Below are 57,538 nucleotides of genomic sequence, written 5' to 3' on the forward strand. Positions count from 1 at the left end.
CGATCGGCGACCGCCACGTCCGGGGAGTCATCACCACCCCGCCCGCGCCCGGCGCGCTGCTGGACAACGTCGGCCAGATCCTCGGCTACTGGATCATGGCGACCCGCACGGAGCGGACGGTCGTGTTCCCGGTCGGGATGCGGGAGATGCGGTTCCACGGGCCGCATCCGACGCCGGGGACCGAGGTGGGCTGCCTGGTGCGGATCACGAACCTCACCGACACGTTCCTGGAGGCCGACGTCCAGCTGACGGTCGGCGGCACGGTGTGGGCGGAGCTGCACGGCTGGCAGGACCGCCGCTTCGACAACGACCCCACGACCAGGCCGGTCGAGCGGTTCCCGGAGCTCCACACCCTGTCCGAGACCCGGCCGGGCGGCTGGCAACTGCTGCACGAGCGGTGGCCGGACCTGGCCTCCCGCGAGCTGATCATGCGCAACTCCCTCGGCGGCGTGGAGCGCGCGCAGTACGCGGAGCACGCGCCGCGCGGGCGCCGGCAGTGGCTGCTGGGCCGGATCGCGGTCAAGGACGCGGTCCGGCGGTGGCTGTGGGACCAGGGCGAGGGCCCGGTCTTCCCGGCAGAGCTGCGGGTGCACAACGACGAGGCGGGCCGCCCGTACGTCACCGGCGTGCACGGCCGTGTCCTGCCCGCGCTGGACGTGTCGCTGGCCCACTGCGCGGAGGCGGGCGTCGCGATCGTCCGGCCGCACACGCCGGGCCCCGGATGCGGGATCGACATCGAAGAGGTCACCGACCGCACCCCGCAGACCGTCGCCGCCGCCCTCGGACCGGACGAACTGCGCCTCCTGCGCACCCTGTTGGAGCAGGGCGGCGAATCCGAGGCGCTGTGGTTCGCCCGTTTCTGGGCGGCGAAGGAGGCCGTCGCCAAGGCGGAGGGAACCGGATTCGGCGGCAGGCCACGGGACTTCACGGTCCTCGACACGACCCCGGCCGGCGACCGGCTGACCGTCGCGGGCCGCCTGGCACCCGCCTACACCGTGCACTGCGCCCCGGCCGCCAACCCGCCCCGGCTGCCCGACCGTTCGTACGCGGTCGCTTGGACGACGGGACACCCGACCCCGAAGGAGTACGACGCCCGATGACTTCCCCCACCCCCCACACCTCCGTCACCGCCGACGAGGAGGCCGTCCTCGCCGACCTCACCGGCATGCTCGCGCGGCTCCTGGAAAACGAGTACGGCCTCGACGACGTCGAGATCGGCATGCGGACGACCTTCAACCGCGACCTGGAGCTGGAGAGCATCGACCTGGTCACCCTGGCCGGTCTGCTCCAGGAGCGGTACGGCGACCGGGTCAACTTCGCCGAGTTCCTGGCCGGCATGGAGTTCGACGAGATCATCGAGCTGACCGTCGGCCGGCTCGTCGAGTACGTCGTGACGAGCCTGAAGGGCGCGGGGGCGAGCTGAGCCATGGCGATGGTCGACACCGGCACCGTCCGGTTGCACGTACAGCGGATCGGCCCCCGGGAGGGCCGGCCGGCCACCGCCACGGTGGTGCTGGTGCACGGTCTGCTCACCGACAGCCTGGCCAGCTACTACTTCACCGTCGCGCCCGCGTTCGCAGCCGCCGGCCTCGACGTCGTCATGTACGACCTGCGCGGCCACGGACGCAGCGAACGCCCCGCCGCCGGTTACACGTTGGACGACAGCGTCGACGACCTGGAGGCGCTGCTCGACCGGCTGGCGGTGACCGGGCCGGTGCATCTCGTCGGCAACTCCTACGGCGGCACGATCGCGTTCGGCTACGCGGCCCGGCATCCGGAGCGGGCGGCGAGCGTCAGCCTCATCGAGTCCGAACCGGCCACCGCCGCCTGGGCGGTGAAACTCGGCGGGATCCTGGACCGGGTCGTGACGCAGCTCGCGCACAACGAGCCGGACGCGATCGCCTGGATCACCGCGAACCGTAGCCACAACACCGCCCGCCTGGCGAAGGGCGCGGCCCGGCTCGCCCGCGAGACCAGCCTCGGCCGGGACATCCCGGCCAGCCGGGTACTGACGGAAGATCAGATCGCGGCGGTGCGCTGCCCGGTGCTGGGCCTGTACGGCGGAGACTCCGACCTCGCCGCACTCGCGCCCTGGTTCCAGGCGGTGCTGCCGGACTGCCGGACCGTGGTGATCCCGGGGCACGAGCACTCGGTTCTCGTGGAGGCCTCGGGGACGGTCGGCGGGCACATCCTGCACCTGGTCGAGGAGGCCGGGCGGGTGGCGGCGGAGGCGGCCGGGTGAGCCGATTCCTGTTCGTCGTCCCGCCGTTGACCGGGCACATCAATCCGACCGTCGGCGTCGCCGCCGAACTCACCGCGCGCGGGCACGTGGTGGCGTGGGCCTGCCCCGATCCGGAGCTGGTGGGCCGGCTCGCGGGTCCCGGGGCCGGGGCGGTCTTCGCCTGTGCCGGGACCCCGCAGGGTGAGCGGCCGGCCGGCCTGCGCGGTCCGGAGGCTCTGAAGTTCCTGTGGGAGTGGTACCTGCTCCCGCTGGCCCGGACCATGGCGCCGGGGGTGCGGGCGGCCGTCGAGGCGTTCCGGCCGGACGTGGTCGTCGCCGACCAGCAGGCCTTCGCCGGCGCGCTGGTCGCGGAGCGGCTGGGTCTGCCCTGGGCGACCTCGGCGACCACGTCGGCCGAGTTCACCGACCCCCTCGCCGGGCTGCCCAAGGTCAGTCAGTGGCTGGCGGAGCAGCTGGCCGAACTCCGGGTTGCCGTCGGGGACCCGGCGGGCACCGTCGACCCCCGCTTCTCCCCACAGCTCGTCCTCGCCTTCAGCACACCGGAGTTGGCGGGCACCTCGCACTCCGGGGTCCGCTGGGTCGGTCCGTCGATCACGGCCCGCCCGTCCGCCGCCGGCTTCCCCTGGGCGTGGCTCGACCCCGGCCGGGTCACCGTGCTGGTCACACTCGGCACCGCGAACACCGACGTGGGCGGCCGGTTCCTCGACACGTGCCGCAGCGCGCTGCGGGAGCGGGCCGACCGGATGCAGGGGGTGATCGTCGATCCCGGCGGCATGCTGGAGCCGCACGGCGACGGCGGCGAGGGCGACGGCGATGACAAGGACGTGCTGATCGTGCCGTCCGTGCCCCAACTCGCCCTGCTGGAGCGGGGAGTCGGTGCCGTGGTCTGCCACGCGGGGCACAACAGCGTGTGCGAGGCGCTGTGGCACGGGGTCCCGCTCGTCGTGGCTCCCATCCGCGACGACCAGCCGGTGGTTGCCGGGCAGGTCGTGGACGCGGGGGCCGGGGTGCGGGTGCGGTTCGGCCGGGTCACCGCGCAGAAGCTGGGCGCGGCGCTGGACGCCGTCCTGGACGACCCCGCCCACTCCGCGGCGGCCGAGCGGATCCGTACGGCGTTCCGCGCCGCGGGCGGCGCCTCCGCCGCCGCGGCCCATCTCGACGGACTGGCCAGGGAGTTCAGATGAGCGAGAAGAGCCAAGACACCGAACCCACCACGGCCGCCGAGCCCACCGCGGCCGCCGAGCGCATCGCGGCGCTGCGCCCCGGCTACCAGGCGGACATCGCGGCCGGCCTGGACCGCTTCTTCGAACCCCGCAGCGCCGTCTGTCCCTGGTGCGGTTCGGACGAGCTGACCACCCGGCTGCGCACCACCGACCTGCTCCAGCACAAGCCGGGCCGCTTCCTCCTGGACCGCTGCGCGGCCTGCGGGCACACCTTCCAGAACCCCCGACTCAGCGCGGAGGGCCTGGAGTTCTACTACCGGGACTTCTACGACGGGCTCGGCGAGAAGAAGCTCGGCGACACCTTCGGCAGCCGGACGAAGATGTACCGCGGGCGGGCCGAGTCGATGCTGCCGCACGACCCCGACCCGAAGACCTGGCTGGACGTCGGCACCGGACACGGTCACTTCTGCGCGGTCGCCCGGGAGGTGTTGCCCGGGACCACGTTCGACGGGCTCGACTTCACCGACGGCGTCGAACTCGCCCAGCGGGAGGGCCGGGTGGAGCACGGCTACCGGGGCAGTTTCCCCGACCTCGCGCCCGGGCTGGCCGCCGGCTACGACGTGGTGAGCATGTTCCACTACCTGGAGCACAGCACCGACCCCGACCGTGAGCTGCGCGCCGCACGCGAGACGGTCCGCCCCGGCGGCCATCTGCTGATCGAGGTGCCGGACCCCGAGAGCCGCTACGCCCGCCTCCTCGGCCGCTGGTGGCTGCCCTGGCTCCAGCCGCAGCACCTGCACTTCGTGCCGGTGGCCAACCTGCGGGAACGGCTCGCGAGGCTGGGTTTCACGGTGGTGGCGGAGCAGCACGCCGAGCCGCACGACCCGGTCGATCTGCTGGCGGCCGTCTGGCTGGCGCTGGACCACGCGGCGCCCCGCGACGACGCGCCCTGGCTGCCCGAGCGGCCGGGCGCTCTGCGCCGCACGCTGCGCGCGGCCCTGCTCCTCGCCGGGATCCCGGCACTGATCGCGGGCACCCTGCTCGACCGGTTCGCGGTGCGGCCGGTGTCGCACCGGCTGGGTGTGTCCAACGCGTACCGGATCGTCGCCAGACGGGACTGAGAGGGTGGGTGTGCACGCGGGTGCCGCCGTGCTAGCTTCACCCTGTTTCCATCGACAGGAATCCTGGCGATCGACGGTACGGCACGACGAACGGAACCCGCATGTCCATCATGGCCAGACCCGCGGTGGCCGCCCGCGCCGCCACGACGATGCAGGGCCTCAACCGGCTGGCGAGCCGACGCTCCGGCGGCCCCGGCTCCACGGCCGCCTGGCAGGCGCGCTTGCCCGAATATCCGCGTGACGTACGGGAGTTGACGATCCCGACGTCCGTCGCCCCGGCCCCGGTCACGGTGTACGCACCGCCGACCGGGACGGCGACGTGCCCTCCCGTGCACATCAACTTCCATGGCGGCGGCTTCGTCATCTCGATGCCGGAGATGGACGACGCGCTGTGCCGGCTGCTCGCCGTGGAGGCGGGGGTGGTCGTGGTCAACGTCAAGTACGTCGTCGCCCCGCAGCACCCGTTCCCTGCGCCGACCACGCAGGCGTACGACGTCGTGCGGTGGGTCGCCGAGCACGGCGCCGAGCAGGGCTGGGACGGCGGGCGGCTCACCGTGGGCGGGCAGAGCGCGGGCGGCGCGCTCGCCGCGGCCGTGGCCCGGCAGGCCCTGGAGCAGGGCGGTCCGTCGCTCGCGCTCCAGGTGCTGCACTATCCCCCGCTGGATCTCACGACCCCCGCCAGAGACAAGAAGGCCGCCGTCGCCAAGCCGATGCTGCGCCCCTGGATGGGCGAGATCTTCGACTCCTCCTATGTGCCGGATCCCCGCGAGCGCGCCCACCGGCTCGTCTCGCCCGCGGGCGCCGCGGACACCGCCGACCTGAACGGCATCGCCCCGGCCCTGGTGATCACGGCCCACGACGACCTGCTCAGGAACGAGGCGACACGGTACGCCGAGCGGCTCGACGCCGCGGGAGCCCTCGTCGCACTCCACGACGTCGCCGGAGCCGACCACGGCTACGACGCCAAGGACGACGTAAAGGCCCGCGCCACCTATCACCTGATCGCCCGTCACCTCAGACAGGCCACGGCACCCGAGGCCCCCGACGCCTGATGCCGGACGCCTGACGCGCTCGTTCAGCGCACCGACGCCGTGGCCGCCTCCGCGACGATCTCGGCGACCGCGGCCGGCTGCTCGACGAGGAGAAGGTGCCCCGCGTCGGCGACGGATACCGGGCCAGGTACGCGTGCTGGCCGATGGCCTGCGCGAGGACCCGGGCCTCCAGCGCCATCCGGTTGGCGGTCTCCGAGGTCGGCTGCGCAGATGACTGGAGTGGGGTGCACTGAGCACCGCCTCCGCTCGCGGGCCGCCGGCCCCTGGCGGCTGCTCAGTCTGGTGGGACGGCTGGGTCGATGATCCGATACCCCACGCCGGGTGTGGTGGCGATGACCGGGGGGTCGCCGAGTTTGCGGCGCAGGCGGCTGATGGTCACCGTGACGGTGTTGGTGAACGGGTCGGCGTGTTCGTCCCAGACCTGTTCGAGGAGGTTCTCCGTGCTGAGGAAGGCGGGGCTCGCGTTCAGGAGGGCTTCGAGTACCGCGAATTCCTTGACGGAGAGGTCGAGTTGGTGGCCGTCGCGGCTGGCGGTGCGGCGCATCGGGTCGAGTTCGATGCCCGCCGTGCTCAGGGTGCGGGACCGGGCGGCGGGCCGGCGGCGGGCCAGGGCCCGGATGCGCAGGATGAGTTCGGGAAAGTGGAAGGGCTTGGCGAGGTAGTCGTCGGCGCCCAGGGTCAGGCCGCTGACGCGGTCGCCGGGTGAGTCGGCGGCGGTCAGCATCAGGACCATCACGCGGCCGTCCCGCTCGGTGATCATCTGGCAGAGGGTGTCGCCGTGGATGCCCGGCAGGTCGCGGTCGAGCACGACGACGTCGTACGCGTTGACGTCCAGCTTGGCCGCGGCGTCGAGCCCGTCGTGGGCCACGTCCACGGCCATGCCCTGGTCGCGCAGTCCCTCGGCGACGACTTCGGCGAGGGGGCGGGCGTCGTCGACCACCAGGACTCTCAACGCGCCACGCCCGTCTCTGTGTTGGGAGCATCCGCCGTCGCCCTGCCGTCCGTACGGGGGAGGGTGATGGTGACGCGCAGGCCGCCGTCGGGGCGGGCGCGCAGGTCCAGGGTGCCATGGTGGGCCTCAGTGATGGCCGCGACGATGGAGAGGCCGAGGCCGCTTCCCTGGCCGGTGCCGGTCCGGTCGGCGCCAAGGCGGCGGAAGGGCTGCGCGAGGTCCGCCACCCGCCGCTGGTCGAGGACCGGGCCGCTGGACTCGACGACGAGGGACACCGCGCCTGCGCCGTCTCCTTCGGCCCGTACCGCGACACTGATCCAGCCCTCGGGATCGTTGTGCGCGATCGCGTTGTCGACCACGTTGTCGACCGCGCGGCGCAGCAACGTCTGGCTGCCCCACACCCACGCGGAGTCGTCGATCCGGTTTTCACGCACGGTCAGGCCCTTGGCCGCAATGTCCTTTGCCCGTCCGGTCAGGGCGGTCCGCGCGAGTTGGCCGAGGGTGAGGCGCGCCGAGTCGGTGAACTCGCCGTGCTGGGTGCGAGCCAGGACGAGGAAACTCTCCAGCAGCCGGTCCACCTGATCGAGTTCGGCGCGCATCCGGGCGGCCAGCGTGGCCGTGGTCTCGGGCACTGGGCCCGGCTTGGCGAGGGCCACGTCCAGGGAGGCCCGCATCGTGGTGAGCGGGGTGCGCAGCTCGTGGGAGGCGTTGGCGACGAAGAGGCGCTGGGCGTCGAAGGAGCCCTCCAGGCGGCCGAGGAGGTCGTCGATGGTGTCGGCGAGGTCCTTCACCTCGTCGCCGGGGCCGCCGATGGCCAGGCGTTCGTGCAGGCTGTCGGCGGTGATCCGGCGGGTGGCCGCTGTCATCACGCGCAGCGGGCGCAGCACCCGGCCGGCGACGAACCAGCCGAGGCCGACCGAGATCACCGCCATGACGCCGAGGGCGATGGCGGAGCCGAGCAGGATCTGCCGGGACTGGGTGTCGTGCGCCTGGGCCAGCTGCTGCTCCAGATCGTCGATGCGGCCCTGGGCCTGTGCCGCCGTGGCTCGCTGATCGGTGCCACCATCGAGGGCGGTCTGGCTGGAGCGCGATCCGCCGGATGCCACCAGGGCCGCGATGGCGAGCAGCGCCGTTCCCGACAGCAGGAACAGAGTCACGTACAAGGCGGTGAAGCGGGTGCGGGCAGTGCCACGGCGCAGGCCGAGCCGGGCAGTCAGGCCCGCGAGCCGTCGGGGCGGACCCCATTTCATCCGCATGCTCCCTCTCGCCACCGCACCAGGACACGTACCGGGCCAGGCTAAGCCGAGGCGCCTAACAGCGAGATGACAGTGGCCGTTCGGCCCCTGTAACGCGCTCCGTCGCAGGGTGGCGCCCATGAGCGATGAGAGTACGAAGGCGACGATCGAGGTCATCGGTCTGCGTAAACGCTTCGGGCCACGGCTGGCTCTGGACGGGATGACGTTCACCGTGCGGCCCGGACGTGTGACCGGCTTCGTCGGCCCGAACGGCGCGGGCAAGTCCACCACCATGCGCGTGATCCTGGGCCTTGACGCAGCTGAGGGAAAGGCCCTGGTCGGCGGGGTACCGTACGGCACCCTGCGTCGCCCGCTTCGACATCTGGGGGCACTGCTCGACGCCTCCGCGCTGCAGCCGAGCCGCACCGCCCGTAACCACCTGCTGTGGCTGGCCCACTCACAGGGCCTGCCGCCCCGGCGCGTGGACGAGGTCATCGAACAGGCCGGCCTGGGCACCGCGGCCCGGCGCAAGGCCGGCGGCTTCTCGCTGGGCATGCGCCAGCGCCTGGGGATCGCGGCGGCGCTGCTCGGTGACCCGCCGGTGGTCATGCTGGACGAGCCGTTCAACGGCCTCGACCCCGACGGCATCGTGTGGATGCGCGGGTTCCTGGCGGAGCTGGCCCGGCAGGGCCGCGCCGTCCTGGTCTCCAGTCACCTGATGAGCGAACTCGAAGACACCGCGGACCATCTCGTGGTGATCGGTCGCGGCCGGGTCGTCGCGGACACCAGCGTGTCCGAGCTGCTCGCCGAGGCGTCGGGCGGCCGGGTCACCCTGCGTACCTCCGTGCCTCCGCGCGCCGCCGAGGTCCTGCAGGGCGCGGGCGCCACCGTTCTCGCCACCGGCCCCGACACCCTCGGCGTCACGGGCCTGCCCGACGAGGAGATCGTGGCCCTGCTCGCCCGGAACGGGGTGCCGTTCTCCCAGGTGTCCGCGCACCGGGCGACGCTCGAAGAGGCGTACATGGAGCTCACCCGGCACGCGGTGGAGTACCGGGGCATCCCGGCGGGGGAGCCCACGCGATGACCGCCACCCTCACCCCTCGCCTCCCGGCCACGAGACGCGCTGGGCGGAGCGGGTTCCTCAGAACGCTGCACGCCGAGTGGACGAAGTTCCGTACGGTACGCGGCTGGGTCCTCGCCATGGCAGGGGCGCTCCTGGCGACGATCGTGGTCGGCCTACTCGGCACGGCCGCCCCCGGCGGTCGCGGCGCCGACTCCGCCACGTACCCGAAAGGCCCCGGCGGCGAGGCCGTCAATGACAACTTCTACTTCGTCCACAGGACGCTCACCGGCGACGGCGTCCTCACCGTTGCCCTGCGGTCCCTGACCGGTGCGGTCGACACCGGGATCGGCAGGACGGCCCAGGGCGCCCAGCCCTGGGCGAAGGCAGGGATCATCGTGAAGGAAAGCCTCACCCAGGGATCCCCGTACGCGGCGGTCATGGCCACCGGCGGTCACGGCGTGCGCATGCAGTACGACTACACGCACGACACGGCGGGCCCTTCCGGCAAGGTCACCCAGGGGTCCCCGCGCTGGCTGCGGCTGGTCCGCTCCGGTGACAGCCTCACCGGTTACGCCTCTACCGACGGCTCCCACTGGACCAAGGTCGGCCATACGAAGCTGCCTGGGCTTGCGCGCACCGTGCAGGCCGGGCTCTTCGCCACGTCACCGGAGGCGAAGCAGGACACCGCGGCGGGCACGGGCTTCAGCCCCGCCGTGGCCACCGGCGCCTTCGGCCGTCCCGGCCTCACCGGTGGCTGGTCCCAGAGTGCGTGGAGCGGCACACAGATGGGCGGCGACGCGGGCACTTCCGGCAGCTACACGAACACCACCAAGGGCGGCTTCACGCAGACCGACGGCGGCGGGTTCACCGTGACCGGGGCCGGTGACATCGCACCGGTCGTCGGCGGGCCCGTCATGGGCGTCGGCTTCTCCGTCGAGAACTTCCTCGTCGGCACCTTCGCCGGGCTGATCGTGGTGATCGCCGTGGGCACGGTGTTCATCACCGGCGAGTATCGGCGTGGTCTGCTGCGTACGACCGTGGCGGCAACTCCCCTGCGGGGCCGGGTGCTTGACGCCAAGGCATTGGTTGCCGGGGGCGTCGCGTTCGCCATCGGCCTGGTGGCCGCCGCGATCACCGTTCCCATCGGGGAACGCAGCGCGCGCGGCAGGGGCTTCCATGTCTTCCCCGTCACGTCGGCGACCGAAGTGCGCGTCATGGTCGGAACCGGCCTGCTCTGCGCAGCCGCCGCCGTGCTCGCTCTCGGCGTCGGTGCCCTGCTGCGGCGCAGCGGCACGGCGGTCGCCCTGGTCATCGCGTCGATCGTGCTGCCCTTCCTGCTTGCCACCTCCGGCGTACTGCCCCCGGGCGTCTCGGAGTGGCTGCTGCGGGTGACCCCGGCTGCGGGCTTCGCCATCCAGCAGACCCTGCCGCAGTACGCGCAGGTGCTCAGCGTGTACGAGCCGTCGACCGGCTACTACCCGCTGGCGCCCTGGGCCGGCCTCGCCGTGCTGTGCGGATACGCCGCGCTCGCCTTCGGTCTGGCCGTGGTGCGGCTGCGTGGGAGGGACGTATGAGTCTCCTGAGCGGTGCGCGACTCGCGAGCACGGCGCACGGCGCCTGGCGAGGGGACTTCGGCCGCGCCTTGTGCGCGGAGTGGACAAAGCTGCGCACCGCAGGGGAAATGGGCAGGTTGCTTCTGCTCGCCGTCGCGCTGACCGTGGCCGTCGGCTGCGGCACCGCCAAGGCCGTGAAGTGCCCGGACGCGGGGTGCGGCCAGGACGCCGTCAAGCTCGCCCTGACCGGCGTCACCGTGGGGCAGGCGGTCATCGCCGTCCTCGCGGTGCTGGCCGTCAGCGGCGAGTACGGCACCGGGATGATCCGCACCACGCTCATGGCAGTGCCGAACCGGATCACCGTACTCACCGCCAAGGCGACGATCCTCACCACGGTCGTCCTCGTCTCCGGGACGGCTGCGGTCCTGGTCTCCCTCCTCGCCGGCCGCTACATCCTGCCCGGCAACGGATTCACCGGGGCGCACGGCTATGCCCCGCTCTCCCTGGCCGACGGCCCGACCCTGCGGGCGGCCGTGGGCTCGGTCCTCTACCTCGTCCTGATCGCCCTGATCGGCCTCGGCGTGGCGACGGCGGTACGGGAGGCGGCGAGCGCCATCGGGATCGTGCTCGGGTTGCTCTACGTCTTCCCGGTCGTCACCCGGGTGGTCAACGACCCGGAGTGGCAGCGCCACCTCCAGCAGATCTCGCCCATGAGCGCCGGGCTCGCGGTCCAAGCCACCGTCCATCTGCACGAGCAGCCCATCGGCCCATGGGCCGGCCTGGGCGTGCTCGCGGCGTGGGCCGTGGCCGCGCTGCTGGTCGGCAGCCTGCTGCTGCACAGGCGCGACGCGTAGCCGAATCGAGCCGTCCGCGAGCACGGTGGCTTCGAGCCCCTCCCCCACCATGGACGCCGTGGCGGCGAGGGCGAGGTGTGAGTTCCAGCTCCGTCAGCTCGGCGAGTTGCTCGTCGCCGGCGGCGACGGCGGCCTTCGCCGCGCAGAGCCCTTCGAGGACCATGCGGCACTGGCCCGCTTCCTGCTCGGCGACATCACGTCCCTGGCGGCCGACACCGCGGTCTTCGTGCCCGAGCGGGGCCGCCCGACCAGGGCGACGGCGGGCCACAGCCGCGCCGCCGGCGGCGAGCGCGACCGTGCTGGAGGCGATGACCCACTCCGCCCGGAGCGGCTCCTGGGTGGACGTCCACCCGTAGGGGTGGCCCTGGGAACACCCCCGGTCCGGTCCTCAGGCCCAGGGACCGCGCGCCGCGGAGACGGCAGGCTTCAAGGGTCGGCGAGCGAGCGCACGAACACCCGGACGCCGACACCGATTCCGCCACACCGAGAACTCGGGGGACCCCATGTCCGAAGTCATCGCCCGCCGACTGACCGGCCTCGCCGCCGTCGTCGCCGCGGTCGCCCTCATCGTCCAGGTTCCGCTGTACTTCGTCTACGACGGCCCGCCGCCGGACGGCAACGTGCTGTCCCGGCTGCTCATCGGGATCGTCGCGCTGGCCTGCCTGGTGGTGTTCGTGACGGCGTTCCGCGAACTGGTGAGGCGGGTCGACCCCGCCCATGAGTGGATCGGCTCGATCGCCTTCTCCACCGGCCTCGTCTACGCCGTCGTCATCCTGGTCTCGATGGGCCTGGAGGCCGGCGCGGTCATCGCCGTCGACCATCCGATCGACCCGACCATCGACGTCAGCGGCACCTACATCCTGTACGGGTCGATCTCCCGCCTCATGCTGGCGCTGTTCCTGACCGCCCTCGGGTACGCCGTCTCCCGGACCCGCCTGCTGCCGCGCTGGACCGGCCGCTCGGCGTACGTCCTGGCCGGGATCAACCTGGCGTTCGTGCCGTCGCTGTTCTTCGGCAACGACCCCGCGTTCTTCTACGCGGCGAACGGCTGGGGCACGACCGCGCTGATGGGGGCCGTCCTCAGCTACTGGCTGCTGGCCGTGGGCGTCTCGACGTACCGCAGCGCGGCCCGCGTCAGCCCGGCCGCCGAGGCGCCGGCCCTGCGGCACTGAGCAGAGCGGCACCGCACAGTCACAGCCCGCGCCCCAGGTGTCGGCCCGCGTCAGCCGGCCGCCGCCTGGGGCGGCATGTTGTACGGGGTGACCACCTGGATCGCCGACGGCAGCAGGGGCCCGGCCGGCGGCAGCGCGCCGTGGGCCCGCATCACCGTGTGACAGGCCTCGCGCACATCGTGGCGCAGGTCGTGGTGGAGGACGGCGGACAGCCGGTGCTCGCGCAGCAGCCGGGTGTTGTCGTGGTCGAGGTCGTGCGCGACGAACACCGCGCACTCCCGGCCGAGGTCGGCGAAGGCGCGCAGGGCAGCGATGTTGCCGCCGCCGATGGAGTAGACGGCGCGGATGTCCGGATCGCGTTCCAGCGCGGCCCGGACGAGGTCGTACTGGGTGGCGTCCAGCCCCTGTCCCTCGGTGATCTCGACGAGTGCGCGCTCGGGATGGCGGGCCCGCATCACGCTGCGGAAGCCCATCTCGCGCTCCTCCTCGTTGCGGAAGAACCCGCTGCTCAGGCTGGTGAGCACATTGCCGGGCCGGTCGCCGAGCCACTGGCCCATGAGGTAGGCGGCGGTGGCGCCTGCGGCCCGGTCGTCGATGCCGACGTAGGCGAGGCGGGCGCTGGCGGGCAGATCCGTGACGAGGGTGACGACCGGGATGCCTGCGGCGACCAGCCGGCCGACGGCGGCGGTGATGTCGGGGACGTCCGGGGCCTTGAGGATCACTCCCTGGGAACCGCGCCGGGCTATCCGGTCCAGGGTCGCGACCTGCTCCTGGACCGGGCCGGTCTCCCGGAAGTGGAAGCGGGAGCGCAGCACGGCCGGGTGCAGGGACGGCAGTTCGGCCTCCAGGGCGGCCCGGACGGCGGTGGTGAAGCGTTCCGGCGCCTGCATCACGATGTCGATCATGAAGGTGCGGCCGACGAGTCGGACCTGGGTGCGCTGACGGTCGAGGTCGGCGATGGCCCGCTGGACCTCCTGCGCGGTGGACTCGCGCACCCCTCCCCTGCCGTTGAGAACCCGGTCGACGGTGGCCTCGCTGAGACCCGCCTGACGTGCGATCTCACGGATGGGAAAGGGGTGGCCCACGGGAGGCTCCTGGGAGGTCTGCCGGACGGTTCGCCGGGAGGTCTGCTTGAGGGGTTTTTGATGGCTGTCTGCTGGTTGCTCGATGGTTTTGTCATGACAAGAATGGCAGCGCTGAGCCGCCATTGTCATCGAAGGGACAAGGATGTCCTTCACCTCCGCGCAGGGCCATGCCGGGGACCGCGTCTGGCTGACCGAGCAGGACTGCGACCTCGACGTCTTCCGCCCGCTCGTCGAGCGCGAAACCGACCCCGCCGACTTCCCGCGCGCCACTGCCGTCGAGAAGAACGTCCTCGTCTACGACAGTGAGCGGCTGCGCGCCGACGGAGCGGACCGTGCGATGCGCGCCGAGCTGGTGCGGGCCCTGACCGACGGCCCCGGTGTCGTCGTCTTCCGGGGCGCTTTCCCCGATCCGGCGGTCGTCGACCGGACCAGCGCCGTCTTCGACGCGCTCATCGCCGAGCAGCATGCCTCGGGTGCGACGGCCGGCGACCACTTCGCGACGCCCGGCGCCAACGACCGCGTCTGGAACGCCCTGGAGAAGGCCGCCCTGTACGACCCGGAGGCATTCGCCGAGTATTACGCCAACGATGTCCTCGCGCTGGTCTCCCGGGCCTGGCTCGGCCCCGGCTACCAGGTGACCTCCCAGGTCAACGTGGTGAACCCGGGCGGCGCGGCGCAGCGCCCGCACCGCGACTACCACCTCGGGTTCCTCTCCGACGGGGCGGCCGCCGCCTATCCGGCGCACGTCCACCGGCTCTCCCCGGTGCTCACGCTCCAGGGCGCGGTCGCGCACTGCGACATGCCGGTGGAGTCCGGTCCCACGCTGTACCTGCCGTACTCGCAGACCTTCGAGCCCGGCTATCTGGCGTGGCGGCTGCCGCAGTTCCAGGAGTACTTCGACGGGCACCACGTCCAACTGCCCCTGGCGAAGGGCGACGCGGCCTTCTTCAACCCGGCCGTCCTGCACGCCGCCGGCACCAACCGCACCGCCGACGTACGCCGGATGGCCAACCTGCTCCAGGTGTCCTCGGCCTTCGGGCGGGCGATGGAGACCGTGGACCGGGAGGCGGTGGCGAACGCGGTCTTCCCCGTGCTGCTGAAGCGCCGGGCACAGGGCGTCGGCGAGGAGTGGCTGGAGCACGTGATCGCGGCGAGCGCCGAGGGCTACCCCTTCCCCACCAACCTCGACAGCGACCCGCCCGTCGACGGCCTGGCCCCGCCCTCGCAGGCGGACGTGGTCCGGCGTGCGGTGCGCGAGGAGTGGACCCCGCGGGCGCTCCGCGACGAGCTGCGGGCCGGCGCCATGCGGCGCACCAGCTGAAAGGAACCTCTGCACATGGGACTTCTCGACGACAAGGTCGTCCTCGTCAACGGCGGCAGCCAGGGCGTCGGCGCGGCCATCGCGCGGGCCGCGGTCCGTGAGGGCGCGCTCGTCGCCGTCACCGGACGGCGACCGGAACCGGGCGAGGCGCTGGTGGCGGAGCTGACCGCCGCGGGTGGCAAGGCGCTCTTCGTGCGGGCCGACCTGGCGGACGCCGAGCAGGCGAAGACGTCGGTGGCCGAGACGGTCGCCGCGTACGGCCGGGTCGACTGCCTGGTGAACTCGGCCGGGCTCACGTCGCGCGGGACGCTCCTCGACACCACGCCCGAGCTGTTCGACCAGCACATCGCGATCAACCTCAAGGCGCCGTTCTTCGCCATGCAGGCGGCGGTGGCGGACATGCTGGCCCGCGAGTCGCCCGGCACGATCGTCAACATCATCACCTCCTCGGCGCACGGCGGTCAGCCGTTCCTCGCGCCGTACGTCGCCGCCAAGGCCGGCCTGGTCGGTCTGACCCGCAACGCCGCGCACGCCCACCGCTTCGACCGGGTCCGGATCAACGGCCTGAACATCGGCTGGACGGCCACCGAGGGCGAGGACGCGACCCAGAGGTCCTTCCACGGCGCCGGGGACGACTGGCGCGAGCAGGCCGCCGCCCGACTGCCCATGGGCAAGCTGGGCCAGCCGGACGAGATCGCCGACTTCGTGGTCTTCCTGCTGTCCGACCGGTCGGGCGTGGTCACCGGTTCGGTGATCGACTGGGACCAGAACGTGCTCGGCGGACTCGACTAGACCCACTTCTCCCCCGTCCCCTGTATGCCTCTGTACGACTCGCTAGGAGCTGTGACCCCCATGCGCATCGGAATCCTCGGCCTCGGCCGCATCGGCGCCTTCCACGCCGAGACCCTCTCCGGACTCGACGCCGTCGAGTCGCTCGTCGTCGCCGACCCGTTCGCGGAGGCCGCCAAGAACGCGGCCGAGCGGTTCGGCGCCGAGGTCGCGGACTCCCCCGAGGCCGTGCTGGCCGCCGGCGTGGACGGTGTGGTGATCGCCGCGGCGACCGACGCCCACCCGGGTCTGATCCTGGCCGCCGTCGAGGCGGGCGTCCCCGTTTTCTGCGAGAAGCCCGTCGCCAGGACGATGAGCGAGGGCGTGGCCGTCCTCAAGGCCGTCCAGGGCTCCGCCGTCCCCATCCAGATCGGTTACAACCGCCGCTTCGACGCGGGCTTCGTCGCCGCGCGGGCGGCGGTGCAGGCCGGCGAACTGGGCAAGCTGCACACGGTCCGCTCGACCACGCTGGACCCGGCCCCGCCGCCCGCCGCGTACATCGCCGCGTCCGGGGGCATCTTCCGGGACTGTTCCGTGCACGACTTCGACATCATCCGCTGGGTCACGGGCCGCGAGGTGACCGAGGTGTACGCGGTCGGCGGCAACCGGGGCGCCGACTACATCAAGGAGGCGGGCGACGCCGACACCACCGGCGCGATCCTCACCCTCGACGACGGCACGATCGCGGTGGTCTCCAACTCCCGCCACAACGCCCGCGGTTACGACGTGCGGATGGAGATCCACGGGTTCGCGGACTCGATCGCCGTGGGCCTGGAGGACAAGCTGCCGCTGCGCTCGGTGGAGCCCGGGGTGACCTTCCCGGCCGGCACCCCGCACGACTTCTTCATGGACCGCTTCACCGCCGCCTACCGCGCCGAACTGAGCGCGTTCACCGAGGTCGTGGCCGGCTCCCGCCCCTCTCCCTGCACGATCGAGGACGCTCTGGAGGCGGGCTGGATCGCGGACGCCTGCACGCTGTCCCTGCACGAGCACCGGCCGGTGACGATCGCGGAGGTGCGGGCCTCCTGAGCCTGCGGCGAAGGGCGACCGGGGCACGCTGTTCCCGGTCGCCCTTCGCCACGCTCACCGGCCGTGGCCAACGGCTCTCACAGGCCGTAGCGAACGGCCACTTCGTCGGGGTCGTAGTGGTCGCGCGACGGGTCCTTCGGCAGGGCGGGCTGTTCCTCCACCATGTCCTGCGGGCTGATCCGCTCCGGCAGCGCGCCGAACCGGGCCCGGCGCTGGGCCTCCGTCGTGTCGGGCTTGTCGTCCTCGTGCATCTCACCCTCCCCTTTCCTGCTCCACACCTTGCACCTGTCCGAACGTTCTCAGTGCGCCGCCGGTTCCGCCGGCAGGTTGAAGACGTGGTTCGGGGAGACGATCGTCGTGATCGCGTCGCCGAACACGGTGCTCGGCTCCTGGTTCTTGTAGTTGATGTCGGTATTCAGCACGACGACGATGGTCGCTCGCGCCGACGGCAGATAGACGGTCAGGGTCTCGTAGCCGGGCAGCGAGCCGTTGTGGCCGATCCAGCCCTGCACGTTGAAGATGCCGAGACCGTATCCGGCGCCCGGGATGGGCGTGGCCGGTGTGATCAGGCGCTGCTTCTGGGTGGCGGCGCTGACCATCCGGTGGCCGTCGGGCAGCACGCCGGTGGCCACGGTGCGCGCCCAGATCCGCAGGTCGTCCAGTGTGGAGATCATCGCGCCGGCCGCCCAGCCCCAGGAGGGGTTCCAGTCGGCCGAGTCCTCGACCTTCCCGGTCGCGGTCTGGTTCGTGTAGCCCTGGGAGTGCGGGGTGGGGAACTCGTTGCCGGTCGGGAACAGGGTGTCGTGCATACCGGCGGGATCCAGGATGTGGTCGTGGATGTAGTCGTTGAGGTGCGCGCCGCTCATCTTCTCGACGACCAGGCCGAGCAGGATCAGGTTGGTGTTGCAGTAGTAGAACTTCTCGCCCGGCTGGAACAGCACGGGGTGTTTGAAGGAGTAGTCGAGCAACTGCTGCGGGGTGAACGGCCGCTGGGGATCGGTTGTCAGGGCCTTGTAGAAGCCCGGGTCGGCGGAGTAGTTGAACAGTCCGCTGCGCATGCCGGCCAGCTGCCGCAGGGTGATCCTGTCACCGTTCGGCACGCCGTCGATGTACTTGCCGATGGGGTCGTCGAGGCCGATCTTCCCCTCGTCGACCAGTTGCAGGACCGCCGTGACGGTGAACGTCTTGGTCTCGCTGCCGATCCGTACGAAGAGGTCCGGGGTCATCTTCTGGCCGGTGCTCTTGTCGCGGACGCCGAAGGACTTCACGTAATGGCCCTTGTCGGGCGTCCAGATGCCGACGCTCACCCCGGGCACGTTCGCCTGCTTCATGACCCGCTGGACGGCCGCGTCGACCTGCTGCCGCACGGCGGGGGTGAGTTCGACGACGCCGTCCCCGGAAGAGGACGGCGAGGGTGGTTCGGCGGCGGTGGCGGTCTCGGCGGCCGAGGACGGCAGTGCCGTCGCCCCGCCCGCGGTCGGCACCACCAACGCCCCCACCGTGGCGGCGACGACGATCCCCCGGCGCAGTCGCATGTACGGGTGTGTCATCGGCCTTCTCCCGCATGAGGAGGTTGCGCCGCACAGCCGCACCAGGGGGCACGGGCCGCATGCGGCCCATCACCCCCACCATACGAGCGCGGGCGCGCCGCCGCCTGTCGGCGACGGCGCGACGCGCCTGGTCAGCGACCGCTCACGCCCCGCAGGACCGTAGGAACTTCCGGGTGCGCACCGCGATGGGCAGCGGGGCGTCCGGCTCGCACGGGTACATGTCCTGCTCGACGATCGCGAACAGCTCCACGCCCAGCCGCTGCGCCGCAACCAGGACCGGCTCCAACTCAGGTACGCCGGACGGCGGTTCGCACATCACCCCGCGCTGGACGGCGGGCCCGAACGGCACCTCGTCGCGGACGACGTCGGCGAGGATCTGCGGGTCGACCTGCTTGAGGTGGAGGTAGCCGATGCGTTCGCCGTAGGTCTCGATCAACTGGACGCTGTCGCCGCCGCAGTAGGCGTAGTGACCGGTGTCCAGGCAGAGGTTGACCAGTTCGCTGTCGGTGGAGTCGAGGAAGCGTTCCACGTGGGGCTCGGTGTCGAGGTGCGTGTCGGCGTGCGGATGGACGACGAGGTCCAGGCCGTACGTCTCCTTCACCTCGTGGCCGAGCCGCTCCATGCCCTTGGTGAGATGGGCCCACTGTTCGCCCGTCAGCTCCGGCGGCTCCAGGATCTCGGCCGTCTTGTCGTCCCGCCAGAAGGACGGGATGACGACGAGATGCCGGGCGCCCATCGCCTGGGTGAGCGCGGCCACTTCGCTGACGTGCGCCCAGGTGGACTCCCACACGGACGGGCCGCGGTGCAGGCCGGTGAAGACCGTGCCCGCCGAGACGCTCAGCCTCCGCCTGGCCACCTCGTCGGTGAGACGGACCGGGTCGGTCGGCAGATAGCCGTAGGGGCCCAGTTCGATCCAGGAGTAGCCGGCCTCGGCGACCTCGTCCAGGAAGCGTTCCCAGGGCACCTGTCGGGGGTCGTCGGGGAACCACACGCCCCAGGAGTCGGGTGCCGAGCCGATGCGGATACGGTCGAGAGCGTGTCCCATGTCAGGACGTCCCCTCCGCCGGGCCCGCCACGGGAGCGGTGAGGTCCTTGGCCTCCGGGAGCTCTTCCACGTCGACGCCGCGGACTTGGGACAACTCGTGTTTGAGGGCTGCGAGTTCGGCGCCGCCGGCCATGTGGTTGGTGAGTTCTTCGAGGCTGACCTGGGCGCGGGAGGCGGTGAGTTCCATGGTGCCCAGGCGCAGGACGCTGAAGTGGTCGCCGACCATGTAGGCGTGGTGGGGGTTGTGGGTGATGAAGATGACGCCGAGGCCGCGGTCGCGGGCGGCGGCGATGTACTTCAGGACCACGCCGGACTGTTTGACGCCGAGGGCGGCGGTGGGCTCGTCCAGGATGAGCACGCGGGCGCCGAAGTAGACGGCGCGGGCGATGGCCACGCACTGGCGCTGGCCGCCCGAGAGGGTGCCGATGGGCTGTTCGAGGTCGTCCAGGACGATGCCCATGTTGCGCAGTTCTTCGTCGGCGGTCTTTTTCATCTTGTCGATGTCGAGTCGGCGCACGGGCCAGGGGCCCTTGGTCATCTCGGAGCCGAGGAAGAAGTTGCGCCACACGGGCATCAGGGGGACGGTCGCGAGGTCCTGGTAGACGGTGGCGATACCGCGGTCGAGGGCCTCGCGCGGGGTGGAGAACCGCACGGGTGTGCCGTCGACGAGGAACTCGCCCTCGGTGTGCTGGTGCAGCCCCGAGACGATCTTGATCAGGGTGGACTTGCCGGCGCCGTTGTCGCCCAGGACACAGGTCACCTTGCCGGCGTGCACCCTCAGGTCGACGCCGTGCAGGGCACGGATGTTGCCGTAGGACTTGCCGGCGCCCCGCAGCTCGACGAGCGCGCGGTCGCCGTCCTCGGGGACGGTGTCCGCGATGATCGCGCCGTGTGTGCCGGTTCCGTTGCTGGTGGTCATTGCGGTCACCTCCGGGTCGCCGTGCGGCTGACCCACAGATTGATCAGGACGGCGCCGAGGAGCATCACGCCGAGGAAGGCCTTGAACCAGTCGGGGTTCCAGCCGGCGTAGACGATGCCCTGCTGCACCATGCCGAACATGAACGCGCCGAAGACCGGGCCGATCGCCGAGCCGGCGCCACCGGTCAGCAGGCAGCCGCCGATGACGGCCGCGGAGATGTAGATCAGCTCCTGGCCGACGCCCTCACCGGACTGCACGGTGTTGAACGTGAACAGCTGGTGCATGCCGACGAACCAGGCCCCGAAACCGACCAGCATGAACAGCGAGATCTTCGTGAACGTCACCGGCACACCGACCGCCCGCGCCGACTCCTTGTTGCCGCCGACCGCGAAGATCCAGTTGCCGTACCTGGTGCGCAGCAGCACCCACGTGGCGAGCGCCGCGAAGACCAGCCAGTAGAAGATGGTGATCTTCACCTGGACGCCGCCGATGTCGAACGACGAGGCGAAGATCTTCTTCGCCTGCCCGAAGCCGTCCATGTCGCTGATGTCGTCCGTGGCCACGTTGGTGGTGACCAGCTTGGTCACGGCGAGGTTGACGCCCTGGAGGATCAGGAAGGTGCCCAGGGTGATCAGGAAGCTGGGCAGTCCGGTCCTCACCACCATCCAGCCGTTGAAGAAGCCGATGGCGAGGGAGACCAGGAGCGCGACGACGACACCGACCCACACGTTCATGGTGAGCTGGTAGCTGAGCATGCTCGCGGTGAGCGCCGAGGAGATCACCGCGACACCCGACGACAGGTCGAACTCGCCGCCGATCATCAGCAGCGCCACCGGCAGGGCCATGATCCCGATCGTCGACGACTGGTACAGGATGTTGGCCATCGCGCTGGCCTCGCGCACCGGCGGCGCCGAAGCCAGGAAGAACACGTACACCGCGACCGCGCCGAGGAAGACACCCACCTCGGGGCGCGCCAACAGGCGCAGAGCCAGCGGGCGTTGAGAGGTCCGGCCGTCGCTCTCCTTGCGGCCGGGGGCCGGCGGTGTCTTGCTCACCGCCGGCTCGGCATGCTGGGCCATGCTCATCACCGGGTGCCCTTCGCGGCGTACGCGGCCACCGCGTCGACGTTGGACTTGTCCACGAAGGCCGGGCCGGTCAGCACCGGCTGCTCGCCGCCGCCCATGTAGTTGCCGTTGTTCTTGTAGAGCCACAGCGAGTCGATCGCCAGGTAGCCCTGCAGATACGGCTGCTGATCCACCGCCAGCTCGACGGTGCCCTTGCTGATGGCTCCGGTCAGGTCCTTGTTGAGGTCGAAGGTGGCGATCTTCGCCTTGCTGCCGGCGTCGGACACCGACTGCGCGGCGGTCAGCGCGATGGGGGCGCCGAGCGTGATGACGTGGTCGACGGCCTTGTCCTGGCTGAGCTTGGCGGTGATCGTCGACTTCACGGACGGCATGTCGGTGCCGTTGACGTAGAGGTTCTCGATGGAACCGGAGAACGTCTTCTTCACACCGTCACAGCGCTGGGTGAGGCCTATGTTGCCCTGCTCCTGGATGACACAGACGGCCTTCTTGGAACCGAGCGAGTTCAGCTTGTTGCCGAGGGCCTCGCCGGCGACCGTCTCGTCCTGCCCGAAGAACTCGAGCAGGCCGAGCTTCTTCCACTCGCTCACACCGGAGTTGAGACCGACCACGGGTATCTTCGCGGCCGTCGCCTTGGCTATGACGTCCTTGAGGGCGTCGGGCTTGGCGAGGGTGACGGCGATGCCGTCGACCTTCTGGTCGATGCCGTTCTGCACCAGGTTGGCCTGGCCGCCCGCGCTCGGGTCGGCGGAGTAGACCAGCTTGACGTTGTCCTTGGCCGCGGCGGCCTCGGCGCCCTTGCGGACGATGTCCCAGAAGGTGTCGCCGGGCGACTGGTGGGTCACCAGGGCGACGGTCATCTGCGGTGTGCTCGCCTTGCCCGCGGAGGCGCCGTCCGCGCTCTCCTCGGACTTCTTTCCGCCGGAGCTGCTGGAGCAGCCTGCGAGGGTCAGGGCCACCGCCGCGGCCATGGCCACGACCGGGGCGATTCTGCGCGAGCGGGAGGGAGAAGAGCTGTCCATCTTTCCTGCACCTCACTGTGCTACGGGGAAAACGACGGGGGAAAAGGAGGACGATCGCGAGGATCCGGGGCCCGTTTCTACTCAGATTGGGGCCAGGTAGCCGGGTCCGCGACTGTTCAGGAATCGCGGACCCGGCTCGTGCGCTGCTGGGACCGGATCCAATCCCCTGACGAGCCCACTGTCAATACTTTGTTAAGACATCATTTCACGAGCAGGTCCGAATGTAAGAACAAACTCTTGACATCGCGGGCCCCTGGGACCTACACCTGGGGGACGCCAGACCCCCCGATCACCGTGAGGAGCGTCGCGTATGGCCGAGCCGGTCGAGCCCCTGGATCTGATCATGATGGGTCGCATCGGGGTCGATCTCTACCCCCTGCGAACGGGTGTACCCCTCGCGCGAGTCGAGATGTTCGAAAAGTTCCTCGCGCACCGCTGATCCGGCTTCCGCCCGCTCCCCCACCCCACCGACCCGAGGAGGCGCCCGATGGCGAAGACCGGCGACCGCTCCCATGCCGTGCCCGGCTCCGCGCTCGACGCGCTGCACTTCGCGCTGGACCGCGCCAGCCCGGTGCCGCTCTACTACCAGCTCGCCCAGCAGCTGGAGGCGGCCATCGAGCACGGCGCGCTCGCCCCCGGCAACCTCCTGGGCAACGAGATCGACCTGTCGACCCGCCTCGGCCTGTCCCGCCCGACCGTCCGCCAGGCCATCCAGTCACTCGTCGACAAGGGCCTGCTGGTGCGGCGACGGGGAGTCGGCACGCAGGTCGTGCACAGCCAGGTGAAACGGCCGCTTGAACTGTCCAGCCTCTACGACGACCTGCAGGCGGCCGGACAGGGGCCCACCACGCACGTCGTCCGCAACGAACGCGTGCCGGCGACCGCCGACGTGGCCGCCGCGCTCGGCATCGCGGAGGGCAGCGAGGTCACGCTCCTGGAGCGGCTGCGCGCCACCCACGGCGAGCCAGTGGCGTTCCTGTGCAACTACCTGCCCCCGGCCCTCCTGGACCTCGACACCGAACGCCTGGAGGCCACCGGCCTGTACCGGCTGCTGCGCTCCGCGGGCATCACCCTGCACAGCGCCCGCCAGACCATCGGCGCCCGCTCCGCCACCGCCGAGGAGGCCGCCCTCCTCACGGAGAAGGAAGGGGCGGCCCTGCTCACCATGCAGCGCACGGCCTACGACGACACCGGCCGACCGGTCGAGTACGGCACCCACATCTACCGCGCGTCCCGCTACGCCTTCGACTTCCAACTGCTGGTCAGACCCTAGACACCCAGTGCTAGCGGGGCGCCATGCGCAGGGCGCCGTCCATGCGGATGGTCTCGCCGTTGAGGTAGTCGTGGTCGACGATCGTCAGGGCGAGCCGCGCGTACTCCTCGGGCCGGGCCAGGCGCCGCGGGAAGGGCACGCCCGCCGCGAGGCCGGCCCGGAACTCCTCCGACACCGTGGCCAGCATCGGCGTCTCCACGATGCCCGGGGCGATGGTGCACACCCGGATGCCGTACTGCGCGAGGTCGCGGGCGGCGGGCAGGGTGAGGCCGACGACGCCGCCCTTGGAGGACGAGTAGGCGGCCTGGCCGATCTGTCCGTCGTACGCGGCGATCGAGGCGGTGTTGACGATGACGCCCCGCTGGCCGTCCTCGTCGGCCTCCGTCGCGGCGATGGCCTCGGAGGCCAGCGCGAGCACGTTGAACGTGCCGATCAGGTTGATCTGGATCACCTTGGCGTACAGGGCGAGGTCGTGTACGCCCTTCTTGCCGAGGATCCGCGCGGAGGGGCCGATGCCGGCGCAGTTGACGACGGTGCGCAGCGGGACACCGGCCCCCGCCGCCGTGGCGACGGCCGCGCCCACCTGTTCGGGGTCGGTGACGTCGGCGGGCACATAGGTCACGCCCGGCACCTCGGGCGCCTTGTCGATGCCGTCCTTGAGGTCGAGGGCGAAGACCCGGGCGCCGCGCTCCGCGAGAGCCTTCGCGGTGGCCGCGCCGAGGCCGGACGCACCGCCGGTGACGAGGGCGGCGGTGTTCTCGAGCTGCATCATCACTCCTTGCCGAGGACGGTGAGCACACCGCCCTCGTCACGGTCCAGCGCACGGGAGATGATCATGCGCTGGATCTGGTTGGTTCCTTCGAAGATCTGCATGACCTTGGCCTCGCGCATATAGCGCTCCACGGGGAAGTCACGGGTGTACCCGTACCCCCCGAGGACCTGCACGGCGTCCGTGGTCACCTTCATCGCATTGTCCGTGGCCACGAGTTTGGCGATCGACGCCTCCCGTGTGAAGGGCAGGCCGAGGTCCTTCAACCGGGCGGCGGACAGCGCGGTGGCCCGCGCCGACTCGATCGCGGCGCCCATGTCGGCGAGCACGAACGCCAGACCCTGGTGCTCGATGATCGGCTTGCCGAACGTCTCCCGCTCGCGGGCGTAGCGCACCGCGTGGTCGAGGGCGCCCTGGGCGAGACCGGTGGCGACGGCGGAGATGCCCAGCCGACCGCAGTCGAGGGAGGCGAGCGCGATCTTCAAGCCCTGCCCCTCCTCCCCTATCCGCCGCTCCACGGGCACCCGCACGTCCTCCAGGCGCATGGTGGCGGTCGCCGAGCCCGTCAGCCCCATCTTCCGCTCCGGCGGGTCGGCGCTGAGTCCCGGAGTGTCGGCCGGGACCAGGAAGCAGGAGATGCCGTGGGCGCGGTCGTCCGAGGTGCGGGCCATGACGGTGTAGAAGTCGGCGTAACCGCCGTGCGTGGTCCAGGCCTTGGTGCCGTTCAGGACGTAGCCGTCGCCGTCGCGGACTGCGCGGGTGAGCATGGCCGCCGGGTCGGAGCCGGCGTGCGGCTCGGACAGGCAGTACGCGCCGAGCAGCTCACCCGCGAGCATGTCGGGCAGCCACCTGCGCCGCTGCTCCTCGGTGCCGAAGCGGGCCAGCGGGAAGCAGGACAGGGCGTGCACGGAGATGCCCACGGCGACGCTGGACCACACCGCGGCGACCTCCTCCAGCACCTGGAGGTAGACCTCGTAGGGCTGGTCCGCCCCGCCGTCCTCCTCGGCGAAGGGCAGACCGAGCAGGCCGCTGCGCCCGAGGGTGCGGAAGACGTCCCTGGGGAACGCTCCGTCCGCCTCCGCGTCGGCGACCCGGGGGGCGAGTTCCTTGGCGGCGAGGGTGCGGGTGAGCTGGATGAGCTCTACGGCTTCCTCGGTCGGCAGGGCGCGAGTGGCAGGCATGGTGACCTCCACGTAGGAGTACGGGTGTGTACGGGTACGACACCGGAAATGATACGGGAAACGATACTGCAGTGCGTACGAACGTATCATTCACAGTACGCGAGAACCCCAGAACACTGCGGGCCGACACCTCCACGACCGCCCGGGTCCAGGTGCCGGGTGCCGGGTGTCAGGTGCCGGGTGTCAGGTGTCAGGTGTCAGGAAGAAACGGCGTGCACGATCAGTGAGGCGAGCTGTTCGTACGCCTCCGCGTCGGACAGCCCGGTGCGCGCCTTGAGCTCACCCTGCTGGATCTGCCGCATGGTCGCGGCGGCGACCTCGCCGACGAAAGCGGTGTGCACCTCGCGGAAGGCGCCGTCCGAGACGCCCTCCGCGATCAGCCGGCGCACCCGCTCCGCGGCCATCCTGGTGTTGGCCTCGTACACCTCGCGGGCCGGCGGGAAGTCCGCCACGTCGTCGAGAAACCGGCGCGAGAGCGGGCGCAGCTGTTCGGCCACGGCCGTCAGGTACACACGGACCCGGTCCGAGGGGTCGACGGTCTGCGCCACCCGCTTCTCGACGGCCTCGGTCGCCCCGCGGAAGTAGTGCTTGACCGCCTCCACGACCAGCCCCTGCTTGCTGCGGGCGAGCTGGTACAGGGTCGTCTTGGAGCAGCGCAGCCGCTCGGCGAGGTCGTCCAGCGTGAGGTCGGAGAAGCCCTCCGCCGTCAGCAGCGCGACGAGACGTTCCAGCAGGTCGGCCTGTCTGGCGGTGCGGCGAGGGGACGGCATGATCCCAGCCTAGCCTCCCTGGTTACTCTCCGGTCACTGTCCCGGTCACTCCCGGGTCGGCCTCCCGGTCGCCGTCCGCTCGTCAGTGCGCCGCGTCCAGCCGGGTGCGCTGGTCCTCGGTCAGTTCCAGGTCGAGGGCGGCCAGGTTCTCCTCCAGCTGCGCCACCGACGACGCTCCGGCCAGCGAGACGATCGGCAGCGCGCCGCCCGACTGCCAGGCCAGCACGACCTGGCTGACGCTCGCGCCGGTCTCCTTGGCCACCTCGCGCAGCACGGCGAGCCGGCTCGGGGTGCCCGGGTGGTCGTAGTCCGCCGGGAGCCGGTCCTGGCGGGCGTAGGCGCCCTTGAGCAGCGGCGAGTACGCGACGAGGGTCAGGCCGGGCTCCGCCCGCAGATAGCCGAGGAGTTCCGGGCCCGCGTGTCCGAGGCTGCCGTCCGGAAAGAGATCGTCGGGGATGTCGGTGCGCGGACGCAGGTGACTGTGCTGGTACTGGAGCACCTCGTAGCCGGGCAGTCCGGCCGCGGCGGCGAGCGCGCGGGCCCGCTCCACGCGCCACATGGCCTGGTTGCTCACTCCGAGCAGACCGACCGTGCCCTCGGCGACGAGCTCCCCGAACGCCTCGACGGTCTCACGCTGCGGGACGGTGTGGTCGTCGATGTGGGCGTAGAGCAGGTCCAGCTTCTCGACGCCGAGCCGCTGCCGGCTGCGTTCGGCGGACTCGCGGATCACCTTCGCCGAGAGGCCCTCCCGGTTGTCGGTGTAGCTGGTGCCGGGGGCGAGGGGGCGGGCGCCGAGCTTGGTCGCGACGACGATCTCGTCTTGGACGCCCCGGCTGCGCCGCCACCGGCCGAGCAGTTCCTCGCTCTGGCCGCCCTGGCCGCCGTCCACCCAGAAGGCGTAGTTGTCGGACGTGTCGACGAAGTTCCCGCCGGCCTCGACATACCGGTCGAGAATCGCGAAGGACGTCTCCTCGTCCGTCACCGACCCGAACAGCATCGCCCCGAGCGCGAGCACGCTGACCTCGCGGCGGGTGGCCGGGTCTGCGCCAATGGTGCGGTACCTCATGGTGGATCCCTCCCGTACGGCCGAAGTCGGTCCGTCCTCTCCGGCTCGAAGGGGAGTCTTCAACTTGAAGTGCGCTTCAACGCAAGGGATTTAGGGTTGTCGGCAGAGAAGCGATGCACCGGTACGCCCGGCGAAGGCGGGCACCGTCCACCGAGCCGCGCCACTGCGGGGTCCGGCGTGCCGCAGTGGTGCGGGGCATCTGATGGGCTGATGGACTGGGGCGCGTTCGCAGCCGCCCGACTCGTCCGGTGTCACCCATCGTCGGTCACCCCGGTCAGTGGTGGCGTATCCACCACACAGCAAGCAGATCACCGTGGAATCGCGTCTCAACTTCTTCGCCCACCCTCTCGCGGGGAAGGTGCTGAAGCCTCCATCTGGTCGCGGCCTGGCGGGAGGCGAAGGTGTTCACCGATGCCGAGCGCGCCGCCCTGGAGTTGACGGAGCAGGGCACGCGTATCCCCGACGCCGCCGGTGGGGTGCCGGACGAGACGTGGGAGAACGCCGCCAAGCACTTCGGCGAGGACCAGCTGCTCGCCGCGCTGGTCTCCCTCATCGCCCTCATCAACGCCTACAACCGCGTGAACGTCATCGTCAAGCAGCCGGCCGGCGACTACCAGCCCGGCCAGTTCGGCTGACCTTCCTCGGCTACAACGCCCTCGCCCTGCCCATTGCCGCCGGCAGACAACGGGGAAACGCGGGGATCCACCCCAACCGCCCTCCCCACCACGCTCACCCTCGCGTGCCGGCCGACAGTCCACCGGTCGGCACGCGAGAGGGCCGGCGATCAAGCCTGGTAAGCCACCAGCGCCATCATCCCGACCTCGCCGTGATACGCGTTGTGGCAGTGCAGCATCCACTGGCCGGGGTTGTCCGCGTCGAACTCCACCGACAGCGTCTTCTTCGGCAGCACGATCGCGGTGTCCTTGCGCGGGCCGCCGCCGGCGAGCTGGTACGTGTGGCCGTGCAGGTGCATCGGGTGCCACATCTGCGTCGTGTTGACGAAGTCCAGCCGTACCCGCTGGCCCTCCTCGACGAGGAGGGGGTTCGCGGCCGGGTCGTCCATGTCGAACGCCTTGCCGTTGATGGCCCAGTTGTACTTGTCCATGCCGCCGGTCAGCTCGATGCGGTGCACCCGGTCCGCGTTCTTCGACGCGAGCCGGACGTCGTCCGCCGCCCTCAGCTGGGAGGCGGTCAGGATGCTGCCGTCGAGTTCCTTCGGCCGGACGGACGCCCGCGGCGCGCTGCCGGATCCGGTGCGGACCAGGGCCATGCCGCCGGCGTTCTTGCCCTCCGCCAGGGCGACGAGCGGGAAGACGCCCTCGCCGAGGGTGACCAGGACGTCGTAGCGCTCACCCATGCCGATCAGCAGCGCATCGACCTGCTGGTGCTCGACAGGGAAGCCGTCGGTGTGGGTGATCGTCAGCTTGTGGCCGCCGAGTGCCACCCGGTACGCCGTGTCGCCGCCCGCGTTGATGATCCGCAGCCGTACGCGCTTGCCGGGCCCGCCCCGGTAGACGTCCGGGTCCGCGGGGACGCGCCCGTTGACCAGATGGTACGGGTGCTTCACGTCGCCGGCGTCGCCGCCGAGGAGCTCGCTCTCGGCGCCCATCAGCATGAACTTCATGGACATCCCGCCGGGCGAGGACGAGGCGGACGGGGAAGCGGAACCGTCGCCCATGTCCATCCCCTCCATGTCTCCCATGTCCCCCATGTCGTGGCCACCGTGGCCACTGCCGGAGCCGTCGCCCATGTCCATGCCGCCCATGCCCTGCCTCAGCTCGGCGAGGACTTCGTCGGGGGTGCCGGTGACACCGTCGATCCAGTCGTCCAGGACGACGACCCACTCGTCGTCGTACGACAGCGGCTCCTTCGGGTCCTCGACGATCAGGGGCGCGTACAGGCCCCGGTCGAGCTGGACACCGACATGAGGGTGGAAGAAGTAGGTGCCGGGGGCGTCGGTGCGGAACCGGTAGGTGAAGTTGGAGCCCGCCCGCACCGCCTTCTGGGTGGTCGGGGGCACGCCGTCCATGTCGCTGCGCAGGGCGAGGCCGTGCCAGTGGACGGACGTGGCGGTCCGGTCCGGCAGCTGGTTGGAGAGTTCGGCGGCCAGCGTGTCGCCGACCGACAGCCGGATCTCCTCGCCCGGGGCCCGGCCGCTGAAGGCCCAGCTCCTGGCCGTGACACCACCGCCCAGGTCGAGCATGGCGGACGCGGCGGTCAGGGTCACGTTGCGCACCGTGCCGGTGCTGGGGCGCTTCTTCTCGGCTGCGGCGACCGCCGAGCCGGAGGGACTCACAAGGGAAGGCGTACTGTCGGAGCCGCTGCTGCAGGCGGCGAGCGCGCCCGCGCCCGCGACGCCGAGGCCGGCCAGCAGGGCGGAGCGGCGATCGATGCTGTTCATGTGGGTTGTCCTCAATCTCTCTGTACGCATGGGCGACACGTGCGCAGTCGGCTCCTCGGCATGAGAAAACGGCGAGGAGGCCGTTGGGCACGGCCTAGATGCGCAGCTGAGAGAGAACGGACAGATCCGGCGGCGCGCGGCTCACCGCGGCGGCAGGCACCGCACCAGGGACGACTGCGCCGTACGCGTTGAGATCCCCTGACACCGTTGAGTTTGCCGGTGGCACGAGGGTGACCTCGTCGACGCTCACCGGCGCGCAGTGCTGCATGCCCATGCCGGCACATGCCGCGCTCGCGGTGCCGTACGCAGCGGGTCCGGCCAGTGCGGCCGCCGCCGACTCCGCGGCCGCGGCTCCGTGCGCGTGCCCAGACAGCTCCATGGCCGGCGGTGCGGGATCGCCCGCCATCACCATGCCCCCGGGCATCACATGCGCGGCGGACGACGGTGACGGGGCCATGGGCGTGGCCATCGCCTCGTGGTGAATCAGTACGGCCAGCGCGGCGACCAGGGCGATGACAGCAGCCCACGCCCAGCGGGCGACGCCACGAGGGGCGCGAGTCCGCGAGACGAGGGCTGCCTGTACCGCCATCACTTCACCGGGGCTTCCGTCGAGAGGATTGCCCGATCACTATACCCCGGGGGGGTAAAGGACGGATGAGGGGTGGATTCGTGAGGCCCTCGGCCACATGAGGGCCCTGCCGCACTCCCGTCCCTGAACACCCGCACCTTCCACCACGTACTCAGGGCATCAGAGTGGTCACCCCGATGTGGAGGGCAGCAATGGGAAGTCCGGCCCTGACTTGGTCTCTGGTGGCGGTCTCCGTGCTCGTCGCGATGGTGGGCCTGGCGCGGCTGGCGGCGGCCGACAGCAGAGAGGTCCGGTTCGCCGCGGGAGGCGACCTGGTCATGGCCGGGGGAATGGCCGCCATGTTCCTGCCCGCCACCTCGGCGTCCTTCGGGGATCACGGAATCTTGTGGGTGACGGCGTTCGCCGCCGTCGGTCTCGGCGGAATCGTGCTGTCCGTACATCACACACGGCGACTTGGCTGGCGTCACGGCCGGCACTGGGCACACCACATCATCGGCAGTGCCGCCATGGTGATCATGACGCTTGCCATGCCCGGCAGCGCCTCCGGGCCCGTTCTCGCCCTGGGCACGTCCGGGCACGGTCACGGTCACGGAGCAGCGAGCACGGAAGGTTCCCCGGAAGCGACGGACGCGGCCGGAATGGCGGGGATGGGCCATTCCATGACGGGAATGTCAGGTCACGGCCATTCGGGGATGGCCGGTCACGACATGGCCTCCGCCGGCACCCAGGCAGCAGCGTCCTCCGGCTCCGCCTCGGTCTGGCGTCTGGTCCTGGTCGGACTCGCCGTGTACTTCGCACTCTCGATCGCCGCGTCCCTGTGGACGCGCTTCCGCGGCGCCGACCGGTCCACCGCGGCAGCAGGCCGCCGCGGTGGCCGATCCCGCTGGATGCACCACGTTCTGGCCCTGCCCGACGCGGTGGTCGTGTTCATCGCGTCGCTGGCCATCTCCGTGTGGGACAGGACCCGGCTGAGGAGCGAAAAGCACCGTTCCCACGCGGCTACGGGCGGCCGACGCCGTCGGCGGGCGCCGGGCACCTCACCCGGTGCAGCGCTGCTGGCCCACATCGGCATGGGCAGCACGATGTCCGCGATGCTGGTCATGATGGCCGCCTGACGGGCGGGCCGGCCGTCAGCCTGGCCTCGAGGCAGGGACCGCCGTCCCACGCCCGAGGGCCTTTGCCATCTCCTTCAGCCAGCCCGCATGACCGTGCGGCAGCCGACCGCCTGCGACTTGCCGACGCCGCTCTCGACACAGTCGGCGGCACCGGCTCTTCAGACGGTTTCCCTCCGTGGATGCATTCGCCACGACTCCGGGTCCCGGCCGTGGCGAGTGAGAGCCCGGAGCACCCCGTCATCCGGTGGTGATCTCCGATTCGACCGGAACGACGGCCGACTGGTGGTGACCGGGGACGAGGAGAGTACGGGGCAGGAGCCAGGGCACGGCCACGTCGAGGAGAGCGGGACTACGCCACCCCAGTCCTCTCCGAGTACGGACAGCGAGGGTGAGGGAGAGGCCGGACACGTCGACGACGCCACGCGCACTGAGTCCCTTGGAGCCGACAGGCGGTCAGCCGTCTGCCGGCTCCCAGCGGACCAACCCGGTCGGCACCGGTCGCTGCGGGTACGGGTCGCCCGTCACCAGGGCAGGACCAGCGGGGCGGGCACCAATCGGTGCCCGCCCCTGGAGCTGGGGGCCGGTGGGTCAGACAGTGGCGGGCTGCGGCTCGGGGGCGGGAGCCTTCAGGCGGCCGGTGCTGTGCAGGCCGTGCAGGGCGGCCGCGCAGGCGAGGCCGAGCACGGTCAGGGAGATCCACGGCAGTGCAGGCATTCCGGCGGCGCGGGCCGCGTCGAGTGCGGCGCCGGTGAGGAGGTTGCCGAGGGTGATGCCGATGCCGCAGATGGTGTTGTAGAGACCGTAGTGGGTGGCGACGAGTCGGTTGCCGGAGAGGCGGACGATGGTGTCCATCTCGAACGGGTAGGCGATCATGGTGCCGATGGCCAGCAGTAGCGCGGCGAGCGTCGGCGGTACCGCGGCGAGCAGCCACAGCCCCACGCCGGATCCGGGTACGGGCACGGCGGTGGCGAGCAGAAGTGGCACGAACGCCAGACCCATCAGCGCCAGGCCCCGCACGAGTGCCTGGCCGGGCTCGTAGCGGGCCTTGCACCAGGCGGTCGCCCGTGTCTGTCCGAGGATGGTGCTCAGTCCGGAGACCGCGAAGAGCACCGCCACCGAGGCCGTGCCGAACTCCCCGTCGCCGCCGAGCCGTCGCACTTCCAGGGGCAGGGACAGGTAGACCTGGAATGTCAGTACATACGAGCCGATCATGGCTGCGGAGAAGAGCAGGAACGGCCGGTTGGCGAGGATGCCACGCCACTGGGCGAGCACGCTCTCGCGGTCCCCCTCCCGCTCTTCCCCCGCGTTCTTGCGGCGGGCGGGAAGGGCTCGGATCTGCACGACGGACAGCAGCGCGAAAATCCCGGCCGCCACCAGGCAGGTGACGCGGAAGTCCACCCCGGTCAGCACCATCCCCACCAGCGGTCCGAGCAGAATCCCGGCTTGGTAGAAGACGTTGAACAGCGCGAACGCCTCCACTCGGCGCTCCCCCGCGTCCGCGGCGAGATAGGCGCGTACGGCCGGGTTGAACAGTGCGCCCGCCAGTCCGGTGGCCGCCGAGGCGGCGAGCAGGGCCGGCAGTGAGTCCACCAGGCCGAGCGTGGCGAAGCCGACGGTGCGCAGGACGCACCCGGCCACGATCATCGGCTTGTAGCCGAGCCGGTCGGCGAGCGTGCCGCCGACGAGGAACATGCCCTGCTGGCTGAAGTTGCGCACGCCCAGGACGAGTCCGACGATCCAGCCGGCCAGTCCCAGGGTGCCGGAGAGGTGGGCGGCCAGATAGGGCATCAGCATGTAGAAGCCGAGGTTGATGGTGAACTGATTCACCATCAACAGCTGGACGCTGCCCTCGTACGAGCGCACCTGCGTGTACAGCCCCTTCACCGCTTCCCCTCCGGAGCCTCGGACTCGGTGCTCGGGATGTCCCCGGAACCCCCGATGTCCTTGGCGACTTCCTGCGACGTGTCCTGGAGTGTGAGGGGATCGACCACGGTGGTGCACCGGGTCCAACGGGAGACCTCCTTCTCGTCCGGGCGGCCGATCAGCTCCGGCTCCGGAGCTGGAGGTGAGTCCAGCAGGCCGTGGGCAGCGCAGTAGTCGTCGTCGTACACAGTCCCCAGGTAGCGCTGCGGGCCGTCGGGGAAGATCGCCACGATGCGGGCGTCCGCGGGCATCGTCCGGGCCAGCCAGCCGGCCACCAGGGCGACCGCCCCCACGCTCCATCCCCCGGTGGCGTAGTGCGAGGCGGCGAGCTGCCGGCAGGTCCACACCGCCTCGGGCGGGGCCACCCAGTGCACCTCGGAGAAGTTCTCGTAGGCGACGTTGCGGGGGTAGATGCTGGAGCCGAGTCCGCGCATCAGGCGGGGCCGGGCGGGCTGGCCGAAGATCGTCGAACCCGTGGTGTCCACGCCCACGACCGTCAGGTCCGGGTACAGCTGGCGCAGCACCCGGGAGACGCCCGCGGAGTGGCCGCCGGTGCCGACGCTGCACACCAGGACGTCGATGTCCCCCATTTCGGAGGCGAGTTCGAGGGCCAGGGGGGTGTAGGCGGCGACGTTGTCCGGGTTGTTGTACTGGTCCGGGCACCAGGAGTCCGGGTGCCGCTCCAGCAGCCGCTGCACGCGCTCACGGCGGGCCTGCTGCCAGCCGCCGGTCGGGTGGGGCTCGGAGACGACGTTGACCTGGGCGCCGTACGCGGTCAGCAGCCGGATCATGGACAGCTCCAGCCCCGGGTCGGTGACCAGGGTGACCGGGTGGCCGTACACCATGCCGGCCAGCGCCAGTCCCAGGCCCAGCGTTCCGCTGGTGGACTCGATGATCCGTCCGCCGGGCCGCAGATCGCCGCGGGACCGGGCCCGCTCGACCATGTGGAGCCCCGGGCGGTCCTTGATGCCGCCAGGGTTGAAGCCCTCGAGCTTCGCCCAGAAGCCGCGTCCGGCCGGGGCCAGCGGCTCCGAGACCCGCAGCAGGGGCGTGTTCCCCACCAGTTGCGACAGCGCGGACTGGCCGGAGGGGGAGGTGGTCTTCCGCGAAGACGTCAGTGACTGCATGTTGTCGCTCTCGCTCGATGAATGCACAGGGCGGGATTCATCACGCGCGCACCTCGACGACCGGCTCGGATCGCAGATCCGTGCTCGGTACCGTCTGGCGCGCGGCAGCCTGCGATGCCGGCTGCGGGCGGGAGGTCTAGATGCGCAACCGGGCCGTACGGGTGAGTTGCGTCCGGCCGTTGCCTGGCAGGCTCCATCTGCGCGTCCCCCGAAGAGCCGAGGGGCGTCCGAGGGCCACGGCCCCCGCGACAAGTGGTGCCGGGGCGTCCGCGCCGGGGGATGGCTGCTCCGGTGCCTCGGCCGCCGTACGAACGACCGCCTCATGCACGCACTCCTCGGCACCGTGCGACGGATGCGGAGTATGCGGCCCGTGCCGGTGCGCCTCCCCCGGCGACACCTCTGACGCTGCGACGGCACTGGGCTTGAGCCCGTGCGGCTCCTCGTCCGTTCCGGGCCCGTGTCCGACGGCGCACACGACGATCGCCACCAGCAGGACACCCCGGATCAGGGAGCCGAGCCGGCGCGGCCATGGTGAGCCGGCCGAGATGCGCCGTGCGTACAACGGCATACGGAAATATGACGGCACAGGTCCTCCGTGCGGCCGTCACCTCCCGGTGGTACCGAGAGGGCAGCATGCATGGGTGGGGGTAGGACGGCGTTGGTGCGACCTGGATTCCCATCGTGTGGACGGAATCCGGATCTCGCCGTGCAGGTCAGGCGAACCGGTGAAAACCGGAAGGCCGGCTGGAGGAATCCTGGCTCTAGACTTGCTGCACCACGGCGGTTCTCAGGGCCACGAATGACGGACCACCGGGAAAACCGAATCCGGGCTTGCCTCGCTCTGCGAGGGCATGCACCGAGGTGGCAGATTCGCGAACAGATGCTGCAAAGCAGGGCGCCGCCAGGGTCGAACCCTGCGGCAGCTGCCCAGATGCGCAGTGCTGACCCGAATGTGACAGCCCGTTACCGTCGCGGTGGCCATCCGCTGCCGCCACCCGGTGCGGGGACTGGTCCTTCGCGTCCCCTCGGGCCCCCACGTCCGGCAGCGCCCCAGATGAAATCACACTGGTCGGCATGGGGCCCTCGGCACTCTCAGCGTGCACGCCGTGTGTGATCACGACGCCGAGGAGCAGCACGACCCAGGCCAGCACACGCAGCAACGACCCAGGAACCATGCCGGTCCAGGGTATGAGCCGGGGCGACCGAGCCGTAACCATGCCGTGATCCTAGCGGCTCCGTATGGGTGATCGACCAACTCCCAAGAGACACCGGGTGAACGAGCCAGCAAATGGCCTGATTGCTGTGGCGATCGCGTCCGGACTCATCATGGCTGCCCTCCCACCGCCGGTCTCCGGGGGCGTGGCGAGCCCCGACCCCGCGTGAGCGCCGGCACCTGAGCGCCGATGAAGCGGGACTTCACGCTTTCTCGTGGACGAAGAAGATCAGGAACATGCCACGCCTGGAGACGCGCCAAGCGGGACACTCCCGGGCGGTGTATCGGCGTTGTTTGCGGCGCCCTTGTTCGCCTCGATGCCACAGGCGCCGTGACCGTGCGGCGGCTGCGACCGCAGACACTTCACCGATCCCTGCCGAACCCGGCCCGGGCTCCCCAGCCCGTTCGAAAGCCGGAATCCCCACTTGGGGAATACCCCCAGGGGGTATATGGTTCGTGACCGTTGGCCTCGGACGCGGGCCACGCCACCGCACGGATGGGGATGGAAGGTCATGGATCACAGCGCTCACCACACGGGCACCCCGCACGAAAGCCATGGTCACGCCGACCACACGGCACATGACAGTGCCCTTGCGGGGGTGTCCTGGGCCATGGCGATGAAAGCGACGCTGCACTGCCTGACCGGCTGTGCCATCGGCGAGATCCTCGGCATGATCATCGGCACCGCGCTGATGTGGGGCAACGTGCCCACCATGGTCCTGGCGATCGCGCTGGCGTTCCTCTTCGGCTACTCGTTCACCCTGTTCGCCGTGCGCCGGGCCGGTCTGGACCTCAAGTCCGCGATCAAGGTCGCGCTGGCCGCCGACACCGTTTCGATCGCCGTGATGGAGCTCGTCGACAACGCCATCGTCGCCCTCACACCGGGCGCGATGGACGCCCACCTGTCCGACGGGCTGTTCTGGTCGGCTCTGCTGGGCGGGTTCGCGGTCGCTTTCCTGATCACGACGCCGGTCAACAAGTGGATGATCGGTCGCGGCAAGGGCCACGCCGTCGTCCACGCCCACCACTGACGCACCCACAGGCCCAGGCGGTCGGGGCGCTCCTGGCGGACCAGGGGCGCCCCGACCGCGTTTGTGTCGCCGGGCCGGCGTCAACCGGGCAAGGGCCGGAAGGCAGAGGCGCGGCCAACCTGGCCCCGCCGCCCTCCAGCACCGACACGAGGGAGGGGACCGGTGATGACCACGGTCAAGGACATGCTCGCCACCTATCCGACCGACCTGGGTCAGGTGGACCGCGACAAGCTCACCCGCTGCATCGAGGAGTGCATCGCCTGCGCCCAGGCGTGTACGGCCTGTGCGGACCAATGAGCCTCCGCCAACTTGAAACCGCAGTTCAAAGGGCTGGCGTGACCGGTTCTCGGGATGCTCACGCTGGTCGTCGGCGGCAGTCTGTGCAGTAGATCATCCGTCAAGCTGTATTTCGGCGGCAATCAGAGCCGGTGTGCTCACAGCGGCAGGTGGGCCTCGTCCGCCCGGCCGAAGATGTCTCCGCACGTGGGGTACGGCACCGATGAAGTTCCCCCGCTGAGCTGGACAGCCTGACACTTTGGCTGATGTCTCACGGTGATGGCTGATCGCCACCAGGGCTTGTGACGAAATGTGACACGACAGCGCATGGAAACGATCAAGGGCCCTGCCTCACCGTAGGGAAACAGGGCCCTCATCTGCGACTTTGGAGCGATGCTCCCGTCGGGACGACAGGATTTGAACCTGCGACCCCTTGACCCCCGGAAGTGCGGGTCGTCTACATCATCGGCGCATAACGGACCTAATCCGGGCGTGTGTTGTGCGTCGATAGCCCTCCCGTGCACCATCGCACACCGTGTGGTCCCCAACTGGTCCCCGGACCGCTTCAGAAGAGAGCCTTGCACCGGCCGCCGGTGGTGTCCGGCACCACGCGCCGCCTCCACACGGAACACCCCCTTTCCGGGACGCCTGCGCAGTCGACAAGGACCAGCCGCCTCTTGAATCGCCGGGTACATGGATGCGGATCGCGCCCCGTGTGGTGCATCGTCAGTCCGCCCTCACTGGATGCGTAAGGGTCGCTCCGGTCACCGGGTCGAACACGTGCGCCCTGGCCATGTCGACCTGCAGCTCTACCGGTTCGCCCTCGCGGGCACGCGTGGCGGCGTCCAGGCGGGCCACGATGTGATGGGGGTCGGCGCCGGTGTCGCGCAGGCCCGAGTCCTTGGCGAGCTCCTCCAGTTCGGTGGTCGTCGCGGGCCCGCCCTCCGCGGTGAAGTAGACATACACATCGGAGCCCAGCGACTCCAGTACCTCCACGGTGGCGGTGAAGACCGGGCCCGTCCGGTCCCGGTCGTGTGACAGGGCCACGTCCTCGAATGCCTCCGGCCGTAGCCCGACGATGACCTCGCGGGGCGCGTTCTGCCTTTCCAGCGCCTGCCTCGTACGGTCGTCGAGGGCCAGGTCGCCCAGGGGCGAGCGCAGGGCACCTTCCTCCAAAGTGGCGTTCAGGAAGTTCATCGCCGGGGAGCCGATGAAGCCCGCGACGAAGATGTTGCGCGGCAAGTCGTACAGTTCCGCAGGTGTGCCGATCTGCTGGACCAGGCCCTGTCTCATGACCACGACGCGGTCGCCGAGCGTCATCGCCTCGGTCTGGTCGTGGGTGACGTACACGGTGGTCGTGCCGAGGCGCCGCTGCAGCCGGGAGATCTGGGTGCGCATCTGTACCCGGAGTTTGGCGTCCAGATTGGACAGCGGCTCGTCCATCAAGAACGCTTTGGGATCACGGACGATCGCCCGCCCCATGGCCACCCGCTGGCGCTGACCGCCCGAGAGGTTGGCGGGCTTGCGGTCCAGGTGCTCGGTGAGGTCAAGGATCCGGGCGGCTTCCGTCACCTTGGCGTTGATGGTGCCCTTGTCCACCTTGGCCAGGCGTAGCGGGAAGCCCATGTTCTCCCGGACGTTCATGTGCGGGTACAGGGCATAGCTCTGGAACACCATGGCGACGTCGCGTTCCTTGGGAGCCAGGTCGTTGACGACTCGGTCTCCGATGCGCAGGGTGCCCTCGGTGATGTCCTCAAGTCCGGCGATCATGTTCAGGGTGGTGGACTTGCCGCATCCCGACGGGCCGACCAGGATCACGAACTCGCCGTCGGCGATCTCGAGGTCCACGTCCTTCACGGCGAGGGCACCGTCGGGAAAGCGCTTGGTGACTCCCTCAAGGATGATCTCGGCCATGGATGGGCCTCCTTGCCTTCATGCCTTCCGGGTCCGAGTACTGCGGTCGGTGTCTCGGACCGGTGGTCTGTCTGCCGCGGTCGGCCCGTTCACCCCTTGACTGCCCCGGAGGTCAGTCCGGCGACGATCCGCCGCTGGAAGAACAGGACGAAAACAATGATCGGGATGGTGATGACCACAGCGGCGGCGGCGATCGACCCTGTGGGCTGCTGGAACTGGGAGCTCCCGGTGAAGAACGCGATCGCGGCCGGCACTGTGCGCGCGGACTGGGTGGAGGTCAGCGAGATCGCGAACAGGAAGTCGTTCCAGCAGAAGATGAACACGAGAATGGCCGTGGTGAACACGCCCGGCGCGGCCAGCGGCACGATGACCATCCGGAAGGCCTGCGCGGGCGTCGCCCCGTCGACCTTGGCGGCCTTCTCCAGATCCCAGGGGATCTCCCGGAAGAAAGCCGACAGCGTGTAGATCGCGAGCGGCAGGGAGAAGGTCATGTACGGGATGATCAGCCCGACCCAGGTGTCGAAGATCCCGATGATCCGCTCGATGTTGAACAGTGGTGACACCAGGGAGATCGGGGGGAACATGGCGATCAGCAGGGACATGCCGATGAGCACCCGTTTGCCGGGGAAGCGCAGCCTGGCCACCGCATAGGCGGCCATGGTGCCCAGCGCCACCGCGATCACCGTGGCGATCAGGGCGATACCGATCGAGTTGATCAGTGCGCGGGTGAACTCGGAGGTGTCGAAGATGCCCCGGTAGTTCTCCAGGGTCCAATCCCTGGGGACGAAGTCGCCGTCCGTGAGGGTGCTGGGGTCCTTGAACGACAGCGCGGCGATCCACCACACCGGGAACAGGGCGTACAGCACCACCACCACGTTCATGACACCCCATCGGGCGGCATGCGTCTTTCCGGCCGCGGCCATCAGCGCTTCACCTCCGCGCCCGGTGCGGCAGTGCCGAACAGTTTGACGAAGGCGAAGGCGATGATCCCGACGCAGATGAAGATCAGGACCGAGACCGCCGACCCGATGCCCAGGTTCAGCGAGGTGAACAGGTTGTCGTACCCAAGGATCGACACAGAGCCGGTCCCCTGGGCGCCCGCGGTCAGGACGTAGATGTTGTCGAAGATCCGGAACGCGTCGAGTGTGCGGAAGAGCAGTGCCACCAGGATGGCCGGTTTCATCAGCGGCAGCATGATCCTGGTGAAGCGCTGCCAGGCGGTGGCACCGTCCACCATGGCCGCCTTCAAGGTCTCCACGGGGACCAGCGCGAGGCCCGCGAGCAGCAGCAGGGCCATGAACGGCGTCGTCTTCCACACCTCGGCGAGGATGATCAGCCAGAGGGCGGGCCACTGCTCGGTCAGCGGGGCCTCTCCACTGGGCAGCAACTCGGCGAGGTATCCGAGCTCCGGGGTCCAGGCGTACTGCCAGGAGAAGGCGGCGACCACGGTGACGATCCCATACGGAATGAGGACCGACGTGCGGACGACGCCGCGCCAGAAGATCGTGCGGTGCATCACCAGGGCGAGCCCCATTCCGAGGGCCAGTTCGATCGCCACTGACACGGCGGTGACGAAAAGCGTGACCCAGAAGGCGTCCCACCAGAACGGGGAGGACAGCACTGCCCCGTAGTTGCTCAGGCCCACGAACTCCGCCCGTCCGGGAAAGCGCAGGTCGTACCGCTGGAGGGACAGATAGACGGCGTACCCGATGGGGTAGGCGGTCACGGCGATCATGACGACGACCGCGGGCGCGCAGAGCAGCCAGCCGAGCCGCCGCTCCTGCCTGGCGCCCGCCGAGAGTGCCGCCCGGTCCGGCCCCGCCTGCTCCGTCTCCGCCTCGGGGGGCGGCGGGGTTCCGGCCGGTTGCGCCCGCGTGCTCATCTCGGGCCGTCCGAGGACGAGGCCCGCGCACTGCGGCGCCGGCTGACCAAGTGGTGCGGGAGGAGGTGGTTCACGGGATCACACCCTCGGATCGCAGGGCATCGTCGATCTGCTCCCTGATGGTGTCGACGGAGCTCTCCGGTTTGATCCCGGCCGGCGGAGACAGCGTGTGGGAGACCGCGATCGACACGTTCTGGTAGGCCGGAGTGAGCGGGCGCACGCTCGCCGACTCCAGGGCGGCCAGCACCTCCCCGGAGAAGGGGTACTCCTTCGTGAACGCGGGCTCGTCGTACAGGGCGCGCAGGGTGGGCGGCAGACCGCCCTCGAGCGCGGCGGTGAGCTGGTTCTCCCGGTTTCGCAGGCACAGCGCCGCCTCGAAGGCCAGGTCGGGGTGGCGCGAGTAGGCGCTCACAGCCAGATCGATGCCGCCGACGGTGGGCCGTGCCGGGCGGTTCGCGTCGACCCGAGGGTACGGCGCCCAGTGGAAGTTCTTGAACAGCTCGGCGTTGTTCGCCTTCATCGACGGATAGACGAACGGGTAGTTGAGCTCGAACGCCGCCACCCCCGACTCCATGGCGAGGCGGTTCTGGTCCTCCATCTGGTTGGGCAGGGAGGGGTCCGCGGCCGGGGACTTCGCCAGATCACGCATGATCCCCGCGGCCCGCACGGCAGGAGGACCGAGCGAAGGCTCGGTCGCGCTCGCGTTGAGGATGGAGCCGCCGGCACTGTTGATCAGGGTGTTGAACCAGACGGTCAGGCCCTCGTACTGGGCTCCCTGGATCTCCACGAAGTGCGGTTTGCCCTGCCGGGCGAGGGCGCCCGCCATGTCCAGCATCTCGGCCCAGGTCCTGGGTGGGGTGGGCACCAGGTCCTTGCGGTACCAAAGGAGCTGGGTGTTGGTGTTGTACGGGACGGCGTACAGCTTGCCTTTCCAGGTCGAGGTCTGCAGCGGTACCCGCAGGGTGCCCTCTACGGCCTGCCGCTTCGCCGCCCCCGTCCATTCCCGGATCCAGCGTGCCTCGGCGAACTCGGCGGCCCAGGTGACGTCCAGGCCCAGGATGTCGAGCGAGTCGTCCTCGGCGGCGAGTCTGCGGACAAGCTGCTGGCGCTGGCCGTCTGCGGCACGCGGGAGCTTGTTGTAGCTGATCCTGTAGCGGCCGCCCGACGCCTGGCTGCACCGGTCGGCCGCCTTCTGGAGCGCACCGGAGTCGTCGGGGAAGTTGTACCAGTTGAGGGTGGTCCCACCGGAGCCCTCGTCACTGTCACAAGCAGCGAGCACCGACGCCAGCAACGGCACTACGGCGAACGCCCGCAGCCATCGCGTCCCGCGGGGACGTCCCTTCCGACCCGAAACGGGCCGGCAGCCGCACCTCGCGTGCACGCGCTCCACACCTCGCTTCCGGACGGTGGCACGGGACTCGGACCTCGCAGCGTTTCCCTCCCGGCGAACACTAAAGATCACATAAGGCAATATCAAGCACATATCACATCCAATCGCCCAGCCCGGCCCACTGGTGTCGCGTGCTTGAAGTCCATTTACGCTTGATCTCGTCGAGGATCTGGCCGGCGGTCTTGGTCCAGGTGAAGGGCTTGCAGCGGCTGTTGTAGCCGTCGACGAAGGCACGGATGGCGGTCTTGAGGTCGGGGACGGACTCGAAGGTGCCGCACCGTATGGCCTGCCGGGTGATGATCCCGAATAAGGTCTCGACCATGGTCAGCCAAGAGCAGGAAGCTGGGGTGAAGTGCAGGGTGATCCGGGAGTTCTTCGCCGGCCACGCCTTGCCGTCGGGATGCTTGTGGGTGGCGTAGTTGTCGACGACGACGTGCAGTTCCACACCCGGGGGTGGGCCTTGGCGACCTGCTTGAGGAAGGCCAGGAATTCCTTGTTGCTGTGCCGTTCGAAGCAGGCGTCGGCGCTGATCTTTCCGGTGGCGGCCGCCAGGGCGGCGAACAGCGAGGTCGTGCCGTTGCGCTTGCAGTCGTACGTCTGATCCAGCCCCGCACGACCGGGTCGATTTCCCGGGCGCACTCCTCCAGAAACAGCTCTCACTGAACCTCCCGGCTGAACCTCCTGGACATCAGCCTGGCCGCCCCCTGACGCTACTGACCCAGAAGTCGCTCCGGGCCCGGCAACGGAAGTGTTCGAGGACGTCTTGATCGCCCGTGATCACCCGGAGCCGACCCCGTACTGGTCCAGGACCTGACAGGCCCGGGCGGTGCCGTCCTCGGCTTCCAGGGCCCGGCCGAGCCGACGCGCGGCCTCGGCGTAGGAAGCGTGCCGGGTGAGGGCCTGCAGGCGCTGGGCTAGGGCGGCAACGGTGAGCTCACGGACCGGCAGGGGCGCGGGCCCCGCGCCGAGCTCGTGCACCCGTGCGGCCCAGTAGGGCTGGTCCCCGAAGAACGGGCAGATCAGCGAGGGTCTTCCGGCGCGCAGCACCGAGGCCGTCGTGCCTGCCCCGCCGTGGTGGACGACAGCGGCCATCCGCGGAAACAGCCAGTCGTGGGGGGTATCGCCGACCACGAGGATGTCGTCCTCGCTGGTGGCGGGGTCCCCTGGCAGCACTCCGCGCAGGTTCGCCCGACGCAGGGCCGTCCGTACGAGGGCGTCGGTCGCCTTGGGGTCGCCGGTCCTCATGCTGCCGAATCCGACGTAGACGGGCGGGGGGCCGTCGGCCAGGAAGGCAAGCAGTCGCCGTGAGGGTTTCCACAGCGGCTGGTCGTGGTGCCAGAAGCCGGTGACGTGGACGTTCGGTCCCCAGTCGGACGGCCGCGGTACGACCGTGGGGCTGAACGCACACAGCACGGGGGCTTGGCGAACCTGCCGGAAGGGGGCCGACAGGGAGAGCTCCGGGAGGCCGAGGCTCTCCCGGCGCCATGCGTTGACGAACCGCCGGAACACCATCCAGGAGCCGAGGTCGACCGCACCGAAACTGAGCCGGTTGCCGACGCCCCCCAGCATCCGGGCAGCCGGGGCGAACGGGTGCGGGAAGGCCTTCGTGGGCTGGCTCGGCTGGAAGTGAATGACGGCGTGCGGGACTTGGAGGTACTGGCTCAGGTGAACGCCGAGGAAGCTGAAGGTTGGTGCCAGAACCAGATCGGCTCCCTTCGCACCGGCCTGCGTCTCCTCCAGCATCGGCATGATGCAGGGCCGCAGGACCCGGTCCATACGGCGGATGAACGCCACCGGGTTCCGTCGTCCGGCGAGGAGCTCCTGCCCCTCGGCGGAGTCGATGATTTCCGCGGGGTCGACCGGAAGGGGATGGAGGTCCAGGCCCGCCTCCGCGATCAGACGCCGATAGCGGACGCTGGCCAGGATCCTTACCGCGTCGCCCCGACGGAGCAGTGCTCGCCCCAGGGCCAGGCAAGGCTGGACGTCGCCGCGCGATCCCGCGGCGAAGATCACCACTGTCCGCATGAAACCGCTACCCGAGTGACTTCATGACCGTCGGCCAGATGCTGTGCAACTCGTTCTGCCAGTACGGCCAGGAATGCGTCCCCGGCTTGTACACATGCGTCGTGACGTCGACACCCGCCGAGCGGAGCGACCGCGCGAAGCTCTCGTTCTGCTTCGACAGCGCTGCTTCGCCCAGCATGCTCACCAGCGCCACATCGGGTGAGTGCCCCGTGTCCAACGGTCCGAGGTCGCCGCTGCCCGCGGACAGATGGACGCGCGTTCCACGGAAGGAACGCGGCATGGCAGTGGGGTTGTGGGCTTGCCAGACTTCGGCGTTCTCCACCGGGTCGCCCCACACTTCTTTGATGTCGATGCCCTCCTTCCCGGTACCGAGCCAGAGTTCCAGGCGCACGGCAGGGTCGTTCAGATCCACGTAAGAACTCATTGAGGCCACGTAACGGAACATCCCCCGGTGGTGCGCCGCGTAGTTGAGTGCGCCGAAGCCGCCCATGGACAGTCCCACGACGGCTCGTGAGGGGCCCGCACGGTACTCCTCCTCCATGAGCCGCACGAGTTCGTCGGTGTGAAAGGTTTCCCAGCGGGGAGCGCCGGCGAACCAGTCGCTGTAGTAGCCGGCCTTTCCGGCGTCCGGCATGACGATGAGCACGTCGGAGTTCTCCGCCAACGCTTCCACATCTGTCTCGCGTGTCCAGGACGTGTAGTCGTCGTTGCCGCCGTGGAACATGTAGAGAACCGGAAAGGTGACTTTCGGCTCTTTTCTCCAGCTCGCGGGAAGAATGACGCGGACCGGGATCGACATTCCCATCGCCGGAGAACTGACCGTGAGATCGAACATCCGGTCGTCGATGGTTTTCACGGCAGTGACATGAGCCTCTGCGTGGTGATGCCCGGACGTGCCGTCCGGTCTCAGCTCAGCCGCATGCGCCTCGGTCGAGAGGAGAGCGCCGGCGAGCCAGAGGCACACCAGATTCGTTCTCGCGTACTTCAGGAAAGTGACCCACACAACCGGGAGCATGACGAAATGCGTTGGTCATCACCAGCAGACACTCCGATCGACGAAGGGCAGTAGCCCGTACAGCCGAGCAGCGTTGGCAGGGCAGCAGGTCAGCGGCTGTCGTGGAAAGCACTCGTGAGCCATGAGCCGCATTGAAGGCGAAATGGCATCGCCCCTTCCGTGGCAGTCATCGCGGGTCACGCCATTTCAAGATCCATGTGGCAGTCCGAGGACGGTGAAGGGACGGTCCATGGTTCGGCCGGCCCAGCGGGTGGCTTCAGTGATCGCGGTGCGGCCGGCGAGGCGGTGTGCGCCGACGGCGCGGTTGCGCGGTGAGGCCATCGCGCGTGGGTCGGAGCGAGCCGGTACGGACGCGAGAGGCGTCCTCGTCCCTGTTCCGGACCACTTCACGGCAGCCTCCCAGCGCGCCTGCGACGTCGACATGTTCGAGGGCGTCGAGGACAAGGACATACGTAAGTCCCTGATCGTCGGGAACGTGCCGATGCCCGAGTTCGCTCCGGACGAGGCTGATCGCCATCATGGCGACTGCGGTCAACTGCAACACGGTCTGGACGGCCGTGTTCGAGCCGTTGCCGACCTTGCGGTTCCCCAAGGAAACAGGGAAGGCCGGGAGATGGGAGGCGCGGCACGACCTGCCCTGCCACGAGGCGGTCGGCGAGGACCAGCACGTCCTGTTCGAGCACGTCGGCATGAAGACCTTCGCGGTGTCCGTGTTCCTGGCGAGGCGAGGCGAGGCGGAACGGTCGTCGCCTGCGGATCCAGTACCGGCTACGAGCACACCTACGAACAACCGGTACCGGTGCATGCGGCTGAAGCGGATCGTCGGCAGTCACGGTGCGAACCTTCACAAGGCTGGTGTGCTGTGTCTGGCTCCGCGTACCGGGCTCGGCGTCATCGACTCGCAGGCCCGTGCTCGGGTGGGTGAGGAGCGGTTGCGCCTGTTCCGCAGGTGAGCCCCACGGAACAGGCGCGGTGCGCCGATCACTGGGTGGGCCACCCCATGGCACGGGTGACGTGCTGCGCGATGGTCTGGACGTGGGGGGGATCGATGACGGAAAGGTGGTCGCCCTCGACGGGGACGATCTCGATGGTCTGGCACAGGGGCGCCCATCCGAGGTCGGCGTCCTGCCGGAGGTAGCGCGGGTCCAGAGCGGTGGTGAGCTGCTGCGGTTGCTTGGCACGGTAGAGGACCACGGGGCCCTCCTGGGGAGGGGGGACATACCGTTCGCCGACGCGGGCATCGACGTACGAGGTCCTTTGGTGCTCCATGATCCCTGGGCTCATGTCGAGGCCTGCGTCGGCGACCAGACGCATGATCACGTCGATCTGCTGATCGTCCGGGGTGGCCGCCAGCTCTTCGTAGGGCAGGTCAAGACGGTGCCCGTACGTCTTCTCGATGTATTCGGCGAAACGACCGAAACGCTCGAGCAGGAACTCCCGTGATTCCGGTTGCGGCACGGCGGGGGGCAGGATGGTGTCGATCAGTCCGAGGAACCCGATGCCCTGTCCTTCTTGCCTCAGTTGACGAGCCACTTCGTAGGCGAGACACCCTCCGAAGGACCAGCCGAGCAGGTGGTAGGGCCCTTCCGGCTGGATGTCACGGATGAGTGTGCGGTAGTGGGCCGCCTTCTCCTCCATGGTGCTCAACTCGTCGACGCGTTCCAGGCCGTACACAGGCTGTTCGGCCGGCAACAGCCCCATCAGGGGCAGGTAGACCGAGGTCGGGCCGCCGGCGGGGTGGAAGGTGAACAGCGGGGGCCGTTCCGACCCGGCGAGTGGGGGGCGCAGGGTGGTGAGCGCCGACCGGCCGGTTCGGTTGACGACCGGCCGGATCAGTTCCGCGACGGCTGCGACGGTGCGCTGGGCGAGGATGGCGTCGGCCGTCAGGCTCAACTCGGTGTCGTCGCCCAGGCGCCGGTGAATGGCGTCCGCCATGGCCGCGGCGGCGGCCTGTTCCCCGCCGGCGGTGGTGAAGTCCTCCCGGATGTCCTTGGGCGCTTGCTGCAGGACTTCGGCCCAGGCCCTGGCAACCAGCCGCTCAGCGGCGTCCCTGGGCCCGAGGAAGCTCGGCAGCGTGGGTGGGGACGGCTCGGCCTGTCGTGTGTCGTCGGGCGCCGTCGGCTGGGAGGCGGCCATCGGCTCCGTGGCGTCGAGACCGAGTTGTTCGAGGACCGCGCGGCCGAGTTCACGCAGGCTGGCACCACGCAGCAGCCAGGGCGCGGGCAGGTCGATGCCGAAGTCCTGGCGGAACGCGTTGCGGATGCGCACCGCCACCAGGGAGTCCAGGCCCAGTTCGGTCAGCGGGATCGTCTCGCTGAGTTCGGCGACCATGAACCCCATGATGGCTGCCGTTCTTCTGACCAGGCGTGAGTACACCAGGTCCGCGGCGGAACTGCCGAGAGCCGTGATGCCGTGGGGGCCGACCCAGTCGTCGGCGCCGGGTGAACCGTCCCCAAGGACGTCGGAGAAGAAGGGGATGGCGGACAGGCCGGGGAACGCCCCCAGCACGCGGTCCGTGTCGAGGTGGACGACGCCCACGTGCGCGCGATTGAGGGTGACGAGTGCCTGCAGGACGTCCATTCCCTCGCTCATCTGGATGGGCTCCAGGGCCAGCACCGGGTTCCCGGCCGCCATGCCGACGTTCTCCCAGGGGCCCCAGGCGATGGAGGTCGCGGGCAGGCCGCGGGCTCTGCGGTGGTGGGCCACGGCGTCGAGCCAGGCGTTGGCGGCCGCGTAGGCGGACTGTCCGGGTGAGCCGAGAAGTGCCGCGGCGGAGCTGTAGATCACCCACCAGTCCAGATCGTGGTCGGCGATGGCCGCCTCGAGGTTCCGGGCTCCGACGGTCTTGGGCCGCAGCACCCTGTCGATGTCCGCCGGTTCGAGGTCGGTGATCAAGCGGTCGTGCAGGACGCCGGCACAGTGCGCGATGCCGCGCAGGGTGTGGCCCTCGGCGAGGGCGGCACGCACCAGGTTCGTGGACACGTCCGGGTCCGCGATGTCCCCTTGGACCACGGCGACGGATGTTCCCCGTTCCCGCAGCTCGGCCAGGACGGCCTGGGCCTCGGGTCCCGGGGCACGGCGTCCGTTGAGGACGACGCGCCCGGCACCCTGCTCGGCGAGCCGGCACGCTGTCGCCAGGCCCAGTCCGGTCAGGCCTCCGGTGATGAGGTACGCGCCGTCGGGACGGGTGAAGGCCACGTTGTCGTTGCGCTGTGCGCCGATGTCGGCCCGGGCGAGATGGGCGGTGAGCCGTGTTCCGGACCTCCAGGCGATCTCGTCCGCGTCGCCGCCCGCGAGGAGTTCGCGGGCGAGGTCGTCGACCGCGCCGGGCTGTTCGTCGATGTCCACCAACGAGGCCCGCAGATGGGGTTGTTCGAGTGTGAGGACCCGGACGAGTCCACGCAGACAGGCGAGATACGGCGTCCCCGGTTCCCCGGACCCTGTCGCCTGTGCCAGCACGGTGGCCATCCACAGGCGTGGCGCTTGCCGGTGCGTGGCGCCGGCCAGGCGGCGCGCCAACCGTGCCGCCGTATGCAGTGGCCGCATGTCGTCGTCGTGTTCGTGCTGCTGGAGGAACAGGACCACGGCGCTCGGGCCGTCCTGCGGGGCCTCCAGCCAGGCGTCGAGTACGGCGTCGCAGGCGTCGTCGCGGGCATCGGTCGGCGTGACGTCGACACCGCCGGCTTCCAGAGCCGCCAGGAGCAGGGCCGTGGCGCCGTCCGCGGCGTCCGGTTCGTCGCTGACGAGCAGGGCACGCTGCAGTCGGCGCGACGGCAGCGGAACGGTGGACTTCTCCCACTGGATGTCGTAGGTGCACGTCTCGAGGGAACGGGGCACCGCGCGCCGCTCGACGGCCTGCAGCTGGACGAACCGGGCGACGATCTCGCTCGTGTCGCCCAGGGCGGAGAGGTGCCACTGGTCGGTGTCCGCGTCCGCCGGGCCGGCGCTGTCGACGGGCGTGCAGCGGATGTCGTAGTCGGTGTCGAGGACGCCCGGCGCCTTGATGTGCAGGGACCGTACGCCGACCGGGACGGTCTGCGCGGCGCCTTGGACGGCGCGGTCGCCGCCCGGTGGTGTGTCCGCGGCGCTCTGCGCCTCCAGCATGGCGGTCAGGACATGTGCGTAGGACGACCGGTTGTGGGGCCGGTGGTCCTCGGGGACGAAGTGCCGGACGAGGGCCGGCGCCGGTTCCGCCCCGAGGTCGGGCTCGCCCTGGGGTTCCGGGGCACGGGTGACGCGGGCCGAGGCGTAGCAGCGCCACGTGGTGCCGGAGCCGCGGGCGTGGAGGGTGACGGTTCCGTGCGTGCCGGAAGCCGGTTCCCACACCGCGGTCAGGGGGGTGCTGCTGGAGATGGCGAGCCACTGATGGATCTGCAGGTCCTCGATGCCGAGGTGGGTGGCGCCCTCCCGGGCCCACAGGTCCAGGCCGACTTCGATCATCATCTCCGCGGCCTCGACGACGGTCAGCACCGCTCTGCCGTGGACCGTGCTGCGGGTGCCGTGCCGGCGTGTGCCGACGTCTCCCTGCCACAGCACGGCGCCGGTCCTCGGGTCGTCGGTGCGCACCCCCAGCAGGGGATGGCCGCCGGCTTCGGTCGACTGGGCGGGTCGGGGGAACCAGAACCGTTCGTGCCGCCAGGCAGGGGTGGGCAGTGCGGTGCGCGCACCGGCAGGCCACAGCCCGGCATGCAGCGTGACGCCGGCGAAGTGCAGCCTGGCCAGCGCGGCGCGGACCTGGACGGTGTCGTCGGTGTTCCTGTACAGGGTCGGGACGACCAGGGCCTGGTCCCCCGCCGGTGTGGCGTCGAGGCTCTCCGCGAGCGGGACGACGACGATGGGGTGGGGCGAGATCTCCAGGAACAGGGTGTGGCCGTCCTCGGCCGCCGCCGTCACCGCCTGTTGCAGACGCACCGGGCGGCGGACGTTGGCGCACCAGTAGCCCGTGTCGGCCGCCGTGCCTGCGCGGGGATCGTCGAGGACTGTGCTGTACCAGCGTGTGGTGGGGGTGTGCGGGCGCAGGTCGCCGAGATCCTCGCGCAGTGGCGTCAGGATGGGATCGACCAGGGCCGAGTGCACGGCTCCACCAGTTTCGAGCAGTCGGGCGAGCCGGCCCTGCTCGGTCAGCTCGTCCACCAGGTCGCGCACCGCTCGGACCGGTCCGGCCACCGTGCAGCGTCGGGGCGAGGAGTGGACGGCGACCTCGACCCCGGGAAAGCGGCTGAGGACGGCCGCCCGGGACTCCATGGGAAGCTCCACGGCGGCCATCGCGCCGGTGTGTTCGGCTTCGAGGGTGGCGAGGTGGGCCGAGCGCCGGACGATGACGCGCAGTCCGTCGCGGTCGTCGAGGGCGCCGGCGAACACGCCGGCGGTGACCTCGCCCATCGAGTGGCCGATGACGGCGGCCGGTTCCACGCCGTAGGCCCGCATGGTCCGCGCCAGGGCCAGCTGGAGTCCGAAGAGCAGCGGCTGGATCCGGTCCACCGTCCGGTCCGCGTCGGACATGAGCATGTCCGTCAGTGAGGAGCCGGTCTCCGTGAGGAAGTCCGCGTCGAGCGCGGACACCTGGGCGCCGAAGAGGGCGTCGTCGGCCAGCAGGCGCCGCCCCATGCCCTCCCAGTGGGAGCCGTAACCGGAGAAGACGAAGACCGGTCGACGCGCGGTGAACGACTGCGCCGCTCGTGCGTCGGTGCACGCGGCGACCACGCCGGGAACCTTCTCCCCCCGGGCCAGCGCGGCCAGCCCGGCAGCCGCCTCGGGGCGGGTCCGCGCGACGACGGCGGCGCAGGACGGGCCACGGCGGTGCGAGACGAGCGTGTGGGCGATGTCGGTGAGGGCGGGCGCGCCGTCGGTGGCCACCCATCGCGACAGACTCACGGCCACGTCCGCGAGCCGGTCCGAGGAGCGTGCGGACACCACCAGGATGTGCGGCCGGCCGGCCTCTTCGTCCTCGTCCCGCGTGGGCTGCGCGGCGGTCGGCGGCGCCTGCTCCAGTACGGCGTGGGCGTTCGTACCGCCGAAGCCGAAGGCGGACACACCGGCGCGCCCCGGACGGTCCCCGGAGGTGGGCCATGCGGTTGGTTCGGAGACCACGCGCAGGCCCAGCTCGGTGAAGTCGATGTGGGGGTTGGGGCTGCGGAAGTGCAGGCTGACCGGGATACGGCCGTGATGCAGGGCCAGCGCGGTCTTGATCAGGCCGATGATGCCGGCCGCGCCTTCGAGGTGGCCCAGGTTGGTCTTGACCGATCCGATCAGCAGGGGCCGGTCGGGCTGTCTGACACGTCCGACGACCGCTCCGAGGGCGGTCGCCTCGATGGGGTCCCCCAGCAGGGTGCCCGTCCCGTGCGCCTCGACGTAGTCGATGTCGGCCGCGTCGATGCGCGCGTCGCGCAGGGCGTCGCGCAGCAGCGCCTCCTGCGCCGCCGGGTTGGGCGCCATGAGGCCCGCCGACCGGCCGTCCTGGTTCACGGCGGTGCCCCTGATGACGGCGAGCACCCTGTCGCCGTCGCGCCGGGCGTCGGCGAGCCGCTTGAGCACGACGACGCCGCAGCCCTCACCACGGGTGATTCCGTCCGCCGCGGCGTCGAAGGCCTTGCACCTGCCGTCCGCGGCCAGCAGGCCGGCCTGTTCGAGCGAGGCCGTGACCGCCGCGGACAGGAGCAGGTTGACTCCGGCGGCGAGTGCCGTGTCGCACTCCCCGCTGCGCAGGCTGCGGCAGGCCAGGTGCACGGCCACGAGGGACGACGAACAGGCCGTGTCGACGGTGATGCTGGGGCCGCGGAGGTCGAGCAGATAGGACACGCGGTTGGCGACGATGCTGCCGGCGGCTCCGGTGCTGGTCCACGGGGTCAGTCGCGCGGGATCCGAGGTGGTCAGATGCCCGTACTCGAGAGCGCTCAGGCCGACGAAGACGCCGGTGGGGGTGGACTGCAGGGCGTTGGTGGGTACGCCCGCATGGTCCAGCGCCTCGCAGATGACTTCGAGCAGCAGCCGTTGCTGGGGATCCATGACTTCGGCCTCGTGGGGCGTGATGCCGAAGAACTTGGCGTCGAATCCCTCGATGTCGTCGAGAAAGGCGCCCCACCGTGTGGTGGATTCCATCAGTGCGGTGACGTCGGGCGCTGAGCCGGCGAAGTTCGGCCAGCGTTCTTCGGGCACCTGGCCGACCGCGTCCCTTCCCGCCGTGAGCTGCTCCCAGAACGCGTCCGGCCCGTGAACGTTGCCGGGCAGACGGCAGCCGATACCGACGACGGCGATGGCATCGTCGTCGGTGCGGGCGGTGGTGGCCGCCTCGTCGGCCGTACGGGGCTGCCGGTCCGGCTGCGCGGCATCGGACCGGTCGGTCTTCGTCAGGGCGGCGACGAGTTGTCCGATGGTGGGGTGCTCCCACAGCAGCGTGGCGGACAGTGATCGGTCGAGCTTCTTCTCCAGTTCGCCGGTCAGACCGATGGCGTCACGGGAGGTGAGGCCGTACTCCGCCAGAGGCCGGCCGTCGTCGATTTGTTCCGGCGGGATGCCTCTGATGTCCGAGACCAACTGCACCAGTGCGTTCCGCAGTTCGGCAGCGCCCGGTCCGGAGCGGCCGTCCGTGGTGGAGGAGGTGGCCCGGGCGTCGCCCTCGACCGGCTCCTGGTGTCCGCCTGGCTGGTTCATACGTTGTGCGTCTCCCTCTGAACGTGGGTGTCGGAGGTCCAGGCACCCCGGAGGTACTGCTCACGGCAGGCGCTGCGGGCGACCTTCCCGCTGGTGGTGCGGGGTACGGTGCCGGGCCGGGCGAGGACGAAGTCGTGCATCGCGGTGGCGTGAGCGGCGGATACCGCCACGCGTACGGCGCGTGTCGCCTCGTCCCGGACCCTGCCGGGTTCCGCGAGGTCACGGGTGTGCTCGGCGACGACGACCAGGCGTTCGCCGTCATCGGTGGGGACGGCGAACGCCGCGGTGTGATGGCGGCGGATCGCCGGGTGGGCGCTCTCGACGGTGTGCTCGATGTCCTGCGGATAGTGGTTGGTCCCGTCGATGATCACGAGATCCTTGATGCGACCGGTGATGTAGAGGTGGTCGTCGTGCCACATACCGAGGTCTCCCGTGCGCAACCAGTGATGCGCCGCCTCGCCCGGGTCGTCGCCGTGGAGGGTGGCACGGAAGGTGGCCTCGCTCTGTTCCGGGCGTCCCCAGTAGCCGCGTCCGATGTTGGGGCCGCGCAGCCAGATCTCCCCCACCCGCCCGTCCTCCAGCCGGACGAGGCTCGCCGGGTCGACGATCGCGGCCTCCTGGTCGGTGGGCCGTCCGCAGCCGACCAGGCGGGTCACGGCCTGTCCCTCGGTGCCCTCGGCCGGCCGGGCGATGCCTGCTGCCAGCGCGTCACGGTCGAAGGAGGTGACGGTCGGTTCCTCACCGGCCGGTGAGGCGGAGACGAACACGGTCGCCTCGGCCAGCCCGTAGGAAGGGCGCATCACTGCGGGGACCGCGCCGACCGGGGCGAAGGCCTGCTGGAACCGCTGGAGCGTCTGCTCGGCGATGGGTTCACTGCCGTTGGCCATGACGGCGACCGATCCCAGCGACAGCGTCGCGCGCTCCTCGTCGGTGACGCGGCGCACGCAGTAGTCGTACGCGAAGTTGGGGGCGGCGGTGAGCGCTCCCGGGTATGCGCTGAGCAGCCGCAGCCATCGGACGGGCTGCAGCACGAAGGCCAGGGGATCCATGAGGACGGAGTGGATGTGGCCGACGACAGGAGCCACGATCCCCAGCACGAGCCCCATGTCGTGGAACAGCGGAAGCCAGCCGACGGTGCATCTGCGCCCGGCTCGGGGGTCGTACGCCTGCAGCGCCTGACGTGCGTTGGCGCAGACGTTGGCGTGGGTGATCTCCACGCCGGACGGCATGCGGGTGGAGCCCGAGGTGTACTGCAGATAGGCACAGTCCTCGGGGCGCGGATGAGAGGGCTCACCGCCCGTCGGTTCGGCACTTGCCGCCCAACCCGAGAGCAGATCCTCCTCGGTGACCACGCGCACCCGGAGGCCGTACTGGTCGGCGCAGAACTTCTCCGCGGCCTGGAGCGAGTCGGGGCTGGTGAGGGCGAGCACCGGGTCGGCGTCGGCGAGCACGGCGGCCAGTTTCTCCGCATGGCCCGGCAGACCCGGGGGGAACAGGGGAACGGCGATCGCACCGGCGCACGTGGCCGCGAGGAAGCCGACGACGTAGTCCAGGTTCTGTGGGCCCACGACGGCCACCCGTTCGCCGGCCGCGCCGCTGTGACGCAGGACCGCCGCGAGGGTACGTACCCGCTGCTCCAGTTGGCGCCATGTCAGACATCTGGAGACTCCGTCGCGATCGGTGCTGAAGTCCACGAAAGTGAACGCTTTTTCATCGGGTGTCTGCGCCGCGGCCCGGGCGAGATGATGACTGATCGTGTCGTTCACGGTTTCCAGCACTAAGTCACCGAACCTTCGTTCTCGACAGGCCACGGGGCTCCTAAGCTGTCGGCCTGTCAGGCGAATTGACGACAGTCGTCGCCGCCCGTCACCGATTCCCCATGGATAGTGGCAGTAGCACTATCAGCCAATCACAACGTCGTACCGAGATCGCAGCGCCACGCCGAGTTCCCCGCCCGGCCGACGCTGGGACACCGAGCGGCACTTTCCGACAGCACGCCGAATACCGTAATCAGGGCGTTCGGGAGTCGCGCCTGCCCTGCCCGCGAGGCAGAGTGAGAAGAAAGGGCGCGCAGAACGTGGCGGCCTCCTACCACCGTCCGTGCCGCTCAAGGCAGGTATCGTGAGCCGACTGCGTGTCCTCGCAATCCTCGTGGCCGTACTGCTGCCGTCCTTCATGACGGCCCTGGACAACACCGTCGTCAATGTGGCCCTGCCCCAGATCCAGGCCGAACTCGCATTGAGTGAGGCCGACCTCAAATGGGTTGCGGCCATTTACCCTCTCACCCTCGCCAGCCTTCTGCTGCTGGGCGGGCATCTGGCCGACACCGTCGGGCGGCGTGCGACGCTCTCGCTCGGTGTCGCCCTGTTCACCCTCGCATCGGTCGGGTGCAGTACGGCGCCCTCGGGGATGGCGCTGATCGCCTGTAGGGGGCTGCAGGGAGCGGGCGCGGCGCTGATCCTGCCGGCCGCACTGGCGATCCTGTCGCACGATCTGCCGCCTCGCGCGCGCAATGCGGCGTTCAGCGCCACCACCGCCGTGCTGGCCACCGCGCTGGCCTGCGGCCCCGTGGTCTCCGGCGTCATGACACAACACCTGGGCTGGGAGTCCGTGTTCGCCATGAACACGCCGCTGGGCTGCGCCAGTCTCCTCGTCGGCTTCCTCGTCCCCCGGCCCGGACCCTCGCCCCGTGCCGCGTCCACCCCCTCGGCCACGCTCTCGCTCCGCGTCGTCGCGCTGGCCTGTTGCTCGCTGGCGGCCCTCGCCTACTGCCTGATCGAAGGGCCCGAACAGGGTTTCGGCAGCATCCGCTTCGCCACGGCAGCGGGAATCATCTCGGTATCGGCCGCCGGCCTTTCCTACGAACTGACATCGCGCCGGAACACCGTGCTGCGACTCCTCTTCCGGCAACGCCCTTTCGTCGGCGGAATCATCACTCAGCTGCTGTGGGGTCTGAGCGTGAGCGGAGTCTTTTTCTTCACGTCCCAGTTTCTGCAGAACGGCCTCGGTCTCGCCCCGACGCCGGCCGGGCTGGCATTCATTCCCGTGGCCCTTTCCCTGATCGTCACCACCCCATTCATCGCGCGTATGGCGCGCCGCTGGGGAGACGGCCGGATGTCCGCCGCGGGTCTGCTCCTGGTCGGTCTGGGGTTGCTGATGGCCGCGCTGGGCAGCTCCGGAGGGAGCCTAGTCCATATTCTGCCCGGCCTTTCGGCCATCGGCTTCGGCTCCGCGCTCGCCATTCCGATGACCACCCGCGCCCTGGAATCCTCACCCGATCACCTCTCCGGAATCGCGGCCGGATTGTTCAGCGCCGTCCGTGAGGCGTCCGGAGTCGTCGGGATCGGGCTGGTGGGCGCCATCGTGTCGTTCGTGGACCATGCCGCGGCCGCAGCCGGGGCCGATGACTCGGATGCCTTTCTCTCCGGCTATCAAGCCGGTCTGTGTGTGGCGTCAGCGCTGGTCGGGGCGGGAGCTCCCGTCGCGTTGTGGGCGCTGCGACACCGCAGAGGTACACCGGCAGGCGGGAGGAAAGCGTCCGCATTCACCTCGAAGACAGGACCGTGACGGGTCAGGCCTGCGTCTCCCCTCGTAGCGTGGAGTTGGTGACTGCAGGGGAAGTCGAGAGTCGGCTTCGGCTCCTCTGTCGCCCTGAAGCCGCCAGCGGTCCCGCCGGGCAATCCCGCCACCCTGAGGAGGGACCTGTCCGCAGTCTTCGGCTGAGCCCCGGACAGGTCGGCGGGTGGCTGAGGCGGGCAAAGCAGGAACGCCGGCCGCTCGACTTCCAGCCCCCGTACACGGTCCGACGACCGCACTACACCACCTGGGACGCCGGCCCCTCGTGCTTCCTGCCACCATGCCGGCGCCGCGGCACCTGTCGTTGGTCTGATACCCGCACCATAGGCACGATCACGGACTGTATGGCGCACTTTGACCGGGTCAAGGTGCGCTTCGCCCCAGCCAGGTGCGCCGGTCCCAACCGGTCCCCAAGAACGATCAAGGGGCCGTTTCAGATCTCCTCTGAAACGGCCCCTGATCTGCGACTTCGGAGCGAGCTCCCGTCGGGACGACAGGATTTGAACCTGCGACCCCTTGACCCCCAGTCAAGTGCGCTACCAAGCTGCGCCACGTCCCGGTGCGCTTCGCACGGCGTGCCGTGTGATCGCGCGAACAGCACTTTACCCCACACCGGGCGCTGCGCCGAAGAGGGCCCGGGCGCGGGACAATCGCCGTATGGACCGTTTGGGCAGCACAGGAGGTACGCGTGGCGGCCGGTCCGTCGGCGCCCGGGACCGGGACGGCGAAGGGCGGGCGCGCAACGCCAGGCCGCGGGACGGGCTCGGCCGGCCCCTGCCGTACGGCACGGCCGGGGTGAAGCGGCAGCCCGAGGGCGTCATCCGCACGCCGCAGGAGAGCGTCGCCGAGGCTCAGGACCTGCTGGACGCCGGGAAGCCGTTTCACGCGCACGAGGTCTTCGAGGACGCCTGGAAGTCGGGCCCCGAGTCGGAGCGCGCCCTGTGGCGCGGGCTCGCCCAGCTCGCGGTGGGTCTGACACACGCGGCCCGGGGGAACCGCACGGGCGGGGCGCGGCTGCTGCGGCGCGGCGCCAGGGCCGTCGAGGAATGGGCGGAGGGCGCGGG

The 57,538-nt window shown here is 70.3% G+C and carries 44 protein-coding genes, 1 tRNA gene and 5 pseudogenes (2 of these 50 running past the window's edge); 22 read left to right on the forward strand and 28 right to left on the reverse strand.

Going from position 1 to position 57,538, the window contains the following annotated elements:
• The 6 genes from B5557_RS06130 to B5557_RS06155 form a co-directional block, all read left to right on the forward strand.
• On the forward strand, positions 1-1,100 hold the final stretch of the coding sequence (locus tag B5557_RS06130) for a beta-ketoacyl synthase N-terminal-like domain-containing protein (protein ID WP_231976274.1). It extends 3,394 nt beyond the left edge of the window; 1,100 of the gene's 4,494 nt are visible here — the last part of the coding sequence; its start codon lies off the left edge, out of view; it ends in the stop codon at positions 1,098-1,100.
• Positions 1,097-1,423, forward strand: coding sequence for an acyl carrier protein (locus tag B5557_RS06135; protein ID WP_079658160.1), 327 nt, complete (start codon positions 1,097-1,099; stop codon positions 1,421-1,423). Before B5557_RS06130 ends, B5557_RS06135 begins: the two co-directional genes overlap by 4 nt.
• 3 nt (positions 1,424-1,426) lie before the next feature.
• Complete coding sequence (locus B5557_RS06140) at positions 1,427-2,242, forward strand: alpha/beta fold hydrolase (RefSeq protein WP_079658161.1); 816 nt, start codon at positions 1,427-1,429, stop codon at positions 2,240-2,242.
• Complete coding sequence (locus tag B5557_RS06145; protein WP_079658162.1) at positions 2,239-3,426, forward strand: glycosyltransferase; 1,188 nt, start codon at positions 2,239-2,241, stop codon at positions 3,424-3,426. The genes B5557_RS06140 and B5557_RS06145 overlap by 4 nt, the downstream gene beginning before the upstream one ends.
• A complete protein-coding gene (locus B5557_RS06150; RefSeq protein ID WP_173877644.1) occupies positions 3,423-4,526 on the forward strand; it encodes a class I SAM-dependent methyltransferase in 1,104 nt (367 codons plus the stop codon). The genes B5557_RS06145 and B5557_RS06150 overlap by 4 nt, the downstream gene beginning before the upstream one ends.
• 110 nt (positions 4,527-4,636) lie before the next feature.
• On the forward strand, positions 4,637-5,578 hold the full coding sequence (locus B5557_RS06155) for an alpha/beta hydrolase fold domain-containing protein (RefSeq protein ID WP_331716825.1): 942 nt from the start codon (positions 4,637-4,639) through the stop codon (positions 5,576-5,578).
• Positions 5,579-5,852: 274 nt separating this feature from the next.
• Here B5557_RS06155 and B5557_RS06160 read toward each other — a convergent pair whose 3' ends face one another.
• The gene (locus tag B5557_RS06160) at positions 5,853-6,530 is read right to left on the reverse strand and encodes a response regulator transcription factor (protein ID WP_197697289.1); all 678 of its coding nucleotides are present in this window, start codon (positions 6,528-6,530) and stop codon (positions 5,853-5,855) included.
• Positions 6,527-7,780 carry a sensor histidine kinase gene (locus B5557_RS06165; RefSeq protein ID WP_173877645.1) on the reverse strand — a complete coding sequence of 418 codons (1,254 nt, stop codon included), beginning with the start codon at positions 7,778-7,780 and terminating at the stop codon, positions 6,527-6,529. The genes B5557_RS06160 and B5557_RS06165 overlap by 4 nt, the downstream gene beginning before the upstream one ends.
• Before the next feature lie 124 nt (positions 7,781-7,904).
• On the opposite strand from B5557_RS06165, the gene B5557_RS06170 reads away from it, so the two are divergent.
• Genes B5557_RS06170 through B5557_RS06180 form a run of 3 tightly spaced genes read left to right on the forward strand, consistent with a single transcriptional unit; the run spans position 7,905 to position 11,235 of the window.
• Positions 7,905-8,849: an ABC transporter ATP-binding protein gene (locus B5557_RS06170; RefSeq protein WP_079658165.1), complete on the forward strand. Its 945-nt coding sequence runs from the start codon at positions 7,905-7,907 to the stop codon at positions 8,847-8,849.
• Positions 8,846-10,402, forward strand: coding sequence for an ABC transporter permease subunit (locus B5557_RS06175; RefSeq protein WP_079658166.1), 1,557 nt, complete (start codon positions 8,846-8,848; stop codon positions 10,400-10,402). Before B5557_RS06170 ends, B5557_RS06175 begins: the two co-directional genes overlap by 4 nt.
• The gene (locus tag B5557_RS06180) at positions 10,399-11,235 is read left to right on the forward strand and encodes an ABC transporter permease subunit (protein WP_079658167.1); all 837 of its coding nucleotides are present in this window, start codon (positions 10,399-10,401) and stop codon (positions 11,233-11,235) included. Before B5557_RS06175 ends, B5557_RS06180 begins: the two co-directional genes overlap by 4 nt.
• A gap of 85 nt (positions 11,236-11,320) precedes the next feature.
• On the opposite strand, the pseudogene B5557_RS46140 reads toward B5557_RS06180, so the two are convergent.
• Positions 11,321-11,455, reverse strand: a pseudogene (locus tag B5557_RS46140) (GntR family transcriptional regulator); the annotation flags it as partial.
• Positions 11,456-11,738: 283 nt separating this feature from the next.
• Between B5557_RS46140 and B5557_RS06185 the strand changes: the two are divergent.
• Positions 11,739-12,407: a hypothetical protein gene (locus tag B5557_RS06185; RefSeq protein ID WP_079658168.1), complete on the forward strand. Its 669-nt coding sequence runs from the start codon at positions 11,739-11,741 to the stop codon at positions 12,405-12,407.
• Between the two features lie 50 nt (positions 12,408-12,457).
• On the opposite strand, the gene B5557_RS06190 is transcribed toward B5557_RS06185, so the two are convergent.
• Positions 12,458-13,492 carry a LacI family DNA-binding transcriptional regulator gene (locus tag B5557_RS06190; RefSeq protein ID WP_079658169.1) on the reverse strand — a complete coding sequence of 345 codons (1,035 nt, stop codon included), beginning with the start codon at positions 13,490-13,492 and terminating at the stop codon, positions 12,458-12,460.
• A gap of 142 nt (positions 13,493-13,634) precedes the next feature.
• Between B5557_RS06190 and B5557_RS06195 the strand changes: the two genes are divergently transcribed.
• From B5557_RS06195 to B5557_RS06205, 3 genes are read left to right on the forward strand one after another with little or no spacing between them, the layout of a single operon-like run.
• A complete protein-coding gene (locus tag B5557_RS06195; protein WP_079658170.1) occupies positions 13,635-14,813 on the forward strand; it encodes a phytanoyl-CoA dioxygenase family protein in 1,179 nt (392 codons plus the stop codon).
• A 15-nt stretch (positions 14,814-14,828) separates the two neighbouring features.
• Positions 14,829-15,605 carry an SDR family oxidoreductase gene (locus B5557_RS06200; RefSeq protein WP_079658171.1) on the forward strand — a complete coding sequence of 259 codons (777 nt, stop codon included), beginning with the start codon at positions 14,829-14,831 and terminating at the stop codon, positions 15,603-15,605.
• 60 nt (positions 15,606-15,665) lie between these two features.
• Positions 15,666-16,670 carry a Gfo/Idh/MocA family protein gene (locus B5557_RS06205; RefSeq protein WP_079658172.1) on the forward strand — a complete coding sequence of 335 codons (1,005 nt, stop codon included), beginning with the start codon at positions 15,666-15,668 and terminating at the stop codon, positions 16,668-16,670.
• 77 nt (positions 16,671-16,747) lie between these two features.
• Here the strand turns inward: B5557_RS06205 and B5557_RS44165 are convergent, their stop codons facing one another.
• From B5557_RS44165 to B5557_RS06230, 6 genes are all read right to left on the reverse strand, one after another.
• A complete protein-coding gene (locus B5557_RS44165; RefSeq protein WP_173877646.1) occupies positions 16,748-16,921 on the reverse strand; it encodes a hypothetical protein in 174 nt (57 codons plus the stop codon).
• Between the two features lie 48 nt (positions 16,922-16,969).
• The gene (locus B5557_RS06210; RefSeq protein WP_079658173.1) at positions 16,970-18,220 is read right to left on the reverse strand and encodes a serine hydrolase domain-containing protein; all 1,251 of its coding nucleotides are present in this window, start codon (positions 18,218-18,220) and stop codon (positions 16,970-16,972) included.
• Between the two features lie 142 nt (positions 18,221-18,362).
• Positions 18,363-19,265: a sugar phosphate isomerase/epimerase family protein gene (locus tag B5557_RS06215; protein ID WP_079658174.1), complete on the reverse strand. Its 903-nt coding sequence runs from the start codon at positions 19,263-19,265 to the stop codon at positions 18,363-18,365.
• A 1-nt stretch (position 19,266) separates the two neighbouring features.
• A complete protein-coding gene (locus tag B5557_RS06220) occupies positions 19,267-20,184 on the reverse strand; it encodes an ATP-binding cassette domain-containing protein (protein ID WP_079664621.1) in 918 nt (305 codons plus the stop codon).
• A 5-nt stretch (positions 20,185-20,189) separates the two neighbouring features.
• Positions 20,190-21,269: an ABC transporter permease gene (locus B5557_RS06225; RefSeq protein ID WP_079658175.1), complete on the reverse strand. Its 1,080-nt coding sequence runs from the start codon at positions 21,267-21,269 to the stop codon at positions 20,190-20,192.
• A complete protein-coding gene (locus B5557_RS06230) occupies positions 21,269-22,288 on the reverse strand; it encodes a sugar ABC transporter substrate-binding protein (RefSeq protein ID WP_079658176.1) in 1,020 nt (339 codons plus the stop codon). Before B5557_RS06230 ends, B5557_RS06225 begins: the two co-directional genes overlap by 1 nt.
• Before the next feature lie 310 nt (positions 22,289-22,598).
• Between B5557_RS06230 and B5557_RS42640 the strand changes: the two are divergent.
• A pseudogene (locus B5557_RS42640) lies at positions 22,599-22,715 on the forward strand (5-dehydro-2-deoxygluconokinase); the annotation flags it as partial.
• A gap of 60 nt (positions 22,716-22,775) precedes the next feature.
• Entirely contained in the window at positions 22,776-23,561 is a 786-nt protein-coding gene (locus tag B5557_RS06235; RefSeq protein WP_079658177.1) for a GntR family transcriptional regulator, read from the forward strand.
• 10 nt (positions 23,562-23,571) lie between these two features.
• Here B5557_RS06235 and B5557_RS06240 read toward each other — a convergent pair whose 3' ends face one another.
• From B5557_RS06240 to B5557_RS06255, 4 genes are all read right to left on the reverse strand, one after another.
• On the reverse strand, positions 23,572-24,330 hold the full coding sequence (locus B5557_RS06240) for an SDR family NAD(P)-dependent oxidoreductase (protein ID WP_079658178.1): 759 nt from the start codon (positions 24,328-24,330) through the stop codon (positions 23,572-23,574).
• A gap of 2 nt (positions 24,331-24,332) precedes the next feature.
• Entirely contained in the window at positions 24,333-25,511 is a 1,179-nt protein-coding gene (locus B5557_RS06245) for an acyl-CoA dehydrogenase family protein (RefSeq protein ID WP_079658179.1), read from the reverse strand.
• Between the two features lie 197 nt (positions 25,512-25,708).
• Positions 25,709-26,281 carry a TetR/AcrR family transcriptional regulator gene (locus B5557_RS06250; protein ID WP_079658180.1) on the reverse strand — a complete coding sequence of 191 codons (573 nt, stop codon included), beginning with the start codon at positions 26,279-26,281 and terminating at the stop codon, positions 25,709-25,711.
• An 82-nt stretch (positions 26,282-26,363) separates the two neighbouring features.
• Positions 26,364-27,347 carry an aldo/keto reductase gene (locus B5557_RS06255; protein ID WP_079658181.1) on the reverse strand — a complete coding sequence of 328 codons (984 nt, stop codon included), beginning with the start codon at positions 27,345-27,347 and terminating at the stop codon, positions 26,364-26,366.
• A gap of 368 nt (positions 27,348-27,715) precedes the next feature.
• On the opposite strand from B5557_RS06255, the pseudogene B5557_RS06260 reads away from it, so the two are divergent.
• Positions 27,716-27,982: pseudogene (locus B5557_RS06260) on the forward strand (carboxymuconolactone decarboxylase family protein); the annotation flags it as partial.
• 149 nt (positions 27,983-28,131) lie between these two features.
• Here the strand turns inward: B5557_RS06260 and B5557_RS06265 are convergent.
• Positions 28,132-29,748, reverse strand: a complete 1,617-nt coding sequence (locus B5557_RS06265; protein ID WP_079658182.1) for a multicopper oxidase family protein — start codon at positions 29,746-29,748, stop codon at positions 28,132-28,134.
• 94 nt (positions 29,749-29,842) lie between these two features.
• Positions 29,843-30,337 carry a hypothetical protein gene (locus B5557_RS06270; protein WP_159424334.1) on the reverse strand — a complete coding sequence of 165 codons (495 nt, stop codon included), beginning with the start codon at positions 30,335-30,337 and terminating at the stop codon, positions 29,843-29,845.
• A 191-nt stretch (positions 30,338-30,528) separates the two neighbouring features.
• Here B5557_RS06270 and B5557_RS06275 point away from each other — a divergent pair, with 191 nt between their 5' ends.
• Positions 30,529-31,452 (forward strand): DUF5134 domain-containing protein, encoded by a 924-nt coding sequence (locus tag B5557_RS06275; protein ID WP_231976275.1) that lies wholly within the window; start codon positions 30,529-30,531, stop codon positions 31,450-31,452.
• A gap of 588 nt (positions 31,453-32,040) precedes the next feature.
• Here the strand turns inward: B5557_RS06275 and B5557_RS06280 are convergent.
• Together B5557_RS06280 and B5557_RS06285 are read right to left on the reverse strand one after the other, a co-directional pair.
• A complete protein-coding gene (locus B5557_RS06280) occupies positions 32,041-33,336 on the reverse strand; it encodes an MFS transporter (RefSeq protein WP_079658184.1) in 1,296 nt (431 codons plus the stop codon).
• Complete coding sequence (locus B5557_RS06285) at positions 33,333-34,502, reverse strand: PLP-dependent cysteine synthase family protein (protein ID WP_231976276.1); 1,170 nt, start codon at positions 34,500-34,502, stop codon at positions 33,333-33,335. Before B5557_RS06285 ends, B5557_RS06280 begins: the two co-directional genes overlap by 4 nt.
• A 1,725-nt stretch (positions 34,503-36,227) precedes the next feature.
• Here B5557_RS06285 and B5557_RS06295 point away from each other — a divergent pair.
• Positions 36,228-36,746 (forward strand): DUF4396 domain-containing protein, encoded by a 519-nt coding sequence (locus B5557_RS06295; RefSeq protein WP_079658186.1) that lies wholly within the window; start codon positions 36,228-36,230, stop codon positions 36,744-36,746.
• Positions 36,747-36,911: 165 nt separating this feature from the next.
• Positions 36,912-37,037: pseudogene (locus tag B5557_RS06300) on the forward strand (four-helix bundle copper-binding protein); the annotation flags it as partial.
• Between the two features lie 711 nt (positions 37,038-37,748).
• On the opposite strand, the gene B5557_RS06305 reads toward B5557_RS06300, so the two are convergent.
• The 7 genes and pseudogenes from B5557_RS06305 to B5557_RS06335 all read right to left on the reverse strand — a co-directional run bounded on the left by B5557_RS06305 (position 37,749) and on the right by B5557_RS06335 (position 45,089).
• Positions 37,749-38,936: an ABC transporter ATP-binding protein gene (locus tag B5557_RS06305; RefSeq protein WP_079658187.1), complete on the reverse strand. Its 1,188-nt coding sequence runs from the start codon at positions 38,934-38,936 to the stop codon at positions 37,749-37,751.
• 89 nt (positions 38,937-39,025) lie between these two features.
• Positions 39,026-39,859, reverse strand: a complete 834-nt coding sequence (locus tag B5557_RS06310; protein WP_079658188.1) for a carbohydrate ABC transporter permease — start codon at positions 39,857-39,859, stop codon at positions 39,026-39,028.
• Positions 39,859-40,818 (reverse strand): carbohydrate ABC transporter permease, encoded by a 960-nt coding sequence (locus B5557_RS06315; RefSeq protein ID WP_079658189.1) that lies wholly within the window; start codon positions 40,816-40,818, stop codon positions 39,859-39,861. Before B5557_RS06315 ends, B5557_RS06310 begins: the two co-directional genes overlap by 1 nt.
• Before the next feature lie 70 nt (positions 40,819-40,888).
• On the reverse strand, positions 40,889-42,097 hold the full coding sequence (locus B5557_RS06320; protein ID WP_231976277.1) for an ABC transporter substrate-binding protein: 1,209 nt from the start codon (positions 42,095-42,097) through the stop codon (positions 40,889-40,891).
• Between the two features lie 205 nt (positions 42,098-42,302).
• Positions 42,303-42,829: pseudogene (locus tag B5557_RS06325) on the reverse strand (IS630 family transposase); the annotation flags it as partial.
• Positions 42,830-42,985: 156 nt separating this feature from the next.
• Positions 42,986-44,233, reverse strand: coding sequence for a glycosyltransferase (locus B5557_RS06330; protein ID WP_079658191.1), 1,248 nt, complete (start codon positions 44,231-44,233; stop codon positions 42,986-42,988).
• A gap of 7 nt (positions 44,234-44,240) precedes the next feature.
• A complete protein-coding gene (locus B5557_RS06335) occupies positions 44,241-45,089 on the reverse strand; it encodes an alpha/beta hydrolase (protein WP_159424335.1) in 849 nt (282 codons plus the stop codon).
• Between the two features lie 677 nt (positions 45,090-45,766).
• Between B5557_RS06335 and B5557_RS06340 the strand changes: the two genes are divergently transcribed.
• A complete protein-coding gene (locus B5557_RS06340) occupies positions 45,767-46,201 on the forward strand; it encodes a hypothetical protein (protein ID WP_331716826.1) in 435 nt (144 codons plus the stop codon).
• Between the two features lie 28 nt (positions 46,202-46,229).
• Here the strand turns inward: B5557_RS06340 and B5557_RS06345 are convergent, their stop codons facing one another.
• Positions 46,230-52,898 carry a type I polyketide synthase gene (locus B5557_RS06345; RefSeq protein ID WP_079658193.1) on the reverse strand — a complete coding sequence of 2,223 codons (6,669 nt, stop codon included), beginning with the start codon at positions 52,896-52,898 and terminating at the stop codon, positions 46,230-46,232.
• The gene (locus B5557_RS06350) at positions 52,895-54,676 is read right to left on the reverse strand and encodes a fatty acyl-AMP ligase (RefSeq protein ID WP_079658194.1); all 1,782 of its coding nucleotides are present in this window, start codon (positions 54,674-54,676) and stop codon (positions 52,895-52,897) included. The genes B5557_RS06345 and B5557_RS06350 overlap by 4 nt, the downstream gene beginning before the upstream one ends.
• A gap of 343 nt (positions 54,677-55,019) precedes the next feature.
• Here B5557_RS06350 and B5557_RS06355 point away from each other — a divergent pair, with 343 nt between their 5' ends.
• A complete protein-coding gene (locus B5557_RS06355) occupies positions 55,020-56,465 on the forward strand; it encodes an MFS transporter (protein ID WP_143688146.1) in 1,446 nt (481 codons plus the stop codon).
• 494 nt (positions 56,466-56,959) lie between these two features.
• Here B5557_RS06355 and B5557_RS06360 read toward each other — a convergent pair.
• Positions 56,960-57,033, reverse strand: a tRNA-Pro gene (locus B5557_RS06360).
• 98 nt (positions 57,034-57,131) lie between these two features.
• Between B5557_RS06360 and B5557_RS06365 the strand changes: the two genes are divergently transcribed.
• Positions 57,132-57,538, forward strand: the 5' portion of a protein-coding gene (locus B5557_RS06365) for a DUF309 domain-containing protein (RefSeq protein WP_079658196.1). 124 nt of this gene lie beyond the right edge of the window; 407 of the gene's 531 nt are visible here — the first part of the coding sequence; the start codon lies at positions 57,132-57,134; the stop codon falls past the right edge of the window.

The organism is Streptomyces sp. 3214.6, assembly GCF_900129855.1.
GTDB classification, from domain to species: domain Bacteria; phylum Actinomycetota; class Actinomycetes; order Streptomycetales; family Streptomycetaceae; genus Streptomyces; species Streptomyces soliscabiei.

What these genes read in the sequence shown, in the direction of transcription:
- B5557_RS06230 (WP_079658176.1), bottom strand. Translation starts at nt 22,288, where the DNA reads ATGGACAGCTCTTCTCCCTCCCGCTCGCGCAGAATCGCCCCGGTCGTG.
- B5557_RS06170 (WP_079658165.1), top strand. Translation starts at nt 7,905, where the DNA reads ATGAGCGATGAGAGTACGAAGGCGACGATCGAGGTCATCGGTCTGCGT.
- B5557_RS06175 (WP_079658166.1), top strand. Translation starts at nt 8,846, where the DNA reads ATGACCGCCACCCTCACCCCTCGCCTCCCGGCCACGAGACGCGCTGGG.
- B5557_RS06210 (WP_079658173.1), bottom strand. Translation starts at nt 18,220, where the DNA reads ATGACACACCCGTACATGCGACTGCGCCGGGGGATCGTCGTCGCCGCC.
- B5557_RS06205 (WP_079658172.1), top strand. Translation starts at nt 15,666, where the DNA reads ATGCGCATCGGAATCCTCGGCCTCGGCCGCATCGGCGCCTTCCACGCC.
- B5557_RS06255 (WP_079658181.1), bottom strand. Translation starts at nt 27,347, where the DNA reads ATGAGGTACCGCACCATTGGCGCAGACCCGGCCACCCGCCGCGAGGTC.
- B5557_RS06330 (WP_079658191.1), bottom strand. Translation starts at nt 44,233, where the DNA reads ATGCGGACAGTGGTGATCTTCGCCGCGGGATCGCGCGGCGACGTCCAG.
- B5557_RS06215 (WP_079658174.1), bottom strand. Translation starts at nt 19,265, where the DNA reads ATGGGACACGCTCTCGACCGTATCCGCATCGGCTCGGCACCCGACTCC.
- B5557_RS06310 (WP_079658188.1), bottom strand. Translation starts at nt 39,859, where the DNA reads ATGGCCGCGGCCGGAAAGACGCATGCCGCCCGATGGGGTGTCATGAAC.
- B5557_RS06185 (WP_079658168.1), top strand. Translation starts at nt 11,739, where the DNA reads ATGTCCGAAGTCATCGCCCGCCGACTGACCGGCCTCGCCGCCGTCGTC.
- B5557_RS06295 (WP_079658186.1), top strand. Translation starts at nt 36,228, where the DNA reads ATGGATCACAGCGCTCACCACACGGGCACCCCGCACGAAAGCCATGGT.
- B5557_RS06265 (WP_079658182.1), bottom strand. Translation starts at nt 29,748, where the DNA reads ATGAACAGCATCGATCGCCGCTCCGCCCTGCTGGCCGGCCTCGGCGTC.
- B5557_RS06235 (WP_079658177.1), top strand. Translation starts at nt 22,776, where the DNA reads ATGGCGAAGACCGGCGACCGCTCCCATGCCGTGCCCGGCTCCGCGCTC.
- B5557_RS06220 (WP_079664621.1), bottom strand. Translation starts at nt 20,184, where the DNA reads ATGACCACCAGCAACGGAACCGGCACACACGGCGCGATCATCGCGGAC.
- B5557_RS06275 (WP_231976275.1), top strand. Translation starts at nt 30,529, where the DNA reads ATGGGAAGTCCGGCCCTGACTTGGTCTCTGGTGGCGGTCTCCGTGCTC.
- B5557_RS06140 (WP_079658161.1), top strand. Translation starts at nt 1,427, where the DNA reads ATGGCGATGGTCGACACCGGCACCGTCCGGTTGCACGTACAGCGGATC.
- B5557_RS06195 (WP_079658170.1), top strand. Translation starts at nt 13,635, where the DNA reads ATGTCCTTCACCTCCGCGCAGGGCCATGCCGGGGACCGCGTCTGGCTG.
- B5557_RS06340 (WP_331716826.1), top strand. Translation starts at nt 45,767, where the DNA reads ATGGCGACTGCGGTCAACTGCAACACGGTCTGGACGGCCGTGTTCGAG.
- B5557_RS06135 (WP_079658160.1), top strand. Translation starts at nt 1,097, where the DNA reads ATGACTTCCCCCACCCCCCACACCTCCGTCACCGCCGACGAGGAGGCC.
- B5557_RS06285 (WP_231976276.1), bottom strand. Translation starts at nt 34,502, where the DNA reads ATGCAGTCACTGACGTCTTCGCGGAAGACCACCTCCCCCTCCGGCCAG.
- B5557_RS06225 (WP_079658175.1), bottom strand. Translation starts at nt 21,269, where the DNA reads ATGAGCATGGCCCAGCATGCCGAGCCGGCGGTGAGCAAGACACCGCCG.
- B5557_RS06240 (WP_079658178.1), bottom strand. Translation starts at nt 24,330, where the DNA reads ATGCAGCTCGAGAACACCGCCGCCCTCGTCACCGGCGGTGCGTCCGGC.
- B5557_RS06345 (WP_079658193.1), bottom strand. Translation starts at nt 52,898, where the DNA reads ATGAACCAGCCAGGCGGACACCAGGAGCCGGTCGAGGGCGACGCCCGG.
- B5557_RS06150 (WP_173877644.1), top strand. Translation starts at nt 3,423, where the DNA reads ATGAGCGAGAAGAGCCAAGACACCGAACCCACCACGGCCGCCGAGCCC.
- B5557_RS06155 (WP_331716825.1), top strand. Translation starts at nt 4,637, where the DNA reads ATGGCCAGACCCGCGGTGGCCGCCCGCGCCGCCACGACGATGCAGGGC.
- B5557_RS06180 (WP_079658167.1), top strand. Translation starts at nt 10,399, where the DNA reads ATGAGTCTCCTGAGCGGTGCGCGACTCGCGAGCACGGCGCACGGCGCC.
- B5557_RS06315 (WP_079658189.1), bottom strand. Translation starts at nt 40,818, where the DNA reads ATGAGCACGCGGGCGCAACCGGCCGGAACCCCGCCGCCCCCCGAGGCG.
- B5557_RS06200 (WP_079658171.1), top strand. Translation starts at nt 14,829, where the DNA reads ATGGGACTTCTCGACGACAAGGTCGTCCTCGTCAACGGCGGCAGCCAG.
- B5557_RS06250 (WP_079658180.1), bottom strand. Translation starts at nt 26,281, where the DNA reads ATGCCGTCCCCTCGCCGCACCGCCAGACAGGCCGACCTGCTGGAACGT.
- B5557_RS06305 (WP_079658187.1), bottom strand. Translation starts at nt 38,936, where the DNA reads ATGGCCGAGATCATCCTTGAGGGAGTCACCAAGCGCTTTCCCGACGGT.
- B5557_RS06270 (WP_159424334.1), bottom strand. Translation starts at nt 30,337, where the DNA reads ATGGCGGTACAGGCAGCCCTCGTCTCGCGGACTCGCGCCCCTCGTGGC.
- B5557_RS44165 (WP_173877646.1), bottom strand. Translation starts at nt 16,921, where the DNA reads ATGCACGAGGACGACAAGCCCGACACGACGGAGGCCCAGCGCCGGGCC.
- B5557_RS06245 (WP_079658179.1), bottom strand. Translation starts at nt 25,511, where the DNA reads ATGCCTGCCACTCGCGCCCTGCCGACCGAGGAAGCCGTAGAGCTCATC.
- B5557_RS06165 (WP_173877645.1), bottom strand. Translation starts at nt 7,780, where the DNA reads ATGAAATGGGGTCCGCCCCGACGGCTCGCGGGCCTGACTGCCCGGCTC.